The organism is Kitasatospora sp. NPDC056273 (assembly GCF_042268845.1).
Classification (GTDB): domain Bacteria; phylum Actinomycetota; class Actinomycetes; order Streptomycetales; family Streptomycetaceae; genus Kitasatospora.
On the sequence record NZ_JBHJSJ010000024.1, the window covers coordinates 90138 to 140446 of the forward strand.

Below are 50309 nucleotides of genomic sequence, written 5' to 3' on the forward strand. Positions count from 1 at the left end.
TGGGCCTCGCGCACCACGACCACCGGGCAGGGCGCGTGCTCGGTGAGGTGGCGGCTGACCGAACCGAGCAGCACGCCGGAGAAACCGCCCAGGCCGCGGCTGCCGACGACGAGCAGCGCGGCGCCCTTGGCGGCCTCCAGCAGCGCCTGGGCGGCGTTGCCGGGCATCACGCTCTCGGTGATCCGCACGCCGGCGTCGTCGCCGGCCACCTTGGCGACGGTCTCGCTGAGGGTCTTCCCGGCGAGCTCCTCGGGGTTGAAGGCCTCGACGGTCGGCACGCCCGCGCCGGCCCAGCCGTAGAAGGCCGGGTACTCCCAGGCGGCGATCGCGTGGACCGTCCCGCCGACGGCCCGCGCGTAGTCGATCGCCCAGCGCAGCGCCTGCTCCGAGGCGGGCGAGCCGTCCACGCCGACGACGATCCGGGGATTGGCACTCATGCCCTTGCTCCTTCGGTTGCTCCTGATCGGTCCCGACCCTCCGAACATAGATCAAATCGGACAAACGGTCGGTATCTGCCACGCCGGAAGCGGCCCGCCGCATTCAATTCCAGTGCGCGCGGCCCGCGACGCCTGCGAGGATCCCCGGATGCCGCACAAGCCCCGCCGCCGCACCGGCGGCTTCGCCGAGGTCCTGGCCGCCCTGCCGCCGAAGGAGGAGCACGAGCACTGGAACCTCGACGACCCGCTCGCGTCGGGCGGCTTCGTGGACGCCGGGGGGCGCTACTGGCGGCTGGCCCGCGGCCCGGTGGACCGGCGGCTGGCGAAGCGGCTGGCGGTCGACGCGGACGAGATGACGCTGGGCCTGTGGGGCCGGCTGCACGAGGCCTCCCCGGGCGTCTTCGTGCCCGCCCTGCTCACCCCCGAGGAGCGGCCGGCCGCCTGGCTGGACGCCTCCGCCCTGGAGTACCTGGCGTACGAGTTCCGGGCCTCCGGCGACCGGACGCTGCTCTACCTCGTGGTGCGCTGCTGATCCGCTGCCACCGTCAACTCCGGTAGGCCGCCCAGATGTTGGCCATCCGCTGGACCTGTCCCGGGGTGAACCCGGTCATGCAGGAGTCGTAGCTGTAGTCCATGAAGTTGTGGATCGGGTCGAGCCCCGGGCCGGGGCAGGTGTCCCGGCCCTCGGGGCAGCCGGAGGCCGCGGTGCGTTCGGCCGGGGTGTCCTCCACGTAGTCGCCCGGGGCCCGGCAGCCGTTCTGGAAGGTGTGGAAGAGGCCGAGCCAGTGGCCGATCTCGTGGGTCGCGGTGTCGCCCTCGTCGTAGTGGACGGCGGAGCCGCCCGGCAGCGAGGCGTCGAGCACCACCACGCCGTCGTCGGTCGGGTGCGTCCGGTAGGCGTTCGGGAAGGTCGACCAGCCGAGCAGGGAGTCGCCGAGCCGGGCGGTGTAGAGGTTGAGGGTGCCCTGGTCGCCCTTGCGCAGGGCGGTCTTCATCGCCTGCTCGGCCGAGGAGCCCGGGGTCATGCCGGTGTACCAGGAGGCGTTGTCGCTCCAGTCGGTGCCGACCAGTTCGAAGTGGAACGGGCTCGGGACGTTGCCCTCGCCCTGGCCGCCGTAGCTCTCGTTGAGGTGGTCGATCTGGCCCGCGACGGCGGCCGCGTCCAGCCGCCCCTCGTCGCCGTCGTGGATCACGTGGAAGTAGACCGGGATCGTGGTCGGGGCGGCGGACCGGACCCGGCCGACGCCCAGTTCGGCGAGCCGCTGGGCGAGGTCCGCCTGCATCGCCCGGGCCTGCCGGGGACTGACCGCGTTCGGGTCCCGGTCCGGCCGACTGCCGGCCGGCAGCCGCGCCGCGACCCCGCCCGCACCGACGACGTCGTCCGGACCGACGCCGTCGTCCGCGCACCGCTCCACCGCCGGAGCGACGGCGGCGCGGTGCGCGGCCGGTGCGGCGAACTGGCTCAGACCGGCCGCGGCGACCAGCGCGGCGGCGCAGGGGAACAGGCGTGGGGCACGCGAGCGCACCCGGGCAGTACGGCGCATCAGCGCTCCTGACAGGGGAGTTGACGGGGTGTCGGCCGCGCCCGTGGCCTGCTCCGGCCGGACCCGCCGGCGCCCGGCGCGGACCCGCCGAGACTACGACGCCGTGAAGTCGATCCCCCGCAGGGCGCGCGCGGCGGCCCGGTCGAGTACCACGGCCGACGCACAGCCGGCCGGCAGCCGTCCGGCCTCCAGGATCCGGCGGCGCAGCCGGGCGACGGCGGCCTGGTGCCGGGCGAAGGCGTAGCGCGAGACACCGCGCCGGCGCCGCCGCTGCCCGTCCAGCGCCTCGGCCGGGTCGGCGTCGAGCAGCAGCAGGTGCACCCGGCGGCCCTGCCGGGCGGCGGCCCGCACCAGCCAGGCCCGCACCCAGGGCTGGGTGCCGCAGTCGTGCACCGCGAGCGGCCCGCCGTCCAGCACGGCCCGGCGCAACCGCAGGTAGTGGGCGAGCCGGGCCAGCGGGCGGTAGAGCGCGTACGGCAGGCGGCCGGGCAGCCGGGCCGCGTACTCCTCGCGGACCAGCTGGGAGTCGATCAGCGGGGCGCGGACGCAGCGGCGCATCAGGGTGCTCTTGCCGCTGCCGGGCAGGCCGGTGACGACCAGCAGGTCCCCGGCCGGGTAGCGCAGGACCGCCGGCCCGGGCCCGCGCAGCTCGTGCCGGGCGCTCGGGTCGTGCGGCGCGGACGGGTCGGACGACTCGTAGGACGCGGGCAGGACGACCCGTTCCCCGGCGGTGCGCGGCGGCGGCACCCTCGGCGCCGCCGCCGTCCGCACCGTTCGCGTCCCACTCACCCGGTCTCCCCCCGCCGTTCCCCTTCGAGGAGCATCGCTCATTCCCAAGAACGAGTAAAGGGCGGAGGTCGGAGCGGGTACGGACGACCACGGCCGGGCCCGGAGCGTGGCGGCGCCGAGGCCCGGCGGCGGGTGTCAGCCCAGCTGCGGGGCGATCCGGGAGGCGATCAGCTCCAGGTGGTCGAGGTCGTCCAGGTCGAGGATCTGGAGGTAGAACCGCTCGCTGCCGACCGCCGCGTACCGGCCGATCTTCTCGACCACCTCGTCCGGGGTGCCGGCCAGGCCGTTCTCCTTCAGCTCGTCGACCTCGCGGCCGATCGCGGCGGCCCGGCGGGCGACCTCGGCGTCGTCGCGGCCGACGCAGGCCACCATGGCGTTGGAGTAGACCAGGTCGTCGGCGGAGCGCCCGGCCGCCTCGACGGCGGAGCGGACCCGGCCGAACTGGGCGGCGGTGTCGTCCACCGAGGCGAACGGCAGGTTGAACTCGTCGGCGAAGCGGGCGGCCAGGGCCGGGGTGCGCTTGGGGCCGAGGCCGCCGACCAGCACCGGGACGTGCTCCTGGGCGGGCTTGGGCAGGGCCGGCGAGTCGGTCAGCGTGTAGTACTCGCCGGCGAAGTCGAAGGTGTCGCCGAGCTTGGTGTTCCACAGCCCGGTGATGATCGCCAGCTGCTCCTCCAGCCGCCCGAACTTCTCCTTCGGGAAGGGGATGCCGTACGCGGTGTGCTCGGCCTCGTACCAGCCGGCGCCGAGGCCGAACTCGACCCGGCCGCCGCTCATCGCGTCGACCTGGGCGACCTGGATCGCGGTGACGCCCGGCAGCCGGAAGGTGGCGGCGGTCATCAGGGTGCCCAGGCGGATGGTGCTGGTGTCGCGGGCGAGGCCGGCCAGGGTGATCCAGGCGTCGGTGGGCCCGGGCAGGCCGTCGACGTCGCCCATCTTCAGGTAGTGGTCGGAGCGGAAGAAGGCGCTGAAGGCCCCGAGCTCCTCGGCGGTGCGGGCGACCTTGAGGAGGGTGTCGTAACTCGCACCCTGCTGGGGTTCGGTGAAGACGCGGAGATCCATGCCGGCCATTCTGGTACGGACCGACCGGTGATCGGCACAGCGCGTCCGCCGCGCCACGGACGGTTTCCGATCCGGCCGGGTGGGGCGGGCAGGGGTGGCCAAGGTCTCAGTACGGATCCGTCACGGGCGCCCGTTCCCGCTCGGAGGGTCGCCTACCGTGGACGGATGTTCGCGACCCCCGACGAGTCCTTCCGGCGCTCCCCCGACGAGCCGGCCGGCTGTCCGCTGCCCGGCATCGTGACGGCCTTCACGCCCCGGCTGGCCGAGTTCGCCTTCGAGCCCGGTTTCGTCGCGGCGGTCGACCAGCACGCGGCGATGCTGCGGGAGCTGCTGTACGCGCAGGGGCCGGAGCTCGCGCCCCGGCCCCTGGACCGTGAGGAGTTGTCGGACTACGCGCTGGGTTTCCTGGACGCGCTCGCCGAGATCGGCTGGCGGGAGCCGGTCGGCCACGACTACGCCGTGATCCGGCTCACCGCGATCTGCTGGCTGGTCCGCGAGCAGGGCCTGCTCGGGGTCTGAGCCCCGGCAGGCCCTCCCGGACCGCCCGGTGCGGCGGGCTACCGGTTCTGGTCGCCCTCGATGCCCGGCGCGGGCGGGGTGCCCGGACCGGTCTGGGTGGTCGGCCGGACCGGCTGGTTGGACAGCGCGTCGGAGCGGCCGGCCTGGTAGGCGGTGCCGCGCAGCCGGGCGGTCTCCCGCTCGGCGCCGTCCAGCCACCGCTCCCAGCGCTGGCGCATCGGGATGATCAGGCCGCCGCCGACACCGACCACCAGCACACCGGCGATGGTGGCGAGCGCGGCGATCAGGACCGGCCCGGTGATCGAGGTGGCGATCCCGGCCTGGCCCAGCGCGGCGATCACGCCGAGGCCGACGATGAACGCCCAGACCAGGGTGGAGACCGTCCGGCCGTACGAGGCGCCGGAGAGCGTGCTGCCCACGATGTCGCGCACCGCGTTGGCGATGGCCATCGCGACCACCACGATCACCACGGCGACGATGCCGCGCGGCAGCCAGGCGACGATGCTGTGGATCATCGTGCTGATCGGGTTCGAGCCGAAGACGCCGAACGCCAGCTGCAGGGCCATCAGCAGGACGATGTAGTACACGACCTTGCAGATGATGCCGGTCATGTCGTACTTGGAACCCTGCAGGTGGGCGGCCACTCCGGACCGCTCCGCGACCCGTTCCGAGCCGACCCTGCGCAGCACCCGGTCGAGGATCTTGGCGATCGCCTTGGCCACGAACCAGCCGACGACCAGGATCGCCAGGAAGGCGATGAACTGCGGAATGACCTTGGCGATCTTCGACCAGGCCTCGGTGAAGCCCGACCCGAAATCGACGGACAGTGCGAGCTGCTGAGCCACGGAGTCCTCCACTCGGTGACACGGCGCCACGAGCGGGCGCTTCGGCCCCCCACCCTTCGTGGATAGCAGGCGCCCGCCCCGGCCGCGCGCGCCCGGTGTCCGGGATGGTCCCCTCGGGTGAATGCTCCGGCCGTCCGCACGCGTACAGTGGCGGTCCGGGGGGACGGGCCACGGGGCGGGACGGACGGGACGGTGCGGCAAGTGGGCGGTACGGCGGCGGAGCACGCGGTGGACCACCGGGCGCTGCACTGGCGGGTCCGACCGGAAGCGGCCCGGGCCGCCGTCCTGGTCCTGCACGGCGGCGAGGAGCACAACGTCGCCCGGCCCGGGCGCCTCAACCTCCCGCTGCTGCGGATGCACGGCTTCCTGCGCGCGCTCACCAGGGCGACCGCGCGGGACGGGGTGGCCATCGGCACCGTCCGCTACCGCCACCGCGGCTGGAACGGCGAACGGGCCGACGCCGCACGGGACGCGACCGCCGCGCTCGACGAACTCACCGCGCTGCTCGGGCCGGTGCCGACCGTCCTGGTCGGCCACTCGATGGGCGGGCGCGCCGCCCTCCAGGCCGGCGGACACCCTTCCGTCACCGGCCTGGTCGCCCTCGCACCGTGGTGCCCGCCCGAGGACCCGTGCGACCAACTCGCCGGGCGGGACGTCCTCCTGCTGCACGGCGACCGCGACACCGTCACCCCGCCCGCCGAAACCCGCGCCTTCGCCGCCCGCAGCCGCGCCGCGGGCGCCCGGGTCTGCGGCTACACCGTCACCGGCAGCGGCCACGCCATGCTCCAGCGCCTCCCCGACTGGCACCGCGCCACCACCCGCCTCACCACCGCCCTCCTCGGCCTCCACCCCTTCCCCGCCGAAACCGCCTCCGCCCTCGCCCTCCCACCCGCCTCCCGCGAAGCCCTCACCCTCCCCCTCCCGCCCCAGCCCCGCCGCGCCCCGGCCCTCCCGGCCAACCCCTGAGGCACCGGCCCCGCGGGGCCGGTGCCTCAGGCCCGGCGCAGCACCCGCCAGGTCACCAGGCCGGCGGTCGTGCCCGACAGCAGCAGGCAGGCGAGGACCACGGAGGCCAGCGCCGCCGGGTCCAGGTGGAGCGTGACCGGGGCTCCGGTGCTCTGGGCGAGGCCGGAGGCGAGACCGGCCAGCGGCGGGAGGGTGGCCAGCAGTCCCAGCAGGGTGCCGATCGCGGTCACCACGGCCGCCTCGCCCGCGGCCAGCAGGACCAGGTGGCGGACGGTGCCGCCGGTCGAGCGCAGCACGGCGAGGTCGCGGCGCCGGCCGCGGGCGGACAGGGCGGTGCTGTTCGCGGTGGCGATCGCGCTGTAGCCGACGGCCACGGCGATCAGCATGGCGGCCAGGCTGTCGGTCAGCCGGGCGTCGGTGTCGTAGTCGTCCAGGGCGTAGCGGACGGCGTCGTGGACGGCCGTGCCCGGGACGACCGCCACCGGATCCGCCTCCGCCGGGACGAACAGGTCGTCGCCCAGCGCGGCCGGGTCGTGGCCGCGGACCAGGCTCCGGGCGAGGACGAAGTCGCCGCGGGCCGGGTCGTCCGGCAGGATCCCGGCGATGCGCAGCGGGACGGTCGCCCCGTCGGCGAAGCGGACCGGGTACCGCTGCCCGGCCGTCACGCCCAGCCAACGCGCCATGGACGTTCCCAGCACCGCCTCGCCGGGCCGGCTCCAGGCCGGGTCGCGGGAGCCGAGGGCGTCGATCACGACGGTCGTCCCGTCGGCGCGGTGGACGAAGGCGCGGGTCGGCAGGGCGGCCTTGCCGACCGGGTGGGCGTCGGCCGCCTCGTCGGTGAGGCCCGGGGTGCCGTCGTTGGTGACGATCGCCTGGCCGGAGAGCCGCAGCGCCTGGCCGGCCGGGTAGGCCGCCCGCATCGTCTCCACCGCGCCGCTGAGCAGCACGGCGAAGCCGACCGCCGCGATCACCGGTGCCGCCGCCGCGGCGGCGCGGGACGCGCCCGCCGTCAGCCCGGCCCGCAGCAGCAGCGGGCCGGCCGTACCGAGCCGTCGCAGTGGTGCGGTCACCACCCGGCCCACCGGGCCGACCAGGACCGGGGCGAGCAGGGCGGCGGCGGCGATCAGCAGCATGGTGGCGGTGATCGCCAGGCTGATCCGGTGGTCCGCGGCGGCGGTCGCGGTGAGCACCGCGCAGCCGGTGCCGAGGCCGAGCACCACCACGCCGCAGATCAGCCGGGTGCGGCCCAACTGCCCTTCCCCCGTGCGGCTTTCGCGCAGTGCCTGCAGTGGCGCCACCCGGGCGGCGGGGCGGCTCGCCGCCCAGGCTCCGAGCACGCTGACGCCGACGCCGGTCGCGGCGGCGGTGAGCAGCGGCCAGGCCGTCACCCGCACGGTGAGCCCCGGCGGGGCGACGTCCAGGCGCAGCAGGGCGTCCCGCAGCAGCGGGGCGGCCGCGAGCCCGGCGAGGCAGCCCGCCGCCGAGCCGAGCAGGCCGACCAGCGCGGCCTCGCCGAGCACCATCCGGCGCAGTTGGCCCGGGGTGGCGCCGAGGACGCGCAGCAGGCCGAGTTCGCGCCGCCGCAGGCCGGTGGCGAGGACGAGTATCGAGGCGACCACGAAGCCGGTGGTGAACAGGCCGAGGGTGGCCAGCGCGGCGATCACCTGGGTGCCGAGGAAGCGCCGGTGCTCGACGTGGCGGGGCTGGAGCGCGGCGCGGCCCTCGCCGGTGACCACGGCCGCCCGGTCGCCGACGGCCGTACGGGCGGCCGCGGCCAGGCGGGCGGGCGGGGTGTCGGGGGCGGGGAGCAGGGCGATCGTCCGGACGCCCGGGTCGCGCTGCGCGGCGGCGGCGTCGCTGAGGTAGTACCCGGGGCCGTCCACCGTGCCGACGACGGTGAACTCGGTACGGCCGGCGGTGAGGTTGACGGTCAGCCGGGCGCCGGCCGGGACGCCGAGGGACCGGTCGACCACCACCTCGTCGGCGGCCTCCGGCCCGCGGCCGGTGAGCAGCCGGTAGGGGGCCAGCCGCGCCGAGGACCAGCCGTGGCCCGCCTCGGCCGCGCCCTCGTCGGGGACCGGCCTGCCGTCCCGGACGGCCTGGGCGTAGAAGGCGCGGTCCACCACGACGGCCGCCACGCCGGGCGCCGCGCGCAGCCGGTCGGTCAGGGCCCCCGCCTCGGCGGCGTTCCACGGGACGCGGTCCTCGGCACTGCCGCCGCGGCCGGTGGCCTGCGGCGGGAGCACCAGAGCGGTGGCGGCGGAGAGGCGGGGCTGGACGGCGGGCCGGGCGGACTCGTGGACGGTCAGCGTGGCGGTGATCAGCCCGACGCCGACCAGCACGGCGAGCCAGCACGCGAGGTGGCTCGACCAGCGCTCACGGACGTTGGCGACGATCAGCATCACGCCTCCAGCCGGGCCATGCGGGCCGCGACGGCGGCGGCGGCGCGGGCGTGGTCGCCGTCGAGGTCCAGCCGGTCGGCGATCCGGCCGTCCTGGAGGAAGACCACGGTGTCGGCGACGGCGGCGGCTGCCGGGTCGTGGGTGACCATGACCGTGGTCTGTGCCTGCTCGTCCACCAACCGCCGCAGCAGGCGCAGGACTTCGCCGGAGGTCCGGGTGTCCAGGGCGCCGGTGGGCTCGTCGGCGAAGAGCACGTCGGGGCGGGTGACCAGGGCGCGGGCCAGGGCGACGCGCTGCTGCTGGCCTCCGGAGAGCCGGCTCGGCCGGTGCCCGGCGCGCTCGGCCAGCCCGACGGCGCGCAGCGCGGCGGCCACCTCCTCGCGGCCGACGGTCCCGCCCTTCCGGCGGCCCGCGAAGCGCGAGGGCAGTTCGACGTTCTGGGCGGCGGTCAGCGACTCGACCAGGTTGTACGCCTGGAACACGAAGCCGATCCGCCCGCGCCGCAGTTCGGTGCGGCGGCGCTCGTTCTGGGCGCCGAGGTCGAGGCCGGCCAGCAGCACCCGGCCGCCGGTGGGCCGGTCCAGTCCGGCGGCGCACTGGAGCAGCGTGGACTTCCCGGAGCCGGAGGGCCCCATGATCGCGGTCAGGGTGCCGCGCGGAAAGCCGAGCGTGACCCGGTCGAGCGCGGTCACCGCCCCTTCGCCGCTGCCGTGCACCTTGCGGACGTCGTGCAGCTCCACCACGCCGTGCGGTTCGGCGGCGCCCCGCTCCGCCCTGGGTTCCCGATGGTTCGTCATGCCGAGGATTCCAGCGGACCCGCGGACCGGGGGCACTGATCCGGGCACCACCGGGAAGGTAGTGCCTGCACTACCCCGCCCGACGGACCACCCCACTATCGTTCTTCGCATGCGTCCGAGAACGGCATGGCAGGCGATGGCCCAACGGCCGTTGAGCTTCCTCGGCTCCGCGTGGCCGTGGCGCTCGCTGGCGTACCTGGCGAGCGGGGTGCTGGTGGGGGCCGCGGCGCTGGTGGTGCTGGCCGCCGGACTGGTGGCGGGGGCGGTGCTGCTGGTGGTGCTGGTCGGGGTGGCGCCGCTGGTCGGGGTGGTGCTGTCGGCGGTGGCGGTCGCCGCCGTCGAGCGGTGGCGGCTGCGGCTGGTGGACCTGGACCCGGCCGAGGACCCGCACCGGGCGCCGGACGCCCCGGGGCCGCGCGCCTGGGCGGCCACCCGGCTGACCGAACCGGTGACCTGGCGCGAACTGGGCTTCACCCTGCTCTCGGCCGCCGCGCTGTGGTGGCTGGACCTGCTGGTGCTGTTCTTCTCCTTCGGGGTGCCGGCGCTCTGTTTCTCGTCGCTCGACGGCGCCACCTGGCCGTGGTCGGTCTTCGGGGCCCTCGTGCTGCTCGCCTCGCCGTACACGGTGACCTCCTGGGCGGGCGCCCGCGCGGCCCTCGCCCGCACCCTGCTCGCCCCGCGCGACGCGGAGTTGGGCGCGCGGCTGCGGGAGGTGAAGGCCTCCCGGGCGCGGCTGGTGGACGCCTTCGACGCCGAGCGGCAGCGGATCGAGCGGGACCTGCACGACGGCGCGCAGCAGCAGCTGGTCTCGCTGGGGATGACCCTCGGGCTGATGCACCTGGACGTCCCGCCGGGCTCGCCGCTCGGCCCGCAGCTGGCCCGTGCGCAGGAGCAACTCGGCACCGCACACGAGGAGTTGCGCCGGATCGTACGCGGCCTCAACCCTCCGGTACTGGCCGACCACGGGCTGGCCGCCGCCGTCCGGGAGCAGGCCGGACGGTTCCCGATCCCGGTCACCGTCGACCTGGACCTGCCCGTCCGGCTGCCCCGGCAACTGGAGACCGGCGTCTACTACCTGATCAGCGAGGCGATGACCAACATCGCCCGCCACAGCGGCGCCGGCCGCGCCCGGGTCTCCGGCCGCTACCACGCGGACCTGCTCGTCCTGGAGATCGCCGACGACGGCCGCGGCGGCGCGGACCCGGCGCTCGGCAGCGGGCTGACCGGGCTCGCCGACCGCCTCACCGCCGTCGACGGCCGGATGCGGGTGTCCAGCCCGGACGGCGGCCCGACCCTGCTCCACGTGGAGATACCGTGCCGCTTCGGGTGATCGTCGCCGAGGACGCCGTCCTGCTCCGCGAGGGACTGGTCGGCCTGCTGCACCGCTTCGGGCACCACGTCCTCGCCGCCGTCGGCGACGCGGACGCCCTGGCCGCCGCCGTGCGCACGCAGCGGCCCGACCTCGTGGTCACGGACGTCCGGATGCCCCCGGACCACCGCGACGACGGCCTGCGCGCCGCCGTCCGGCTGCGCCGGGAGCACCCCGGGCTGCCGGTGGTGGTGCTCAGCCAGTACGTCGAACAGTCCTACGCGACACGGCTGTTGGACTCGGACGGCGGACGGGCGGTCGGCTACCTCCTGAAGGAGCGGGTGGGCGCGGTGGCCGACTTCATGGCTAGCCTGGAGCGGGTGGCCGGCGGCGGGACGGTGGTGGACCGGGAGGTGGTCCAGCAGCTGGTCCGGCTGCGGCACGACCCGCTGGAGCGCCTCAGCGCCCGCGAGCGCGAGGTGCTGGCGCTGATGGCCCAGGGCCGCTCCAACGCCACGCTCGCGGCTGAACTCTTCATCAGCGACGCGGCGGTGAACAAGCACATCGGCAACATCTTCGCCAAGCTGGACCTGCCGGTGGACGTGGACGGCCACCGGCGGGTCCTGGCGGTGCTGCGCTACCTGGGGGCGTGAGGGCCGCAGGGGCGGTGCGGCCGGCTCAGCCGGTGGGCGGCTTGGTGCCGTTGGGCCAGACGCAGGGGGACTCGAAGCCGACGACCAGCGTGGTGGGCCAGTTGTCGCCGTCCGAGATGGAGGCCTTGAAGCCGTTGTCCGGGTTGGTGAGGACGATCACGCCGGGCCTGCTGTCGGTGACCTTGAACCCGGCCACGACGAGGTGGCCGCGGAAGGTGTCGAAGATCGTGTCGTGGTGGTCGGCCGGGATGTCCCGCAGGAAGCGGTACGTCACGGCCTTGACCCGGCCGTCCGGTTCCGAGGGGGCGTCCTTCTTGAAGCACTTCTCCTCGGCGTCCCGGTCGACGACCGGCGAGATCGGCTTCGGGAAGGCGAGGAAGATCTCGGTGAAGTACGTGTCGGTCTTCTGCTTGGCCTGGGCGCTGGTCAGCGGGGCGTCGGCCGAACCGGAGCAGGAGGTGGCCGCCAGCAGGACGACGCCGGCCGACAGGGCCGACCGCACGGCGCGAGCACGGGGGAAAGCAACGGTCACCGCATGATCCTTGAGGGGTTGTGTGGGCTGCCGGGGTCGGGACTGATCCTAGACCGTGTGCCAGAGGGCGGCCGCGAAGACCGCCGTCACCCAGGTCCACAGCGCGGAGAGGCCGAGGTGCGCGACCGTGCGCAGGCGGTCGCCGCGCCACAGGCGGGGCGAGAAGTAGGCGAACTCGAAGAGCCAGCGCAGGCCCCAGAAGAGGGTCTGGCCGGCCAGCAGGGCGGTGCCGAGCCGGCCGCCGGCGAGCAGGTCGGGGGCCAGGCAGAGCGGGAGCAGGCCGAGCAGGGCGCAGGCGAGGCCGATGAAGAAGAGGTGGGCGTAGGAGACCTGGCGGGTCAGCAGGGTGGTGTCGGCGAGGTCGGCGGGCCAGCCGATGGCGCGGGGCAGGACGGCGTGGACCAGGCCGGCGGTCACGAGGGCGGCGCCGACCAGGCGCAACTGGGCCTCGAGGGTGAGGAGTCCGGGCGTACCGGTCAGTTCGGCCAGGGCGGTCAGCTCGGCCAGTCCGGTCGGCCCGGTCATGAGGCGGGCTTCCGGAGGGCGAAGGCGGTGACCAGCCCGGCGATCCGGCGTTCGGCGGCCGGGTGCAGGCCCGCCTCGGCGGCGTGCCGGAGCCAGGTGGCCCGGGGCAGGAAGTGCCAGGCGCCGGGGCCGTAGACGGCGGTGTTGGCGGCGTCCCGCAGGTGCTCGACCAGCAGCAGGGTGCCGCCGGGGCGCAGGGTGCGGGCGGCTTCGGCGAACAGGGCGGTGCGGTCGGCGGGCCGGCGCAGTTCGTGGGCGGCGAAGACGGCGAACACGGTGTCCAGGGTGCCCGTCGCGGCGGGCAGGGCGTCCGGCCGGGCCGGGATGCCGCCGGGGGCGGGCGGGGCGTGGCGGCGGGCGCGGCGGATCGAGCCGCTGGAGGTCAGCGCCGGGTCGTACAGGTCGGCGAGCCGTCCGCGGGCCCCGGGGTGGCGGGCGGCGAGCGGGCGGCCGGCCTCGTCCAGGCCGGTGCTGATCACCAGGTGGTCGCCGGGGCCGTCGGGCAGCAGGGCGGGCAGCCAGTCGTAGCTGTGGAGCCCGGAGCGGTCGTAGACGCACCAGGTGGCGAGGGTGCCGAGGGCGAGGTACCCGGCGGCGGTGGCGGCGGCCGCCCGGGCGAGCCCGGCGGCGGGGCCGGGCAGCCGGCGGGCCAGCACCCCGCCGGCGACGACGGTGAACGCGCCGGCGGCGTACATCGGCCAGTTGTAGCGGACGACCTCGCGCACACCCGACGGGCGGGGGCCGTCCGGCACGGGACCGGGGGCGGGAGCGGGGACGGAGGCGGCGGGGGCGGCGGGGGCGGTCATCGGGCGGCTCCGGTGAGGGTGCGGCGCTCCCCGGCGTGCCAGCCGTAGTCGAGGCCGGCGACGTGGAAGGCGTTGGCGAGCACCGGCCGGCTGCCGGCCAGCGGGCCGTGGTCGAAGAAGGTGAGCCGGGGCACCTCGACGGCCACCGGGGCGGGTTCCCAGTGGGCGCGGGTGGCCTTGACCACGATCATCGACCGGGTCTGCGGCTCGAACTCGAAGGTGTAGGGCAGCGGGCCGGCGAAGCGGCGCGCGGCGCGGGCGTCCGCGAACGGGCTGCCCGGCGGGAGGGCGGCGGGGGCGCTGCCGAGGTCGGCGCGCACGTGCAGGTCGGCGCGGCCGTCGCCGCTGACCACCTTGAACTCCAGGGTCTCGTCGACCACCCGGGTGCCGATCCGGGCGTGCCGGTAGTGGTAGCGGGAGAAGGCGTTGCCGCCGAGCGCCATCATCCGGCTGTCGGTGTCGGAGCGCAGGATGCGCAGGCCGCGCATGGTGCGGCCGCCGGGGGTCGGGAAGCGGGTGAAGACCCGGTAGCCGGTCAGGATGAAGTCCCGGCCGAGGCGGGCGGGCAGGGCGGCCGGGCGCAGTGCCCGGGCGTCCACGACGGCGGCGGCGACGAAGCCGTGCTCGGTGCCGTTGGGGTCGGTGTAGGTGTCGAGGGCGAGGCCGGGCGGCACCAGCGGGGCGAGCAGGCGGGGCGGCAGGGCGTAGGTGAGGACGAGCGAGTGCGCGAAGCGGGTGCGCATCGCGAAGGGGTGGCGTTGCAGCAGGTGTCGCACGGTCGACTCCGTGGTCGGGTAGGGGGGTTCGGAGCGTGACGGGGCAGCACGGGACCGCCCTTCACCGCGGGCCGCGGCGGGGTGTTCTCGCGCGTCCTCATCATGGCGCACGACTTTGAACGTGTTCAACTCGGGGGTCGGAGGGGTGGACGGGGTGCGCGAACGCCCGGGGCCCGCGCTGCGCGAGCGCGGGCCCCGGGCGTGGCGGAGGCGGGGTCAGGGTGTGGCGGAGAAGGGCCCCGGGCGTGGCGGAGGCGGGGTCAGGCCGGGTCGTCCTCGGGGTCCGGGGCCGGGACGCGGCCGGCCAGCAGGGCGTGGCCGAGCGCGGTGGGGCGGTGGGTGACGGAGCGGCCGGTGCGGTCCTTGGTGGTCAGCCCGGAGTCGGCCAGGACGGTGGCGTGCTCGCTCGCGGAGGCGGTGGAGATGTCGAGATGACCCGCCAGGTCCTTGGTGGAGCAGGGCCCGTGGGCCGCGATGGCCTCCAGGGCGGCGGCCCTGGTCTGCCCGAGCAGCGCGGTCAGGGTGCGGCTGGGGGTCGGCTCGGGCTCGGCGCGCAAGGGACCACCGATCCGGGCGGGGTACAGGAGCACCGGCTGCTGGGCCGGGTCCTCGAAACGGGCGATGACGGGCCGGCGGGGGCCGAACACGCACGGCTGGAGCAGCAGCCCCCGGCCGTCCAGGCGCACGTCGTGCCGGCATCCGCCGGCCAGCGGGAAGCTCAGCACCGGGCGGCGCCAGGACACCGTCGGGTGCAGCGAGCCGAGCACCCGGTCCGGCTCGGCGATCCGGCGCCGGCGCCCGTGCTCGGTGGTGACGATGGTCTCGATCTGCCGCCGGTACGGGTCGATCGCCCGGGTCTGGTAGTCGGCGGTGACGTTGCCCAGCAGCCTGCGGGCCCGGCGGTCGCCGGCCGCGACGCCCCGGGCGAAGGCGCTCAACTGCCGCTCCCCGCCGACCGAGCGCAGGTGGTCGCGCAGCGGCGCCTCGGGCGCCTGGGCGGTGGCGCTCTCGGTGGCGCCCGGGTCGCGCCGCACCGCGAGGAACTCCGGGATCGCCGTGGGGGTGTAGAGGTCGAAGAGCAGCGCGGTGCGCGGGTTCCAGGAGGCCCGCAGCTGCTCGCGCCAGGCCCGGAAACGCGGGTCGCGCACCCCGCTGACCAGGGCGTGCACGCTCAGGGAGAGCTCCATCGACATGTCGGGGCGCTCCGCCACCCGGAGCCGCTCCAGGTCGTCCGTACCGAAGAAGATTCGCAGCACGGTCGCGATCGTCGCCCGGATGCGGCACCGCCGCAAGACCGTTCGGCGAGAACCGAATCCATGGCCGGGCGGGCCGCCGTCCGGCGGGCATCGGGCTGTCGGCCGGCCCGGATTCAGGGCTCTCGGGCGGGAGGCCCGAGAGCCGGACCGGACACCCGGCGGGCACCCGGCGGGCGGCCGTCCCGGGGGGCTTCCGCGCCTGGACGAACCACCCCGGCCCGCTCCCCGCTCCCCCCGCACGAGTGGTTTCGTCCCCCGCCTCGGCCCCGGAGACGGTCGGTGGACGGATGATCGCTTCCGGGGCCGTACCGGGCGGCCAGGGAAGGACGGTTCGGGACGATGGGCACGACGCGGCGTTCGCTGCTGGGCGCGGCGCTGGGCGCCCCGCTACTGGGGTGGCTCACCGGGACGGCGGCCGGTGCCGTTGACGGCGGCACCGACCGCACCGGGAGTCTGGGCACGCTCTCCGACGGCTGGGTGGAGGTGCGCTGGACCCCGGAGGCACAGGCCCAGCTGGACCGCTTCCACGCGATGGTGGACGTCGTCGCCCCGGCGCGCATGGTGCTGGACCAACGGGGCCCGGCGGTCCACCTGCCGATCCGCTCCGCCGTGGGCGACCCGTCCCTCGCCAACCCGCCGAAGGCGCACGGCGACGGGGCGCTGGACGGCGGGGTCTCCGTCCGCACCTCCAAGGGCGACTACCGGGTGGTCAACCTGTCCGGTGCGATCAAGGACGGCCTGGGCTCGGGCCGGTGCGAGGTGAGCGGGGCGGAGATGGGGCACCGCTCGGCCTTCCGCTGCGGCCTCACCGAGGGCAAGCTGACGGCCGATCCGGTGCCGGCCGGGAAGCCGATGAAGGTCCGGCTCAGCGGGGTGCCGCTGCGCCCCACCCAGGAGGCGGTGGACGCGTACACCGCCAACTTCGGCGCGCACCCGGTCACCGTGGACACGGTGCTGGCCTACGTCACGGCCCAGGGGACGTACACCCCTCCTCCGGCCGCCCAGGAGCAGAAGCCGTAGCGGGCCGGTCTCGGCGGGGCGTCCGGGACTGGGCGGGCACGCCGCCGCCGAAGCGCCGCTCGCGCACCGCGTACGCCCGGACCGCCCCGCGCAGCCGGGCCAGGTCGTAGTCCGGCCACGGCGTGGGGTCGAACAGCAGCTCGGCGTAGGCGAGCTGCCAGGGCAGGAAGTTGCTGATCCGCTGCTCCCCGGAGGTGCGGATCAGCAGGTCCACGTCCGGGAGGTCCGGTGCGTACAGGTGCCGGGCGAGGTCGGCCGGGCCGATCGCCTCCGGGCTGATCCGGCCCGCCACCGCCTCGGCGGCCAGGCTCCGTGCCGCGGCGGCCAGTTCCTCCCGTCCGCCGTAGTCCACGCAGACCGTCAGGGTCAGCGTGCCGTTGTTCGACGTCAGGCTCTCCACCAGCGCGATCGAGGAGGCGAGCGACTCGTCCACCCGGTCCCGCCGGCCGCACCAGCGGATCCGTACGCCGAGCGCGTGCAGGCCCTCCGCACTGCGGGTGAGGCCGTCGGCCAGCGAGTCGAACAGCGCGGTCAGTTCCTCGGGCGGGCGGTCCCAGTTCTCGGTGGAGAACGCGTACAGGCTCAGGTGGCGGATGCCCAGCCGCAGCGCCGCGTTGACCAGGCGCAGCGCGGCCCGCTGCCCGGCCCGGTGGCCGTACTGGGCGGGCAGCCGACGGGCCTCGGCCCAGCGGCGGTTACCGTCCATGATCACGGCGACGTGGGCGGGCGCGCCCTCGGGAGGCGCGGGCCGGGCGCGACGGTGGGGCGTGGTGCCGTCGGAGCTCAGCGGGGTGAGGCCCTCGGTCAGGACGCGTGAGCGCAGCAGGGTCACTTCGTCGTACTGGAGCTGGGCGCCGAGCAGCAGGGTGTGCAGGAACGGGCGGCAGCCGGGGGCGGCGAGCCAGGTGGCGGGCAGGGCCTGCTCCAGCAGGCGGTGCAGGTGCCTCTGCTGGCTCTCGACCAGCTCGTCCAGGGCGGTGCGGCGATCGGGTCGGCGGTCGGGTCGGCGGTCGTCCTGACTCTTGTCCCGGCCGAAGTCGGCGACGGTCAGGCCGAGTCGGCGCAGGTCGTCCTGCGGCAGGTAGCAGCGGCCGGCCGCGAGGTCGAGCGGGAGGTCCTCCAGGATGTCCGCCAGCTGGCAGGCCTCCCCCAGCGCGGACAGCGCGCCCGCCGCCCGCGGGCCCCGCGCGCCCAGCAGCGGGGCCCACAGCTCGGTGACCGTCCCCGCGACGCCCCGCAGGTGGCGGCGCTGGTCCGCGTGGGTCTCGAAGGCGGGCGGGCGGGCGCCGTCGGCCCGGGTGGCGTCCAGGAACTCCTCGACCAGCGCCCGGTCCAGCTCCCAGCGCCGCACGGTGTCGACGAAGGCCCGGCGCAGCGGGTGGTCGCTGCGGCCGGCCACGAGGTCGGCCAGGGTGTCGGCCCGCCAGCGGGCGAACCGGCGCTCGCGCTCGGCGGGGTCGGCGGCGCCCTGGGTGTCCTCGTCACCGTAGGAGTCGGAGTCGGCAGCGGCGTCGTCGGCGATCCGGTCGGACCGGGAGGCGAAGCCGTTGACGGCGTGGAAGTACGGCCGCACCTCGGGCGGCAGCGTGTCGCTGATCGCCCGCAGCGGGGCCTGGTGGGCGGCCACCTCCCGCTCGCAGAGCCGGTACGACTCCGCCAGCTCCGGCGGACCGCCCACCGCTGCCGCCCCGTTCGCCGCCATGCCCGTTCCCCACCCCTCTCCGCCACCGCGCGCCGTGCACCGCTGTTCGCCGTGCACCGTCTGGTCAACGAGGCGGCGGCGGATCGGTGGCGATCCGAGCGGACCCCGGCCGTCGGCCCCGGCTCCGCGCACGGTCCGGTCCGGTCCGGTCCGGCCTCAGCCGAGGTCGGCCGGGGTCTCCACCACCACGCCGTACAGGTCGCCGATCGTCGCCAGCGCCGCGCGGTGGACCTGGGCGGCCGTCAGCCCGGTGCCCGCCGACTCCAGCGGGCGGGTGGCGCAGGCGGCGGCCACGACGGTCGGGCGGTTGCCCCGCAGGAAGGCGCCGGCCGTCGTGAAGGCCACGCACATGTGGGTCATGAACCCGGCGACGACAATGTCCCGGCGGCCGGCGGCGTCGAGCAGTTCGCCCAGCTCGGTGCCGACGAAGGCGTCCGGGGCCTGCTTGACCACCACCCGCTCGCCCTCGGCCGGGGCCACGCTCGGGTGGATCCGCCCGATCTCGGCCCGGATGTCGTACGGGGTGCCCTCGCCGCCGTCGTTGATCACGTGGATCACGGGGGCGCCGGCGTCCCGGGCCCGGGCGAGCAGGTCGGCACCGGCGTCGAGCGCATCCTGCCAGCCCTCCAGTTCCATCACGCCGCGCACGTAGGTGTTCTGGTAGTCGATCATGATCAGGGTCGCGTCGCCGAGCGCGGCGGGCTGCTCGTCGAGGCCGTTGAGGGTGCGCAGGGTCGTCGTGGGCATGGGGTGCCGCCTTCACGGTCGGGAGTCGGGGATCTCGCAGGTCACACCTGGTGCGGCCGGCTTCGAGAACGCTACGGGCGGCGCTCGGGTGTCGGCAATGTCGCCTAACATGCAGATTCCGACATCGACGGGGAAGAGCGCCCCGGGGAACGAGGGGAGCAGGCAGTGCCCGCACCGGCTGCGCAACGGCTGATCGTCATCGTGCTGTTCGAGGGCGTCGACCTGCTCGACGTGACCGGCCCGCCCGAGGTGTTCTCCCTGGTCCGCCGGGAGACCGACGACGCGACCGGCTACCGGGTCGTCCTCGCCGCCGAGACGGCGGCGCCGGTCACCACCTCGGCGGGCGTGCGCATCCTGCCCGACCTCACCTTCGACGAGGCCGCCCGGAGCCGGATCGACACCCTGCTGGTGCCCGGCTCGGTCGAGGTGGACGAGCGCCGCCGGGTCCGCGCGCTCACCGACCCGGCGGTGGTCGACCGGGTCCGCACCCTGGCCGCCCGCTCGCGCCGGGTGGCGAGCGTCTGCGTCGGCGCGCACCTGCTCGCCGCCGCCGGGCTGCTGGACGGGCGGCGCGCCACCACCCACTGGTCCACGGCCGGCCAACTCGCCGAGGAGCACCCGGAGATCGAGGTCGACCCGGACCCGATCTTCATCCGCGAGGGCGAGGTCTGGACGGGCGCGGGCATCAGCGCCTGCCTGGACCTGTCGCTCGCCCTGGTCGCCGAGGACTTCGGCGAGGAGCTGGCCCTGCGGGTCGCCCGCCAGCTCGTCATGTACCTCAAACGCCCCAGCGGCCAGAGCCAGTTCAGCGTCCCACTGGAACCCGTGTCGACCACCCGGCGGATCGAGGAGCTGCGCCACCACATCCTGCGCAACCTCTCCGGACGGCTCACCGTCCCGGACCTCGCGGCCCACGCCCACGTCAGCGAACGGCAGTTGACCCGGATCTTCAAGACGGAGCTGGGCACCACCCCGAGCGCCTACGTCGAGTCGGCCCGGGTCGAACTGGCCCGCCACCGGCTGGAGTCCACCGACGCGACGCTCGAACGCATCGCGACCGCCTGCGGGTTCGGCACCGTCGACACCCTGGTGCGCGCCTTCCGCCGCCGCCTCGGGACGACGCCGACCGACTACCGGCAGCGCTTCCGGACGGCTGCCGCACCCACCGCGGTCCCCACCACTGCCAGGGCGACCGTCACGGCAGCCGGACGGTGAACTCCGTACGGCCGGGCCGGCTCGCCACCGTCACCGTGCCGCCGTGTGCCCCGACCACGGCCCGGACGATCGCCAGGCCGAGCCCGGTCGAGCCGGTGGCCCGGGAGCGGGCCCGGTCGCCCCGGACGAAGCGCTCGAAGACCCGCTCGGCCAGCTCCGGCGCGATCCCCGGGCCGTCGTCCGTGACGCTCAACTCGACCTGGCCGTCCGCCCGTTCGAGCCGCAGCTCGACCTCGGTGCCGGGCGGGGTGTGGCTCCGGGCGTTGGCCAGCAGGTTGGCCACCACCTGGCTCAGCCGGTGCCCGTCCCCGCGCACCAGCACCGGCTCCTCGGGCAGGACGAGCCGCCAGCGGTGCTCCGGTCCGGCGGCACGGGCGTCGGCCACCGCGTCGAGGGCGGTCCGGGTCAGGTCCACCTCCTCCTCGGCCAGCGGGCGGCCCGCGTCCAGCCGGGCGAGCAGCAGCAGGTCCTCGACGATCGCCCCCATCCGCAGCGCCTCGGCGTCGATCCGCTCCAGTGAGCGCCGCACCTCGGGCGGCACCGGCCCGGGGTGGCGCAGCGCCAGCTCGGCGTGGCCGCGGACCGCCGCGACCGGGGTGCGCAGCTCGTGGCTGGCGTCGGCGGCGAAGCCGCGCAGCCGCTCCTCCACCGCGTGGCGGCGCGCGAGTGCGCCGCCGACGTGCCCGAGCATCCGGTTGAGCGCGGCGCCGACCCGGCCGACCTCGGTGCGCGGGTCGTCGTCGGGCACGCGCTCGGCGAGCATCACCTCGCCGCTGGCGAGCGGCAGCGCGCTGACCCGCTCGGCCATGCCCACCACCCGCCGCAGCGGGCGCAGCGAGACGCCGACCCAGGCGGCCCCGGCGGCGCCGGCCGCGGCGACGGAGATCGCGAACACGGTGAGTTCCAGGGTCGCCAGCCGCTCGACGGTGTCCTCGGCCGGGCGCAGCGGCAGGCCGCTGACCAGCACGTCGCCGTCCCGCCCGGTGACCGCGCGGACCCGGTAGCGGCCCAGGGCCCGGCCGAGGTCGAGGGTGCGGGCGGGGCCGTCGACGGGCAGGGCGGCCAGCGCGTGCTGCTGGTCGGGGGTGAAGGCGACCCGGTCGTCCTCGTCGCCGGGGCTGTCCACGTCGTCGGCGTCCCCGTCGACCACGCCCGCGGCGGTGACCCGGCCGCCGAGCAGCCGTACGCCGAGGGTGCCGGGGGTCTGGGCCCGGGTGTCGGGGCCGGCGCCCTGGGCGGTGTGCTCCAGGCTCGCGGCGTAGCGTCCGCCGGACTCGGTGAGCTGCTGGTCCAGCCGGTCGACCAGGAAGTGGCGCAGCGCGGCGGTGGTGGCGAGGCCGACGGCGGCGCAGGTGACGACGAGCAGCACCAGCAGTCCGGCGATCAGCCGGGCCCGCAGGGTGCGGGGCACCAGCCGGGCGACGCGGGACCCCAGGCGCTTCGCGTCGCGGGCCTGCGCGCCGCTCACGTCGCGGCCTTGATCAGGTAGCCCGCGCCGCGCACCGTGTGGATCATCGGACTGCGCCCGGCGTCCACCTTCTTGCGCAGATAGCTGATGTACAGCTCCACGATGTGCGCCTGCCCGCCGAAGTCGTACGACCAGACGGCGTCCAGGATCTGCGCCTTGCTGAGCACCTGCCGGGGGTGGCGCATCAGGTGGGCGAGCAGCGCGTACTCGGTGGGGCTGAGCTCGACCGTCTCCCCGCCCCGGGTGACCTCGCGGGCCCGGTCGTCCAGCACCAGGTCGCCGAGCACCAGGGCGTGCGGGGGCGGCTGCCCGGGCACGGCGGGCGGGGCGGCCCGGCGCAGCAGGCCGCGCAGTCGGACCACCACCTCGGCCAGGCTGAACGGCTTGGTCACGTAGTCGTCGCCGCCGGCCGCGATGCCGGCGATCCGCTCCTCGACGGCGTCCCGGGCGGTGAGGAAGAGCACCCGCGCCTCGGGCTGCCCGGCGTGGATGCGGCGCAGCACCTCCAGGCCGTCGAGGTCGGGCAGCATCACGTCCAGCACCACGGCGTGCGGCCGCCAGGCCGCGGCGGCCTCGACGGCGGCCAGGCCGGTGGTCGCGCCGCGCGCCTGCCAGCCCTCGTAGCGGACGGCCCCGCACACCACCTCGACCAGGTCCGGTTCGTCGTCGACGACCAGGACCCGCCAGTCCGGGCGGCCGGCGGTCTCGTCCATGGGGGCTCCCTCGGTCTCGTGCTGCGCGGTGCTCATCCTGGCCCGCCCCGATGAGAAAGCGCTGAGACCCCGGAAAGTGGTTCGTAGGCCATCACACTGCCATTGACCTGCATGAATGCCTTCACAGCGGGTCCCGCAGGCCGGCCGACTCAGAGCCGGCTCAGAGCTTGCGCTGCGATCGTGGGCGGCCCGGCGGTCCTCGCCGCCGGGCGCTGAGGAGGTTCCCGATGAGCACTGCCGCCGCACCGACGTCGCGGCCCGGGCCCCGGCCGGCACCCGACCGCCCGAGGCACCGGGCGGCGCCGCGACCACCGTTCGCCCTCGACCCGCGCGCGGCGCTCGGCCTGGTCGCCGTGGGCGCGCTCGGCGTGCTCGCGCTGTGGTGGACGGGCACCCCGGCGGTGGTCGGCGCGGCCGGCTGGCTGACCGGCGCCGGCCGGATCACCGGACTGCTGGCCGGCTACGCCGCGCCGGTGCTGCTCCTGCTGATGGCCCGGCTGCCGCCGGTGGAGCGCGGGGTCGGGGCGGACCGGCTGGCGCGCTGGCACGCCTTCGGCGGGCGGTGGATGGTGGCCCTGGTCTCGGTGCACGTGCTGACGGTCGTCTGGGGCTACGCGCTGACCGACGGGCGCGGGGTGGTCGGCGAGGGCCTGGAGATCGTCTTCCACTACCCCGAGATGGTCAAGGCCGCCCTGGGCACCCTGCTGCTGCTCGGCACCGGCGCCGTCTCCGCCCGGATCGCGCGACGCCGCCTCCCGTACGAGACCTGGTACTACCTGCACCTGGCGACCTACCTCGCGGTGGCGCTGGCCTTCTCCCACCAACTCGCCACCGGCGCCGACCTGGGCGGCGGCCCCGGCCGGGCCGCCTGGTACGCGCTCTACTTCGGGACGGCGGCGCTGCTCGGCTGGTTCCGGCTGCTGCGGCCGTGGCTGCTCGACCGGCGGCACGGCCTGACCGTCGCCGAGGTACGGCCGGAGGGCCCCGGCGTGGTGTCGCTCTTCCTGACCGGGCGGCGGCTGGACGGACTCCGCGCCGAGCCGGGCCAGTTCTTCCGGCTCCAGTTCCAGGCCCCCGGGCTGCGCTGGGCCGCCAACCCGTACTCGCTGTCCGCGCCGCCCCACCCGAGCTTCCTGCGCTTCACGGTCAAGGACCTCGGCGGGCACAGCGCCGCCGTGGCCGCCCTGCGCCCGGGGACCAGGGTGCGCGCCGAGGGCCCGTACGGGGCGTTCACCGGGCGGCGGCTGCGGCAGCGCCGGGTGCTGCTGCTCGGCGCCGGGGTGGGGATCACCCCGCTGCGCGCCCTGTTCGAGACGCTGCCGGGCGAGCTGACCCTGGTCCAACGGGCCCGGCGGCCGCAGGACGTGCTGTTCCGGGCGGAACTGGCCGATGTCGCCCGGCGGCGCGGTGCGGCGGTGCACGAGCTGCTCGGCTCGCGCGAGCAGCTCGGCGACCTCGGGGCCGCGCTGGCCCGGCTGGTCCCGGACCTCGCCGAGCACGAGGTCTACCTGTGCGGCCCGGAGGCGATGGCCGAGGAGGCCGTGCGCGCGCTGCGGGCCGCGGGGGTACCGCGGGGGCGCATCCACCACGAGAGCTTTTCGTTCTGAGCCCGTCCGCTCGCGGAGCCCGTCCGCCGAGTCCGTTCGCCCGCTGAGCCCGTCCGGCTCGCCAAGCACCTGAGGAGCGTTGATTTCCATGCGCCGAGCCGTCGTCACCAGCGCCGCCACCGCGGCCGGGGTGGTGCTGCTGCTGTCCCTCAAGCCGCACGAGGCGGCCGGGCCCGCCCCGGTGATCGGCTCGGGGGCGGGTACCGGTTCCGGTTCCGATGTCTCGCAGCCGTCGGAGGCCCCAGCACCCTCCTCTTCCGCCTCCGCCGCGGCCACGGGCGCCACCCGGAAGGTCAGCGGCGACACCGTCAACACCCGGTACGGGCCGGTCCAGGTGCAGGTCACCCTGGCCGGCAGCCGGATCACCGCCGTCGACGTGGTCAAGTACCCGAACTCCGAGCGCCGCGACCGCGAGATCAACAGCTCCGCACTGCCCGTGCTCAACCAGGAGGCGCTATCCGCGCAGAGCGCCGCCATCGACGTGGTCAGCGGCGCGACGTACACCAGCGACGGCTACGTCCGCTCCCTGCAGAGCGCCCTCGACCGGGCCAAGGGCTGAGGCGCCCCGTGCTGCGCCACGCCGAGCCCGTGATGGGCACCGTCTTCTCGATCGCCGTCCGCGACCCCGGCCCCGGCACCGCCGCCGCGCTGGAGCGGATCGCCGAACGGCTGCACCGGATCGACGCGGTGTTCTCCACCTACCGGCCGGACAGCGACATCAGCCGCCTCGACCGGGGCGAACTCGCCCTGGACGACTGCGATCCGGAGGTCCGCGCCGTGCTGGCGGCCTGCCGCGACGTGGCCGCCGAGACGGACGGCCACTTCAGCGAGCGGCCGGGCGGGCGACTGGACCCGAGCGGCTGGGTCAAGGGGTGGGCGGTCGAGCAGGCGGCCGGCCTGCTGCGCTCCTCCGGGGCCCGGCAGTACTGCGTCAGCGGCGGCGGGGACGTGCAGACCGCCGGCGGCCCGTGGCGGATCGGCATCGCCGACCCCCGGCAGCCGGGGCTGCTGGCCGCCGTCCTCGCCGGTCACGACCTCGCCGTGGCCACCTCCGGCACCGCCGAGCGCGGCGCGCACATCCTCGACCCGCACACCGGCCGCCCGGCCCGCGGCCTGGCCTCGCTCACCCTGGTCGGCGCCCCGGGCACCGGCATCGCCCGCACCGACGCCTGGGCCACCGCCGCCTTCGCCATGGGCCCGGACCGCGCCCTCGCCTGGGCCGCCCGCCGACCCGGCATCGAGGCCCTGGCCGTCCTGCCGGACGGCTCGAAGCGCTGGACGCCGGGCCTGCCCGGGCACCTCCCGGCGAGCGGTCCGGCGGACTGGCGGGCCGCCGTCGGCTGACCGCGGCCGCCCCGAGAACGCTCGTTCCGCATGCGGAACGCCCGCTCCCGGGAATGCCCGTTCTCGGGAACGGGCGTTCTCGGGAACGGGCGTTCCGGCCTACGCCCGCTCCTGCCGCGCCGCCCGCCAGGCCTCCCAGGCGACCAGCGGCGCGAGGTACGACCAGCGCCGCGAGCCGTCCGGGCAGGTGCCGCCCTCGACCAGCTCGGAGACCGTACGGCGGGTGAAGGGCACCCAGACGGCCATGTCGTGCTCGAAGGTGCTGTGGCAGGCCTCGCGGCGGCGGTCGATCCCGGCCGCGTCGAGCCGGGACCGGACGGTGGCCACCAGTGTGTAGCAGGAGGCCGGCTCGCTCCAGCCCAGCCAGGTGATCACGGTCGACCCGACGTCGTCCGGTAGCAGCCCCAGCTCCTCCTCCAGCGCCCGCCGGACCAGCCCGTAGAAGTCCTCGGCGGCGCCGGGCTCGTCGCGGTACTTCATCGTCTCGTTGATCCCGACCGTCCACTGCGCCGGGAAGGTGTTGACCGCCAGCGAGCGGCGGAGCAGCAGCAGCCGGCCCAGCCGGTCCCGCACCGCGACGCAGGCGCTGACCATCGTGGGCGGGGCGACGGCCACGAAGCTCGTCAGTCCCTCGTCCAGGGCCGCGCGCAGCAGCCGGGCCGCCGCCGGGTCCTCCCGGCCCAGCCGGGTGGTGGCCATGCACTCCGCGTAGTCGCTCTCGGCGATGTCCACCTCGCAGACCCGCGCGCCGCCGTGCTCGCCGTGATCGACCGTCAGCCGCGAGATGTACGCCGTCCGGCCCGCCGCACCGGCCGCCCGCTGGCGCGCCACCTCCTCGGCCCACCCGGCCGCGTCCAGCGCGTGCGGGCGCTCCACCCGCCCGCGGTGCGCCGTCACCAGCGTGCCCGGCACCAGCGGCCGGGCCGCGGACCAGGTGATCAGCGGCGCCAGCCCGTCCGCCCGCACGTCGTGCGCCCGGGCCGCCGCCGTCAGGCTCGCCCGCCGGACCCGCGGCACCGGCACCCGGGAGCCGAGCCGGGACCCGCCGAACTTGGCGAAGTCGTACACCAGATTGGTCACCACGCCGAGCAGCAGGGCTCCACCGATCCCCAGCAGCCACTCCATCCCGGTCCCCCACTTCCGCGATCGATCCGCCCATTGTGGAGGCGCCCCGCGTGGCGGCGGAAGGGCCTTCGCCCTCGGGGCGGCCTGCGGAGCGATTCCAGGGCGGTCCCGGGGCCGGTGCTAGGGTGATCGAAAAGTCGGCTCGGGGCTCGGAGGCACTGAACAGTCGTGCGGACGCCGAGGATTGACGGGTCCACGGCCCGGCCGACCGTCCACCCGGGCCGCCCGGGCCCGCGCGCCTTCGCCCGGTCCGCGGCACGCCGCTTCCCCGCCGCCGCCCGCTACCTCCTGCTCTGCCTCGGCACCGGTCTGGCCGCGCTGGTCGGGCTCTGCCTGCTGCTCGTCGTCCTCGCCCTCTGCCTGGTCGGCGTGGGCCTGCCGCTCCTCCCGCCGGCCCTGCGACTGCTGCGCCGCTCCGCCGACTTCCACCGACGCCGGGTCGGCGCCCGGCTCGGCGGCGAGCGGCTGCGCACGCCGTACGGCGACCGGCTGTCCCTACGCGACCCGGCCGTCGGCAAGGACCTGCTCTGGCTGCTCGCCCACGGCACGGCCGGGACGGCCCTGTGCGCCGGCGCCCTCACCCTGTGCAGCCACGCCTTCAACTGGCTGACGGCGCCGGTGTGGTGGCAGCTGCTGCCGGATGAGCGCGGGAAGATCATCCTGCTGACCGTCGACTCCTGGCCGATGGCCGCCGCCGCGGCGCTGGGCGGCATCGGCTACGCCGCCGTCGCCCTGGTCGCGCTGCCGCCGCTCGCCGACCTGCACGCCCGGGCCTCCGGCCGGCTGCTGGTCGCCCGGCCCCGCGTCTCGCTCGCCCACCGCGTCCGGGAGCTGACCACCAGCCGGTCCGAGGCGCTGGACGCCCACGCCGCCGAACTGCGCCGGATCGAACGGGACTTGCACGACGGCGCCCAGGCCAACCTGGTGGCCGTCTCGCTCCGGCTCGGCATGATCCGCCGCGCGCTCGACCAACGCCCCGAGCAGGCCGCCGCGTTGGTGGACTCCACCCAACTCGTCGCCGAACAGGCCCTGGAGTCGCTGCGCACCCTGGTGCGCGGCATCCACCCGCCGCTGCTCGCCGACCGCGGCCTGGCCGAGGCCGTACGGTCGCTCGCCGCCCGCTGCGCCGTACCGACCCGGGTCGAGCTGCACAACTCCGATGCTCCCGTGGGCCATTCCGCCGACCCGCCGCCGCCGCGCGCACCGGCCGCCGCCGAGGCCGCGGCCTACTTCGTGGTCTCCGAGGCGCTCGCCAACGTCGCCCGGCACAGCGGCGCCCGCGGCGCCCTGGTCCGGCTGCGGATCACCACCGCCGCCATCGCCGTCCGGGTCGAGGACGACGGCCGGGGCGGCGCCGTCGAGGGCGCCGGAAGCGGGCTGCCCGGCCTGCGCCGCCGGGCCGCCGCGTTCGACGGCACCACCCGCCTGTCCAGCCCGCCCGGGGGCCCGACCATCCTGGAAGTGGAGATCCCGTGCGGATCCTGATCGCCGAGGACAACGCCCTGCTCCGCGAGGGCCTGGTCCTGCTGCTGCACAGCGAGGGACACGAGGTGTGCGCGACCGTCGAGCACGGCGACGACCTGCTGCCCGCCCTGCTCGACCACCGCCCCGACGTCGCCGTGGTCGACGTCCGGCTGCCCCCGGACTTCCGCGACGAGGGCCTGCGCGCCGCCGTCGAGGCCCGCCGCCGACTGCCCGCGCTACCCGTCCTGATCCTCTCCCAGTACGTCGAACGCGCCTACGCCGCCGAGCTGCTCGCCGACAGCGCCACCGGCGTCGGCTACCTCCTCAAGGACCGGGTCGGCCGCGCCGAGGAGTTCCTCCAGGCGCTGCGGCGGGTCGCCGAGGGCGGCACCGCGATGGACCCGGAGGTCATCTCCCAGCTGATGGCCCACCGCACCGGCCCCGACCCGCTGGCCGCCCTCACCCCGCGCGAGCGCGAGGTGCTCGCCCTGATGGCCGAGGGCCACAACAACCCGACCATCGCCCGGCTCCTCTTCCTCTCCGAGAGCTCGGTGAACAAGCACATCGGCAGCATCTTCGGCAAGCTCGGCATGCCCACCCCCGACACCGGCCACCGCCGGGTCCGTGCCGTCCTCACCTACCTGCGCACGCTCGCCGATTGACGTGTTCAGCCCTCGGCGGCCGCCAGCCGCAGCTGCTCCTCCTCGACGATCAGCGCCGCCAGCGACTGCTCCGACACGTCCACCGCCTCCGGCGTCGACTCCGCCACCTCGCTGCGCCGCGCGTACTCGTCGAACAGCCGGCCCTTCGCCCGCAGCAGGTCCAGCACCCGCTGGTCGACGCTGTCCGCGGCGAGCAGCCGGTGCACCCGTACCCGGCGGACCTGCCCCATCCGGCGCGAGCGGGCCACCGCCTGCTCCTCCAGGGTCGGTTTGACCTGCGGCTCGCACAGGATCACCACCGAGGCCGCCTGGATGTTCAGGCCCACGCCCCCGGCCTGGATCTGGCAGAGCAGCACCGCGTGCCCGGGCGCGGCGCTGAAGCCGTCCACCACGTCCTGCCGCCGCGCCGACTCCAGCGAGCCGTCGATCGGCCCGAACGCCCGCTGGTCCAGGGCGGTTTGGACGGCTGCCAGGACGTCCCGGAAGAACGAGAAGACCACCACCTTCAGCCCGCCGTCCGCCGCCTCCCGGACGATCTCCAGCAGCCGCTTCAGCTTGGCCGACTCCACCGGGTCCGCGTAACCGGCCCTGCGCATCGCCGGGAAGTTGCCCGCCGCGACGGCCGACCGGTAGGCGGCGAGGTCGGCGGGCGAGAACTCCTCCCACTCGTCCACGTGCACCACCTCGGGCAGCTCGGTGAGCACGTCCTGCTGGTTGCGGCGCAGGTAGGCCGGGGCGACGGCCTTGCGGAAGGCCGCCGGCCCGGCGGCCGCCGAACCCTGCCGGACCAGCGGCACCAGCGCGGGCTGGAGGTACTCCACCAGGGTGCGGAACTCCTCCACCCGGTTCTCCATGGGCGTCCCGGTGAGGAACAGCACCCGCTCCACCCGCTCCGCCCAGGCGGCCACCGCCCGGGAGCGCTGCGCGGCACGGTTCTTGACGAAGTGCGCCTCGTCCACCACGACCATCCCGACCGCGGCCGACTCCGCCACCTCCGACGCCTCCAGGCGGCGCAGCCCGTCGAAGGTCACCACCGCGACCCCGCCGTCCCGGAGCCACTCGGCGAGCGCCGCCTCCCGCTCCGGTCCGTGCACCCGGAACGCCCGCAGGGTGCTGCGCGACTCGACCTCCCGGATCCAGTTGATCAGGACGCTGGCCGGGCAGACCACCAGGAAGTGGGTGCTCCCCCGGGCCCGCAGGTGCGCCAGCACGGCGATCGCCTGCACCGTCTTGCCGAGGCCCATCTCGTCCCCGATGATCACCCGCCGCTGGGCGAGCGCGAACCGCGCCCCGAACGCCTGGTAGCCGCGCAGCGAGACCCGGCAGTGGGCGTCGTCCAGCGGCTCGGCCCGCACCCGGTCCGACAGGTCCTCCGGCAGGAACCCCTCGGCGGCGGCGAGTTCGACCCCGGCCTCCTCGACGATCCCGCCGAGCACGCCGTAGTAGTCGGCCGAGCGGAGCTCGAAGTCCGTCCACGCCTCGACCGGGTCGAGCGGCGGACGCAGCAGGTCGACCGAGGCCTGGGCGAACAGCACCGGGACCTCCCGCGCCCCGAACCCGACCAGCGCCTCCGCCAGGGACTCGACCGCCGCCTGCGCCTGCGCCCGCCGCTCCCGCCCGGCGAACAGCCCGCGCAGCACCCCCCGGGCCGGCCCCGCGGCCGCCACCAGCGGCTCGACCTCGGCCAGGACCCGCTCCGCGGTCTCCCGGGCCCGCCGCGCCTCCGGCCCCGCGGCCACCAGCCGCTGGAGCGCCACGACCAGCGCGGAGCTCATCGCGTCCTGCCGCTCGACGTCCAGCCGCACCGCCACCGTCTGCTCGACCGCCCGGGCGATCTGCCCGGCCGCGGCCAGCGCCTGCGCCGCCGTCTGCGCCCCGACCCCCGGGATCAGCCGCAGCGTGTAGCCGGAGGCCTCCACCACCTGCCGCACCGTCCCCAGCCCGGCCGCCTCCAGCGCCCCGACCCGCAGCCGCCCCTCCGTCACGTCCCGGAGCCGCGCCACCGGGATGGCCCCCAACTCCTCCCGCACCAGCCGGTCCCGCACCCCGACGTACGCCACCCGCACCTGCTCCACGGCCCCCCGGTGGTCCGCCACCACCGCCCCGGCCGCCGCCCGCAACTCCTCCGCCTCGGCAAGGACCTCCCCGGCCCGCCGCCCACCCCGCCGCCGCTCCCCCACCACCCGACCCCCGCCTCACTCCGCACACCCAGGACGCGCACCATGATCCCACCCACCACTCCCCGCCGTCCTGGCCCACGACCGACCGGCGGCCCCGGTGGACACCAACCCCCTCCACCGAAGCCGCCGGCCCCCGCACCTACGGCTCGGGCGTCACCGCGGAACCCGAATCGCCGCGACCGCCCCGTCCTGCTTCAGCGAGACCGGCCGCCGCCGCTTCCTGAAGTCCCACGACTCCTCGGACCACTCCGACCGCGACGCGTGTGCCCTGCGCCGGCACTGCTACCGGGCACGGCCGGGGTGCGTGTCGGCGAGGTCGTTCAGGGCCGCGTTGACCACCTGCCAGCAGATGGCCAGGGTGTCGCGGTCCGGCCGGTGGCTCTCGCGAGCCTCGGCCTTGGGGTGGACGAAGTTCCGGTACTCGCGCAGCTCGTGGCTGAACTTCTCGATGTCCGCGCCGATCCACCCGACCCCGTGACACGCCACGATCAGATCGTGGAGGTTGATGCGGTCCTCCGACTTGCGGCCCAGAAGGGAGGGGTCCCGTTCCACGACGGTCTGGACCAGCACGCCCTCCATCAACGAGCCGAGCATGATGATCGCCGCGACGTGGGCGCCGTTGGCGTAGCAGGTGCGGGCCTCGTCCAGACGCCACTGGAGCAGTTCCGCCATGGCCTCGTCGGCGATGAGGTCCGCCATGACGACCTTCAGCTCGGCGGAGCCGTAGTGCGTCGGGTGCGCCAGCGCCGGGTCGCACGACACCAGCCGGGGGCTGCCGCCGGGGTTCTCCAGCCGGCACCCCTCGTGGATGAGGAAGGTGTTGACCGCCGCCACGACCTCGGTGAGCAGGCCGGGCTCCTCGAGGTACTCACGCGGATCGGCCAGCCTGAGCAGCACCTTCTCGATCTCCCCGGGCTGGTCGCGCCGGGCCATCAGCAGTTCGGCGGCCCACTCCCTGCGGTACTGGCCGTCGTACTCGGGCACCTCCTGCCAGCCGGCCCGCTTGAGGAAGGCCGCGATCTCGAAGCCGCGGCGGTAGAGGAGGTCGTCGTCGCCCGCGACGACGCGGGCGAGTTCCTCCAGGGTGTTCTCGTCCAGCGTGCGGTCGTCCTGCCGGCTGTGCGTCTGGGTCATGCCGTTCCTCCGGTCGAATCGGTGTCAGGGGCGGGGGCAGATTCGGCACCGTCCCCGTCGTCGGGGCCCTGTTGCCCCGGCGGCTCGTGGTTCTCCGCGCCTTCGTCGGGCAGTTCGTCGCCCTCCGGCAGTTCCAGTGGCGTCCACGGCCGCGTGTCCCCCGGCGGCGGGGAGGGCCGGGAGTAGTTCGCCGGGCGGATGCCCTGCCGGTCGAGTTCCTCCCACAGGCCCGCCAGGGCCTCGTCCGGGTCGAACCTGAACTCGCTCTCCCGGATGCGCCAGAACCGCCAGCCGACCCGCTGGAGTTCACGGTCGCGCTGCTGGTCGTGCCGGATCTGGTCGAGGGTCGAGTGGTAGTAGTCGCCGTCGCACTCCACGCCCAGGCGGCCGCGCGCGCCGATCACCACCAGGTCGATGCGCTTGCTGCCCGCCGGGTACTGGGGCACCACGTGGTAGCCGCGCTCCTTGAGCCGCAGGTAGACCTGCTGTTCGAAGAGGGAGTCGAAGGGCGGGCGCCGGACGTCGGGCAGCACGGCGCCGAGGTCGGCCGCCTCCGCCAGTGCGGCCGGCGGATTCTGCATGTAGCCCAGGAGGTTGAGCCGCAGGTCCCCGGGTTTGAGCTGGTCCGGCGGCACCGAGTAGAAGAGCCGCATCTGGTCCTGGGCGCGGCTGGCCGCCACGTTGTAGGCCTGCTGCTCGCTGCGCATGCCGCCGGCGATCTTCCGCACCCGGTCGACCACCATCGACAGCAGGATGACGTGCCGCTCGTCGCCCTGGAACTGGGCCGGGGTTCCCACCCGGATGCGGTGGCGCTCCCGGACCGGGGCCGGCAGGCGCTGTTCGATCAGCTGCTCCAGCAGTTTGACCTGGCCGAAGCCCTGGAGCACGATCACGCCCATGGTCTTGTGCTCGTACGCCGGGTCCGCGGCCAGCTCGGCGAGGCAGTCCACGATCGCCTCCGCTTCCTTCGGGTTGCGGATCCGTCCGTCGCGTCCCTCGGTGACCCCGCCCTCGACGTAGTGCGTCAGCAGCGGGTCGAGCCGTTCACCGCCGTACTGCCGCAGCGGGATGAGGCCCGGCGGGGTGTAGAAGGTCTCCGAGGACCAGCCGATGATCTCGGGCATGCAGCGGAAGTGCTCCTGCAGGCGGATGGTGGACGGGAAGAACGTCGACAGCAGCTGGTACAGGTTGGAGTGCGGCATGTACAACTGGCGCAGGTGGGCGGGGACTTCCGGCAGGTGCGCGGACAGCCGGTCCTGGATCTGCTGGGTGCGGCCCAGCCCGGTGACCGGTGGCGTGCACTGCTTGTCGTCGCCGACCACGATGATCCTCGGCGCGAGCCAGAGCAGGAACAGCGCGTCCATGCCGGCCTGACTGGCCTCGTCGACGATCACCACGTCGAAGGCGTCCTGCCTGGGCTTGATCATCTCCGCCACCCGCGCGATGGGCATCACCCAGGCCGGCACCGCTCCCTGGGCGACCTGCATCGCGCTGTGGGCGGCCGCCTTGAAGTGGGAGGCGCTCTTGCCCTTGCCCTTGCCGTACGACGCCATGTGCGTGCGGTAGGCCTGGAGTGCCGAGCGCTGCTCCTGGGTCATCCGCACCAGGCAGTGCAGCCGGCCGTGTGCGGCGGCCAGGTCTCCCGTGAGCTCCTCCAACTTCGCCTCGTGTTCGGTGAGTTCGCCGTCGAGGCGCTGCTCCCGGCCGGGCGCGCGTTCGTCGTCGATGAACTCGGACGCCTTCGCCCAGGCCCAGGCCTCCCGGAGCCGGGCGAGCCGCTCGTCCCAGGCCGGGTCCTCGGCCTCCGCTTCGAGCCTGCCGGCGAGCGCGGGCGACGCGCCGCGCAGGCCGTCGAGCAACTCCACGCAGCGGCGCCGCCGTTGGTCCCGTTGCTGCGCTGCCGCGAGCGCTTCGAGCTCCTTGGTGTACCGGTCGACGTCGCGGTCGCGCAGGGCCTGCGCCATGGCGAGCGCCTCGACCGGCGCGGCCACGCCGTCCTCCCCGCCGCGCAGGAGCCGGTCCCATCGGCCGAGCCGCTCCGAGGCCTCCTCCGCGCGCTGCCGGCCGGCCAGGGCCGCGACGGCCTCGGCGAAGTCCTGCCACGCCTGCGGCCGGGTGAGGTCGAGGTAGACCCCGTGGTGGACCAGGAGCTCGTCGACCTGCTCACGGATCCGGCCGAATTCATCGACCTCCGCGAGGTGTCGGTAGCGCTCGGACAGCGAGGCCAGTCGCACCTCCAGCGGCGCTTCCGGCACTGCCGCACCCACCTGCTCCCAGCGGGCCGCCACGGCGGCGAGGGCCGCGTGCGCGTGCAGATGGGCCAGCACGGCGCCGAGATCGTCGGCGGAGGCCGGCACCTTGCCGTCCACCGTGCAACTGCCGAGGAGTTCCTCGGCCTCCCGCTGCGCCCTGAACGCGAACCGGGTCCGCAGCCTGCGGCCCGCCGACAGCTGCTCCATCAGGGCCGGGATCGTGGCCGCCATCCGGCGGGCGCGCTCGGGGACCAGGAGGTCCGGGAGGACCACCGTGCGCAGACCGACCCGGTCGAGGCCCTCGGCCACCTCGGGGAGCACGCGCGCGACGTCGGCGACACGCTGCCAGAGATCGGGGTGGCGCCGGGCCAGCCGGTCCGTCAGCGCGCGCTCCACCCAGCCCTCGTCGCCCCAGCGCGCGGCCTCCCGGTGAACACCCAGACGGTGCAGTCGGTTTCGGCCGGAGCCCAGCAGCTCGGTCAGCCGGTCCGTGGTGGAGGTCTCCAGGGCGGCCAGGACGTTGCGCACCTCGATCGCCGCCGGTGAGAGACCGTTGACGCTCAACTGGCTCACCGCGAGGGCCGCCGCGACCTGGCCGGACGTCGGCAGCGTCTCCGCCGCCGGGAACACCCCGGACTCCGTCCACTGCCCGGCGCCGTCCCGCAGCAGCGCGAGCAGTTCCTCCGCCTGGACGGGCGAGAGCGGCGGTGCCTCCGGCGCCCGGTTCGGCAGCCTGCCGATCCAGCCCAGCCGCACCGCCTCGTCCTGCACCTTCCGCACGATCGCGGCGAGCGTCCCCGAGTAGCCCGGTGCGACCTCCGGGTGCTGGTAGACCTCCGCTTCCCGCAGCGAGACCACCTGCTCGGTCAGCAGCTTGATCCGGCTGCGCACCTCGTACCGGCGCTGGGTCAGCCGCTGGATCTCGTCCCGCAGCTGGTCGGTGTCGCCCGCCGCCACCCGATCGCTCAGCGCGTTGATGGTGCGTTCCAGTTCGCTGGCACCGTCCTGGCTGGTGGTACTGAGCAGCAACACGCACAAGTCCCTGACAGCCGGCGGGAGTTTGTCCCGGAGCACGGTCAGCGGCTGGTCCTTGGCGCTGGTCACGAGCACCCGCTGGCCCTGGGCCAGGAGCGCGGACACCAGGTTGGCGATGGTGTGCGTCTTTCCGGTGCCGGGCGGGCCCTGCACCACCACGCCGGTGTCCCGCTGCAACCGCTGGAGTACGGAGCGCTGCTGGGCGTTGGTCTTGCCGGGGAACAGCGGCTCGTCGCCGAAGAGCGCCGGCGCCTGCCGCCCGCCCCAGTTCTGCCGGTCCTCGGGGTTCAGCGACATCACCAACTGCGCCAGCCCGAGCGGGGCCCGGCGTTCGGACACCACGCTCTCCGCGATGCGGTCGTAGAACCTCAACACCTCATTGCGGTCCCTGGGCCGCTTCAGCAGGGCGGGCGCGAAGGTCAGCCTGGCGCCCTCATCCGGTCCCGCCGGCGGACGCCAGTTGGTGCTGAACGCCACCGGCCTGGGCAGGACCAGGTCCAGCCACTGCGAGAGGCACTCCAGCGCCTCCTCGCTCAACAGGTGGAAGGGCAGCGCGGAGAGCTCCTCGTTGAACGCCGCCGCACGCTCCGGCACCCAGCCGTCGTCCGCGTCCAGGAAGTCCCGGTCCTCCAGCCGGACCGCTCCGCTCTCCGTGAGGCGTACGGTGATCTGCGCGGTCCGCCGATCGACGTGGGTCTCCACCCGCCGCGAGAGCACGTGCCGGTGGATCACCCCGCCGTTCGGTTCCCGCCAGCTCAACAGGCCTGCGGCGAGCACGAGTTCCTGCTGGTCGTCCTGCCGCGCCAACTGCTGGTGCCAGTGGTAGACCTTCTCGTAGAGCTGACGCCGCGACCGCTCGGACCGCTCCCGCTCGGCCCAGATCCGCCAGCGCGCGAGCCACGGCCCGTACGCCCGCAGGACCTCCGCGGCCTCCTTCCGCGCGACGACCGCCTCGTCGCCCTGCCACCCGCCGGCTCCGCCCGCCGCCGGCTCCCCGGTCCGGTACGGACCCTCCTCCGCGAGCGGCGGGTCCTCGGCATCGGCGTCCTGGCACAGCCGCTCGTCGACCCACCCCTCCAGCACCGGCGGCAGTTCCGGCGCAGCGGCCTGCGGAACGTGGTCCAGGACCAACAACGGACGGTCGTCGTCCCCGGACGGCCTGGGCACCTTCGCCGGCAGGTCGGCCAGCCAGAGCGGCCCCCAGGAACGCGTGTCCCGGAGCCGCTGATGGCTGCTCTGCACGACCTCGCGCAGGAATCCGACCAGCGCGGCGGTCTGACCGATGACATCGGGGTCACCCGCATGTCGTCGTGGAACGCTCACCATTCTCCCTTCAGTCGGTGACGAACGTTCCAGCATGGGGGCGGCCTCGGGGACCGGAAGCCGGTCGGGCCAGAGTGGCCGAATTCCCGCCGACCGATGGCCGACTTTCACTCGACGGAAATTCGGATGGCCATTTCAACGGCACCGGAAAGCGAACGCATTTCCTGCCATCGAACACCTGAAGAACCGCCCGACCAGGCGGTTTCGGGCATGGAAAATCCCCCGGCGGTGCCGGGGGATTGACGAGGAATAGGAACTGTCGGCGACGGTTTTCGACGCCGCGGACAACCGTCGCGTCAGGCGCGAATGCGGCGGAAGACGGCGATCAGGAGGGCCGCGGCAAGGGCCAGGAGGATGCCGGCTTCGACGAGTTGGATGGGAGTGAGGTGGGCGGCCGGGTGGAAGCGGAGCCAGGAGGCGCTGGCCGTGTTGCAGGTGGTGTTGAGGGCGCAGGAGTCGGTGGTGACGCGGGTGCCGTCGGGGAAGACGACGCCCTGGTCGATGAGCCAGGCGTTGGTGGGCTGGGCGGTGCCCACGGGGGCCACCTGTTCCACGACCGGGTAGAAGAGCGGGCGGGCCCAGACGACCAGGCCGTGGGCGGTGGCGACGAGGGCACCGGTGGCGAACATCGCGGGGAGGGTGCGGCGGACGAGTTGGCCGACCAGGACGCCGAGGGCCAGCGCGAACAGGGACCAGGCGACCGGGGCGAGGCCGATGGCCGGGTAGGTGAAGAACTGGAACGGCGGGTCGAAGGCGTCCGGACCGTGTGCGATGTCCGTCCACCACACCCAGGTCATCAGGACGGCGATCACACCGCTGACGGCCAGGACGGCGAGGCCGGGGACGGCGAGGCGGACGGCCAGCCAGCGGGCCGGGCTGACGGACTGGGCGCGGATCAGCCGGATGGTGCCGCGTTCGTACTCCTGGGCCAGCAGCGGGGCGCCGATGAACACGCCGATCAGCAGCGGGAGGACGGTGACGGCGGGCTGGAGGACCTCCAGGTACCAGAAGTTGAGGCGGTTGATCGGTGCGAGGAGGGCCCAGCACTCGGAGTCGGACCAGGAGTCGGGGTAGTAGCAGCCGGTCCGCCGCAGGACGCCGATGATGTGGCGGAGGGCGACGTGGATCCAGACGAGGTCCGCCACCGCGAGGACGAGCAGCACGCCCAGGGTCCAGAACAGGAAGCGGTTCTGACGGAGCGTCAGCCAGATGAGACCGCGCAGGGCGGGGGTGGCGGGCCGCCGGTCGGCGGGAGCGGAGGTGGGGGCCCGGTCGGGCAGGACGTCGGTGCTCATGCGGCCACCCCGTTCGGGTCGGGCTTCACGCGGTTCGGGTTGTCGGCGGGGGTGTCGGCGGAGGCCCGGAGGTAGCCGAGCAGCAGGTCCTCCAGGCTCGGACGTTCGCTCTCCCATTCGCCGTCCACCGGCTCGTCGGTGCGGACCAGGGCGACGGCCCGGCGGCCGCTGACGCGCTGCTCGACCACCGTCTCGGCGGCCAGGGAGGAACCCTGGGCGGCCGGCCCGGTGAGCAGTCGGTGCCCGTCGAGGATCTCCTCCAGGTCACCGGCCAGCCGGACGCGTCCGCGCTGGACGAGGAGCAGGTGGTCGATGACGCCGTCCAGCTCGGGGAGGATGTGCGAGGACAGCACGATGCCGGCGCCGCGCTCGGCGGCGACCGACATCAGCGTGCCCATCAGCTGGTGCCGGGCGAGCGGGTCGAGGTCGGCCATCGGTTCGTCGAGCAGCAGCAGGTCGGGGAGCTTGCCGAGGGCGAGGGCGAGGCAGACCCGGGTGCGCTGGCCGCCGGAGAGCGAGCCGATCCGCGCCTTGGGGTTCAACTCGCCCTGCTCTGCGATCTGTTGGGCCACAGACTCGTCCCACACCGGGTTGAGCTCGCGGCCCATCCGCAGCGTCTCGGCGACGGTGAGGCCCGGGTAGAGCGGCTTGTCCTGCGGCACGTAGGCGACCCGGGCGCGCAGCTCGGGCGCACCGGCGGTGGCGCCGAGCACCCGCACCCTGCCCTCGGTGGGCGCGAGTTGACCGGCGGCGAGGGAGAGCAGGGTGCTCTTGCCCGCGCCGTTGGGGCCCACCACGCCGCAGATCCGCCCGGCCGGGACGGTGACATCGCAGCCGCGCAGCGCCCAGCCGCCGCGGTACCTCCTGCCGAGGCCTTCGGCCTCCAGGGCCGGCGCCGTCACGGGCGCCGTGGTCGTCGGGTCGTCCACCCGGTCCCCCCACTGTTCTCGGTTCGGTGTTGCCGGGGCGCCGCAGGCCCCGGCGTCGGGGTTTCGGGCCCCCCGATGTCGGAGCCCCGGTTTCGGCCCCCGGTGTCGGAGCCTCAGACCCCGTCGTCGGAGTCGGAGGCCCCAGAAGCAGAGACCCCGGTGTCGAAACGCTGCTCCAGGACGGAGGCCATCAGCGCGGTGATGTCCTCGCGCTCCAGTCCGGCCTCCCGGGCCTGGTCCACCCACCCGACCAGGCCCGCCCGCAGCGGCCCGTCCGCCGCCGCCTCCGGCCGGGCGAGCGAGCGCCGGACGAAGGTGCCGAGCCCCGGGCGGGGTTCGACCAGGCCTTCGCGTTCGAGCTCGCGATAGGCCTTCAGCACGGTGTTGGGGTTGATCGCGGTCAGTTCGACCACCTCTCGGGCGGTCGGCAGCTTGTCTCCGGGCTGGAGCAGTCCGAGCCGCAGGGCCTGCTTGGTCTGCTGCACGATCTGCTGGTAGGTGGAGACGCCGCTGCGCCGCTCGATGCGGTACTCGATCACCGGCGATTCAGCCTTTCACTAGTTCAATAGTGGAATGGTGGCGCACGGCGCCGCGCGGGTCAAGCCGGACCCGGGGGTGTCCGGTCTGGAGCTGTCCGGTCTGGGGCCGTCCGCTGCTCGGGGGTTGTCCGGCCCGGGAGGCGGCTCAGGGGCGTTGCAGCAGGAGCAGGCCGTCCTGCTCGACCAGCGGCCGGTAGCCACGCTCCCGGTAGACGGCCAGCATCCGGGCGGTGTCGGCGGTGGCGCACGGGGCCTGCACGCTCGGGTCGCGCAGGTCGACGGCCACCCACTGCGGGCCAGGACCCTCCGGCGTCCGGCACACCAGGGTGACCTCCGTCCGGCGGGTGAGCTGGGCCGCCAGCCGGTTGGAGGCGGCCACGGTGGCGTCGTCGGGTATCCGGTGGAGCAGCGCCCGGATCTCGGTGAGCCGGGGCGAGGTGCGCCAGGCCTCGGGCATCACCACCTCGTGCAGCGGGTAGAGCGGCAGCGTCACGGCGGCCACCAGGGCGCTGACGGCGAGCCCGCGCCTGGCCCGGCGCACCTCGACGCGGCGGCGCGCGTCACCCCGGCGACCTGCGTCAACCCGGCGCAGGACGTCCACCAGGGCCGCGAACGCGATCGGCATCAGCACCGCGCTGTAGTGGTAACTGACGCCCCAGTAGTGCGAGTTCGAGGAGAAAAGCCGCCAGGCGAGGGTGGGCACGCAGAGCAGCAGGAGCGGTGAGCGCAGGCCGATGAAGCCGGCGGTGGCGGCGAGCAGGAACAGCAGCAGCCACTTGACCGGCGGCCAGCCGAGCCGCAGTGGCAGTTCCCAGAGCGAGGCCTGCCCGCCCTGCCCGCCGCCGTCCAGCTGCTGCCAGTAGTCGAAGCCCCCGCTCGGGTTGAACGCCGGGAGCACGACGAGCACGGTGAGCGCGGTCGCGGCGAGCCCGAAGGCGGCGAGGGCGAGCCCGGGCAGTGGACTACTGTGCCGCTCCCGCCGGGCCTGCCAGGCGATCAGGACCCCGACGGCGGCCACCGTCAGCCCGAGGTCCTCCTTGACCAGCAGCAGCGGCAGCGACCAGAGCGCGGCGGCGAGCGGCCGGCGCCGACCGAGTGCGGTGGCGGCGAAGGCGATCAGCGGGACGGCGAAGGCGATCTCGTGGAAGTCGTCGGCCGCCGCCCGAACGATCCCCCAGGAGGCCCCGGTGGCGCAGCCGACGAGCAGCGCCACCCGCGGCCCGGCCACCTCGTGGGCCCAGCGGGTCAGCGGGACGACGGCCAGCGCCATCAGCAGCGCCTGGGCGACGACGAGGGTGAGCGGGCTCGGGAAGGCCCGGTAGGCGGGGGCGAGGACCGCGATCAGCGGGTGGAAGTGGTCCCCGAGCAGGTGGTAGCCGGGGCCCTTGAGCGGCACGATCGGCGCCTGCCCGTGGGCGTACGCCCGGACGGCCTGCTCGAAGATGCCCAGGTCGTAGGCCTTGGTGAGGCCGCGCCGGTGCCGGTTGACGGCGACGCAGGCGTACAGCGCGGCGAACCCGGCCGCCAGGCCCCACGCGAGCGGGGCGGGGCGGCGGGCGCGGGGCGGTACGGACGGAAGAGCGGCCGTACTCGGAACGGCCCGGGACACGGAGGAGGGAGCGGGCATCGGCAAAGTACCCTTTCACTATTCGATTAGTGGAAGGGTGGTGGAACCCCGATCCCCCGTCAAACCCGGCCGGGCGACGCCGACCGGGCCCCCGGGCTGCCCTCAGAAGCCCGCGTCCAACGCCCCCGACCGATGCCCGCAACCAATGCCCACGGCCAGCGCCCGCATCCAACGCCCGCGACCAGAACCCCTTCGCCGAAAGCCCCCGCCCCGGCTCACTCCCCCCACTCGGAGCCCTTGATCACCTCCACGAAGTCGCCGCGCTCGAAGCCGGGCACGAAGTGCGCGAGCACGTCCGCCTTGACGTTGCCGAAGGTCGTGTCCGGGCGGCCCTTGATGCCGTCAGTGAACGCGGCCAGGATGCGGTTCTTGAAGTCGGGCCGCGGATGGGCCGCGACCACGGCGGCCCGCTGCTCCGCGGAGATCGCGTGGTAGCCGATCCCCAGCACGTCCAGTTCCACGCCGCGGGTGACCAGGGCGATCTCCGGCGCCATGTGCAGCGGGATCTCCGGGGTGGTGTGCAGGGCGATGGCGGTCCAGACCCGCTGCGCCGGCTCGCCGGTGATGCCGTGGGCCGCCAGGAAGCGGCGGGCCTCGTCGGCACCGTCGATCTCGAACCGCTGGTCGGTCCGGGCGAAGCGGCCGGTGAGGCCGAGGTCGTGGAACATCGCGCCCACGTACAGCAGCTCCGGGTCGAACTCCAGCCCCTGTTCGGCGCCGCGCAGCGCCCCGAACAGGAACACCCGGCGCGAGTGGTCGAACAGCAGGGGCGCGGCCGCCTCCCGCACCAGTTCGGTCGCTTCCCGGGCCAGGGCGCTGTCCGGGACGCGCACGCCCGCGATCGTCTCGTTCGTCATGGTTCCTCCGCGTTCATTCGTTTCGGGGGCTGTTCGGTCGACTCCTCCACCCTCGCCCGGTGGCGTACGCTGCCGCCATGTCGGTACGGACAGCCGGACCTCGGATTCGGACATGACGCGCCTGGTCGCCTTCCTCGTGTTCGACGGGGTGACGCTGCTCGACGTCAGCGGTCCGCTGGAGGTGTTCCACCAGGCCGGCCGGCTCGGCCACCCGTACCGGACCGTCCTGGTCTCCCCGGGCGGCGGCACCGTCACCGCCTCCAACGGCGTGGCCCTGGCGGACACCGCCGCACCGGACGACGTCCAGGGAGTACTCGGCCCCCGGGAACCCCTCGACACCCTGGTCGTCGCCGGCGCCGACCACCTGGCCGCCCGGGGCCCGGACGCACCCCTGCTCGCCGCCGCGGAGGGCCTCGCCGGGCGGGCCCGGCGGGTCGCCTCGGTGTGCAGCGGCGCCTTCGTGCTCGCCGCGCTGGGGCTGCTCGACGGCCGCCGGGCCACCACCCACTGGCGCCACGCCACCGCCCTCGCGCTCCGCCACCCCGGGGTGCGGGTCGAACCCGACGCCCTGCACGTCCGGGACGGCCGCTACCACACCAGCGCCGGCATCAGCGCGGGCATCGACCTCGCCCTCGCCCTGGTCGAGCACGACCACGGCGCCGAGGCCGCCCGCGCCATCGCCCGCGAGCTGGTCGTCTTCGTGCAGCGCCCGGGCGGCCAGTCGCAGTTCTCCACCGCCCTGGCCACCCCGCCCGCCCGCAGCGGCCTGCTGCGCACGCTCACCGACGCCGTCCTCGCCGACCCGGGCGCCGACCACAGCCTGCCCGCGATGGCCGCCGCGGCCGCCGTCAGCACCCGCCACCTGACCCGGCTCTTCCAGGCCGAGCTGAACACCACCCCGGCCCGCTGGGTCGAGCGCGTCCGCCTCGACCGCGCCCAACAGCTGCTCCTCGACGGCCACGGCATCACCGCCGCCGCCCGGCTCAGCGGCCTGGGCAGCGACGAGACCCTGCGCCGCGCCTTCGCCCGCCGGCTGGGCACCACGCCCACCGAGTTCCGCAACCGCTTCACCACCACGGCCGCCCCGAACGCCCCGAGCCCCTGACGCCCCCCCGCACCGGCGGCCCGGCCCCTCCCGGGGAAGTCCCGCGACCGGACGCTTGACCTTGACGCTACGTCAGGGTTGCAGGCTTGCCGCATGACGAACGAGAGCACCTCCAGCACTCCGCTCCACCCCCCGGTCGGCGGCTTCCAGGAGATCGACGGCCGCCGCCTCTACCTGCACCGCCAGGGCACGGGCGGGCCCGCGGTCGTCCTCCTGCCCGGCGCGAGCGCCATCGGCCTGGACTACTTCGGCGTCCAGCAAGGGGCCTCGCGGTTCACCACCGCCGTGGTGTACGACCGCGGCGGCACCGGCTTCAGCGACGACGCCGCGCTGCCGCGCACCGCCGCCGAGGTGGCGACCGAACTGCACGAACTGCTGCACGCCCAGGGCGTCCCCGGCCCGTACGTCCTGGTCGCGCACTCGCTCGGCGGCGCCTACGCCCACGGCTTCGCCCAGCGCTATCCGCAGGACGTGGCCGGGCTGGTCTGGCTGGACGCCTTCCACCGGGACTGGGACGACTACCTGCCCGCCGAGGCGAGCCTGGCCGCCAGCGTGCGGCTGTCGCCCACCGAGGAGCAGCTGCGGCAGGCGCTCCCGGGCATCCGGCAGATGGCCGCGGAACTGCTCGTGGACTTCCCCGCGGACGTCCGGGACGCGGTGGTCGAGTACCACGTGAGCGAGCGCTGGATCCACGCCGGCATCGCCGAGCGCGCCTCGATGGCCGACCTGGCCGTCGAGCTGCGGGCCGGGGCGGACCTGCCCGACGTCCCGCTGATCGCGCTCACCCCGCTGGGCGTCGACCCCGGCCAGCGGGCGCTGATGTCCGAGGAGGCCCTGCGGGAGATGCACGACGGCAAGACGCGGCTGTACGCGGCCATGGTGGACGCCGTCTCGGACGGGGAGCAGCGTATCCTCCCCGACACCGGCCACAGCCAGTTCGTCTTCGAGCGGGCCGACGCCGTGGTCCAGGCGATCCGCGACGTCGTGGACCGGGCGGGCCGCGCCTAGACTTCGACCCCGGCCCCTGGCGCCACCCCGGCCGCAGGACGTCAACACGACAGGAGCGCACCGGTGCTGACGATCGGTCAACTCGCGTCGACCGCCGGCGTGACCGTACGCACCGTGCGCCACTACCACCAGGTGGGACTGCTGCCCGAGCCCGAACGCGACGGCTCCGGCTACCGCCGCTACAGCGCTCAGGCGGCGGTCGACCTCATCCGGATCAGGACGCTCGCCGACGCCGGCGTGCCGCTGGCCCGGATCGACGAAATGCTGCGGGCACGGCCCGAGGAGTTCGCCGCCGCCGTCGCCGAGCTCGACGCCGAACTGGAGCGCCGGATCGAGCAGCTCGCCGAGCACCGCCGCCGGATCGCCGACCTGGCGAGCGGCGAACGGCTCGCCCTGCCACCCGAGGTGGTCGCCATCCTGGACCGGATGCGCGCGCTCGGGGTCGGCGAACAGTCGGTACGGCTCGAACGCGATACCTGGATCCTGCACCAGGCCCTGGACCCGGAGGCCATGCGCCGGGGCATCCAGGAGAAGAACGCAAGCTTCGACGACCCCGAGACGACGCGGCTGTTCCTGCTCTGCGACCAGTCGCTCGACTGGGCACCGGACGATCCGCGCGTGGACCGGCTGATCGACGACCTGGACGCGTGGGAGGTCGCCCACGGGCGGGACAGCAGCCGGCCCGGGAACCAGGCGGTGATCTTCTCCCGGCTCGCCGAGGCCTCGCCGACCTGGCAGCGCATCCTCGGCGAGATCGCGCACCGCGCCAGACAGCGCCACGCCGCCGGGTAACGCCGGACGCCGGGCCGCGCCGAACCGCAGGGCGACGCCGGAGCGCCGGCCCCGCGCGGAAGCGTTGACGTCGGATTCACGCCAGCCCAACCCCCGGTCGGATTGGTGGACTTCGGGTGACACACCCACCACCCACCGACGGGACCTCCGGCATGCCGACCGGCACCACCCTCAGCTCGACCCAGCCCACCCCGAAGCCGCCCACCCCGAAGTCCCGCCCCCGCAACGGCGGCGGCACCCTCGCCGTCCTCGCCGTGACGACCGGCGTCTTCTCCATCGTCACCACCGAGATCCTCCCGATCGGCCTGCTGACCCCGATCGGCGCCACCTTCCGGATCTCCGACGGCACGGCCGGGCTGATGATGACCCTGCCGGGCATCGTCGCCGCGGTGGCCGCCCCCGTGGTGACCGTCGCGACCAGGCGTGCGGACCGGCGGACGATGCTTTGCGCGCTGCTGCTGGTCCTGACCCTGGCGGACCTGCTCAGCGCCCTGGCCCCCGCCTACTGGGCGGTGCTGGCCGCCCGGGTCGCCCTCGGTCTGGTCATCGGGGCGTTCTGGTCGATCGGTTCCGGGCTCGCCCCGCGCCTCGTCCCGGAGCACCGGCAGGCCCGGGCCAACACGCTGATCTTCTCCGCCGTCCCGCTCGGCTCGGTGCTCGGCGTGCCGGCAGGGGTGTTCCTCGGCTCCGTGGCCGGCTGGCGGGCGGCCTTCCTGGCGATGGCGGCGCTGACCGTGCTCGCGCTGGCCGCCCTCCTGCGGTCGCTGCCGCCGCTGCCCCCGCTGACCGCCACCGGGCTGGGCGTGCTGCGCGCACTGCTGGCCGGCCGGGGCACCCTGACCGGGATCGCGGTGACCTTCCTGATCGTGCCGGCCCACTTCGGCAGCTACACCTACGTCACCCCGTTCCTCACCGGCACCACCCACGCCGGCCCCGGCCTGGTCACCGCCCTGCTGCTCGGCTACGGCGCCGCCGGACTGCTCGGCAACGTCCTGGCCGGCGGCCGGGCGGCCGGGGCACTGCGTCCGGTGTTCGGCACGGCGGCCGTGCTGCTCGCCGCCGCGGCCCTGCTGCTGCCGCTGCTGGGCACCGGCGGTCCGGGCGCCGCCGTCCTGCTGGCCCTCTGGGGCGTGGCGTACGGCGCCGTCCCGGTCTGTTCGCTCAGCTGGTTCCTCGCCGCGGCCCCGCACGCCCCGGAGGGTGCCGGGGTGGTCTTCACCTCGGCGTTCCAGGCCGGCTTCTCGATCGGCGCGCTGACCGGCGGGCTGGTGGTGGACCACTCCTCCCCCGCCACGGTCATGCTGCTCGGCGGGGCGGTCGCCCTGCTCGCCGCGGCCACCGTGTGGCGGTACGGCCACCGGGTCCGTCCCGAGCCGACACCCTGAACACCCGCGCCCCGACCCTGGCCGTCGGCACGGTTCGTGGCGAGAATGCCGGGGTGCCGTCGACCCGCCCGCCCGTCCTGCGGGGTGGGCGGGCGGCGCCGGCCGGGACGGTCCCGGGCGGGTGCGGACGGAAGGACGGCCGGCGGATGGTCTACCAGCAGAGTGACCCGGCGTTCCAGGGGCGGTTCGGCGACTACCAGACCGAGATCTACCTGCGCGGGCTCGGCGGCGTCCTGCCGACGATGCCGATGGCCTTCGCCGAGCTGGAGGCGCGGGCGGGCGCGGCGCTGCCGCCCTCCGTGCTCTCCTATGTCGCGGGCGGCGCGGGCGACGAGTCCACCCAGCGCGCGAACGTCGCCGCCTTCGGGCGGTGGGGCCTGGTGCCGCGGATGATGGTCGGCGCGAGCACGCGGGACCTGTCGGTGGAGCTGTTCGGCCTGCGGCTGCCGACTCCGCTGTTCATGGCGCCGATCGGGGTGATCGGCCTGTGCGCGCAGGACGGGCACGGGGACCTGGCCACCGCCCGGGCCGCCGCCCGGACCGGCGTCCCGATGGTCGCCTCCACCCTGACGGTCGATCCGCTGGAGCAGGTGGCCGCCGAGTTCGGCGACACCCCCGGCTTCTTCCAGCTCTACACCCCCACCGACCGGGCACTGGCGGAGAGCCTGGTCCACCGGGCGGAGGCCGCGGGCTACCGGGGCATCGTCGTCACCCTGGACACCTGGGTCACCGGCTGGCGCCCGCGCGACCTGGCCACCGCCAACTTCCCGCAGCTGCGCGGCCACTGCCTGGCCAACTACACCTCCGACCCGGTGTTCCGCGCCCGCCTCGCCAGGGCGCCGGAGGAGGACGTGCGGGCGGCCGTCCTGGAGTGGGCCGGCGTCTTCGGCAACCCGCTGACCTGGGACGACCTGCCCTGGCTGCGCTCGCTCACCGACCTGCCGATCCTCCTCAAGGGCATCTGCCACCCCGAGGACGTGCGCCGCGCCAGGGACGGCGGCGTCGACGGCGTCTACTGCTCCAACCACGGCGGCCGCCAGGCCAACGGCGGCCTGGCCGCCCTCGACGCGCTCCCCGACGTGGTCGCGGCCGCCGACGGACTGCCCGTCCTCTTCGACTCGGGCGTCCGCTCGGGCACCGACGTCGTCAAGGCGCTCGCCCTCGGCGCCACCGCCGTCGGCGTGGGCCGCCCGTACGCCTACGGCCTGGCGCTGGAGGGCACCGACGGCATCGTCCACGTGCTGCGCTCGCTGCTCGCCGAGGCCGACCTCCTGATGGCCGTCGACGGCTACCCCACCCTCGACTCGCTCCGTGCGGACGGCGCGCTGCGCCGGACCTGACGCCGGGTGAAGTCCCGGTGTCCAACGGTGTCCGACCGCGACCTGCGGGGCTTGCCGGGACATTCGGGACGGCCCTACGCTCGAAGGCATAAATCGGGTCCGTACGTTCCCGTACGCTGGGAGGTCCGCCATCATCCGCGTCCTGCTGACCGCCTTCGAACCGTTCGGCCGCGATCCCCTGAGTTCGTCCCTGGAGGCGGGCCGGCTGGTCGCCGCCGGTCCGCCGGCCGGAGTGGCCCTGGAGTTCGCCGGGCTGCCCTGGGTGTACGGCGACTCGATCGCCGAACTGCGCCGGGCGGTGGCCCGGTTCGAGCCGGACCTGGTCATCGCCACCGGCCAGGGCGGCAACCGCCCGGACCTCACGGTCGAGCGGGTGGCGGTCAACCTCGACGACGCCGTCCGCGCTCCCGACCGGAAGGGCAACCAGCCGGTCGACCAGCCGGTCGTGCCGGAGGGCCCGGCCGCCTACTTCTCCTCCCTGCCGGTCAAGGCCTGCGTGGCGGCGGTCCAGCTGGCCGGGATCCCGGCCACCGTCTCGCACACCGCCGGCACCCACCTCTGCAACCACGTCTTCTACGGGCTGGCGCACCTGATCGCCACCGAACGCCCGGAGCTGCGTGGAGGGTTCGCGCGTCTGCCGTACCTGCCGAGCCAGGTGTCCGGCCGGGACACGAGCGCGTCGATGTCGGCGGAGACGGCGGCCGAGGGGGTGCGCATCCTGATCCGCAGCGCCGTGGCCGCCCTCCACTCGCCGCCCGTCGGCACGGTGGCCGGCCCGCGCCGACGGACCTGGCTGCCCCGCCGGGGCGGCTGACCGCCCGGGCCCCCGTCGACCAGAGCGGTCGACGAGGGCCCGTCAGCGCGGGCCGGTTCCGTCCACGGAGGCCCGTCCGGTCAGCGCGGGCCGGGGTCGCTGGTGCCGGGGCGGCCGTTCTCCAGGTGTCCGGCCCAGCGGCGGCGGAAAGCCGGACCGTCCGCGGTCGCGACCGTGACGTCGTACCAGCGGCGGTCGGCGGGCAGCTCGAAGGTGAACCGGGCCGAGGCGCCGGGGCGGAGGGAGCGGCTCTGCTTCGAGCCCTTCGCGTAGGCGTTCTCGGCGGTGACCGTCCTGGCCACCGGCCCGTGGTTGGCGACCGTGACGCGCACCTGGTTCTTCGACGGGTCGAAGCGCGCCACCAGCCCGGCCCGGGCCGTGCCCTCGAACTCCTGCACCGAGCCGTTCGGGCCGTGGGCGGCCAGGTGGTAGTCGCCGGCGCCGGTCAGCGGCCAGAAGTCGGCGAAGGTGTCGCCGGCCGAGACGGTGTAGCGGCGCGGGGCGGCCGTCGGCGCCGTCCGGTCGTAGACGTAGAGCCACGCGCCGACCGAGCCCCGGTTCTCCAGTTCGAGCCGGAACTGCCCGGCGGTGTCCGTCTCCTCCTCGTTGACCCGCAGGTCGTACGGGAGGGCGCGGGCGGGCCGGGTGCCCGGCTCCTGGGTGGGCATCCGCTGTGGCAGCGGCACCTGGTAGGGCTTGCCCTGCGAGGCGATCGGCGCGGGCACCGGGATCCGGACGCGCCGCGCGTCGGTGCCCCGGAAGTCGAGCGCCGAGGTGAGGTCGCCGCAGACCGACCGGCGCCAGGCGCTGATGTTGGGCTCCTCGATGCCGAAACGGGCCTCCAGGAACCGCAGCACCGAGGTGTGGTCGAAGGTCTCCGAGCAGACCCAACCACCGCGCGACCACGGGGAGATGACCATCAGCGGCACCCGCGGTCCGAGGCCGATCGGCTGGAGTCCGCCCGGGTCGGCGCCGGGGACCAGCGGGCTCATCTCGCCCGGGTACTTCGAGAGGTCCAGCAGCTCGTCGCCGAGGCTCGCCTCCAGGTCGGCGGAGACCATGCCCGGGCCGCCCGGACGGCTGGCGACCGGCGGCATCGGCGGGACGACGTGGTCGAACAGGCCGTCGTTCTCGTCGTAGTTGATGAGGAAGACGGTCCGCCCCCAGACCTCGGGGTTCGCGGTGAGCGCGTCCAGCACGAGGTTGATGTAGTACGCGCCGTCGGTGGGCGTCGCGGAGGGGTGCTCGCTGTACTTGTACGGCGGGACGATCCAGGAGACCTGCGGCAGCCGGCCCTGCTCGACGTCGGCCCGGAACTCCTTGAGCGTGTGGTCGGTGGCCCCCTTCTCCACCAGCGGGCCCGACGCGCCCTCGGCCACCTGGTACCGCTCGAAGAACATCAGCGAGTTGTCGGTGTAGTTGTCCGTCGGCGTGCCCGGCTCGCCCGAACCGCCCTGGTAGAGCTTCCAGCTGACCCCGGCCGACTCCAGGCGCTCGGGGTACGTCGTCCAGGTGTAGCCGTTGGTGTCGTTGCGCTCCCACAGGCCGGGCCCGTTGGGCCGGCGGCCGTACGCGTTGCGCGGGTCGCTGGTGCCGGTCCAGAGGTAGATCCGGTTGGGGGCGGTGTCGGCGTGGACGGAGCAGAAGTACGCGTCGCAGACGGTGAAGGCCTCGGCCAGCGCGAAGTGGTACGGCAGGTCCTGGCGCTTGAGGTGGCCCATCGTCATGACGTCCTGCTTCTGGTTCACCCACTGGTCGTGGCGCCCCTCGTTCCAGGCGAGGTGGCCGCTGCTCCAGCCGTGGTCGGTACCGGCCTGGTACTCGGTGGTGTTCCGGGGGTCGATGTACCAGGGCAGCACCTCCTGCTCGGAGGCCGGCAGGCCGCGGTCGTGGTAGCGGCCGGTCTTCACGGCGGCGGCGGGCTGGTGCCAGTTCGGCCGGCCGTTCGGCAGCAGCGTGGGCCGGGGGTCGTCGAACCCGCGGACGCCGCGCAGGGTGCCGAAGTAGTGGTCGAAGGAACGGTTCTCCTGCATCAGGATGACGACGTGCTCGACGTCCTCGATCGAACGGGTCCTGCCGATCGCGGGCAGCGCCATGGCCTTGGCAACCGCGGGCGGAAAGGCGGCGAGGCCGGCGGCGGCCGCGGAGGCGCCGCCCAGTTGGAGGAAACGGCGCCGGTCGATGGAGGCCACGTGGTGTCCTTCGCGTCGTGAGTGCATGGTCGGACGAGAAAGCTCGACCATAGGGGCCCACGAACCGTCATGTACACGGTCCTCCAGCGAACGCCGCATGATCATTCGACCAACACCCCGACAACGCGAAGAACCCCCATCCGGGACCCGGATGGGGGTTCTTCTGAAGAATTGTTCGGCGGCGTCCTACTCTCCCACAGGGTCCCCCCTGCAGTAC

Annotated in this window: 44 protein-coding genes (1 of these 44 only partly in view); 18 read left to right on the plus strand and 26 right to left on the minus strand. The window is 75.0% G+C overall.

The genetic code is table 11. The features are described from left to right. Positions 1-437, minus strand: the 5' portion of a protein-coding gene (locus ACFCY1_RS22355) for a universal stress protein (protein WP_049659205.1). Its footprint begins 25 nt before the window's first position; the window shows 437 of its 462 coding nt (coding positions 1-437); it begins with the start codon at positions 435-437; the stop codon falls past the left edge of the window. A 148-nt stretch (positions 438-585) separates the two neighbouring features. Here ACFCY1_RS22355 and ACFCY1_RS22360 point away from each other — a divergent pair, with 148 nt between their 5' ends. Next, positions 586-969 carry a hypothetical protein gene (locus tag ACFCY1_RS22360; RefSeq protein ID WP_375875731.1) on the plus strand — a complete coding sequence of 128 codons (384 nt, stop codon included), beginning with the start codon at positions 586-588 and terminating at the stop codon, positions 967-969. Between the two features lie 13 nt (positions 970-982). Here ACFCY1_RS22360 and ACFCY1_RS22365 read toward each other — a convergent pair whose 3' ends face one another. From ACFCY1_RS22365 to ACFCY1_RS22375, 3 genes are all read right to left on the minus strand, one after another. Then, on the minus strand, positions 983-1981 hold the full coding sequence (locus ACFCY1_RS22365; RefSeq protein ID WP_074005768.1) for a zinc metalloprotease: 999 nt from the start codon (positions 1979-1981) through the stop codon (positions 983-985). A 93-nt stretch (positions 1982-2074) separates the two neighbouring features. Then, the gene (locus tag ACFCY1_RS22370) at positions 2075-2770 is read right to left on the minus strand and encodes an AAA family ATPase (protein WP_375875732.1); all 696 of its coding nucleotides are present in this window, start codon (positions 2768-2770) and stop codon (positions 2075-2077) included. A 135-nt stretch (positions 2771-2905) separates the two neighbouring features. Then, positions 2906-3832: an LLM class F420-dependent oxidoreductase gene (locus tag ACFCY1_RS22375; protein WP_375875734.1), complete on the minus strand. Its 927-nt coding sequence runs from the start codon at positions 3830-3832 to the stop codon at positions 2906-2908. Between the two features lie 165 nt (positions 3833-3997). On the opposite strand from ACFCY1_RS22375, the gene ACFCY1_RS22380 reads away from it, so the two are divergent. Continuing rightward, positions 3998-4351, plus strand: a complete 354-nt coding sequence (locus tag ACFCY1_RS22380) for a DUF6401 family natural product biosynthesis protein (protein WP_049659067.1) — start codon at positions 3998-4000, stop codon at positions 4349-4351. A 38-nt stretch (positions 4352-4389) separates the two neighbouring features. Here the strand turns inward: ACFCY1_RS22380 and ACFCY1_RS22385 are convergent, their stop codons facing one another. Then, complete coding sequence (locus ACFCY1_RS22385; protein WP_049659068.1) at positions 4390-5196, minus strand: TM helix repeat-containing protein; 807 nt, start codon at positions 5194-5196, stop codon at positions 4390-4392. A gap of 201 nt (positions 5197-5397) precedes the next feature. Between ACFCY1_RS22385 and ACFCY1_RS22390 the strand changes: the two genes are divergently transcribed. Further along, positions 5398-6162: an alpha/beta hydrolase gene (locus tag ACFCY1_RS22390; protein WP_369808358.1), complete on the plus strand. Its 765-nt coding sequence runs from the start codon at positions 5398-5400 to the stop codon at positions 6160-6162. A gap of 26 nt (positions 6163-6188) precedes the next feature. Here ACFCY1_RS22390 and ACFCY1_RS22395 read toward each other — a convergent pair whose 3' ends face one another. Together ACFCY1_RS22395 and ACFCY1_RS22400 are read right to left on the minus strand one after the other, a co-directional pair. Then, entirely contained in the window at positions 6189-8564 is a 2376-nt protein-coding gene (locus tag ACFCY1_RS22395) for an FtsX-like permease family protein (protein ID WP_375875735.1), read from the minus strand. Further along, positions 8564-9361, minus strand: a complete 798-nt coding sequence (locus tag ACFCY1_RS22400) for an ABC transporter ATP-binding protein (protein ID WP_375875736.1) — start codon at positions 9359-9361, stop codon at positions 8564-8566. Before ACFCY1_RS22400 ends, ACFCY1_RS22395 begins: the two co-directional genes overlap by 1 nt. A gap of 109 nt (positions 9362-9470) precedes the next feature. Here ACFCY1_RS22400 and ACFCY1_RS22405 point away from each other — a divergent pair, with 109 nt between their 5' ends. Together ACFCY1_RS22405 and ACFCY1_RS22410 are read left to right on the plus strand one after the other, a co-directional pair. Further along, positions 9471-10691 (plus strand): sensor histidine kinase, encoded by a 1221-nt coding sequence (locus ACFCY1_RS22405; RefSeq protein WP_375875737.1) that lies wholly within the window; start codon positions 9471-9473, stop codon positions 10689-10691. After that, entirely contained in the window at positions 10676-11323 is a 648-nt protein-coding gene (locus tag ACFCY1_RS22410; protein ID WP_375875738.1) for a response regulator, read from the plus strand. Before ACFCY1_RS22405 ends, ACFCY1_RS22410 begins: the two co-directional genes overlap by 16 nt. Before the next feature lie 25 nt (positions 11324-11348). Here ACFCY1_RS22410 and ACFCY1_RS22415 read toward each other — a convergent pair whose 3' ends face one another. From ACFCY1_RS22415 to ACFCY1_RS22435, 5 genes are all read right to left on the minus strand, one after another. Beyond that, positions 11349-11855, minus strand: coding sequence for a hypothetical protein (locus ACFCY1_RS22415; RefSeq protein ID WP_147409341.1), 507 nt, complete (start codon positions 11853-11855; stop codon positions 11349-11351). Between the two features lie 48 nt (positions 11856-11903). Next, positions 11904-12380: a hypothetical protein gene (locus ACFCY1_RS22420; protein ID WP_375875739.1), complete on the minus strand. Its 477-nt coding sequence runs from the start codon at positions 12378-12380 to the stop codon at positions 11904-11906. Next, positions 12377-13186 carry a class I SAM-dependent methyltransferase gene (locus ACFCY1_RS22425; protein ID WP_375875740.1) on the minus strand — a complete coding sequence of 270 codons (810 nt, stop codon included), beginning with the start codon at positions 13184-13186 and terminating at the stop codon, positions 12377-12379. The genes ACFCY1_RS22420 and ACFCY1_RS22425 overlap by 4 nt, the downstream gene beginning before the upstream one ends. Beyond that, positions 13183-13962 carry a DUF2071 domain-containing protein gene (locus tag ACFCY1_RS22430; RefSeq protein WP_375875741.1) on the minus strand — a complete coding sequence of 260 codons (780 nt, stop codon included), beginning with the start codon at positions 13960-13962 and terminating at the stop codon, positions 13183-13185. Before ACFCY1_RS22430 ends, ACFCY1_RS22425 begins: the two co-directional genes overlap by 4 nt. 260 nt (positions 13963-14222) lie before the next feature. Further along, a complete protein-coding gene (locus ACFCY1_RS22435) occupies positions 14223-15218 on the minus strand; it encodes a hypothetical protein (protein WP_375875743.1) in 996 nt (331 codons plus the stop codon). Between the two features lie 339 nt (positions 15219-15557). Between ACFCY1_RS22435 and ACFCY1_RS22440 the strand changes: the two genes are divergently transcribed. Continuing rightward, positions 15558-16238: a hypothetical protein gene (locus tag ACFCY1_RS22440; RefSeq protein ID WP_181970893.1), complete on the plus strand. Its 681-nt coding sequence runs from the start codon at positions 15558-15560 to the stop codon at positions 16236-16238. Here the strand turns inward: ACFCY1_RS22440 and uppS are convergent. Then, the gene (gene uppS, locus ACFCY1_RS22445; protein ID WP_375875744.1) at positions 16183-17940 is read right to left on the minus strand and encodes a polyprenyl diphosphate synthase; all 1758 of its coding nucleotides are present in this window, start codon (positions 17938-17940) and stop codon (positions 16183-16185) included. The genes ACFCY1_RS22440 and uppS overlap by 56 nt on opposite strands. A 156-nt stretch (positions 17941-18096) precedes the next feature. Beyond that, on the minus strand, positions 18097-18687 hold the full coding sequence (locus ACFCY1_RS22450) for a cysteine hydrolase family protein (RefSeq protein ID WP_375875745.1): 591 nt from the start codon (positions 18685-18687) through the stop codon (positions 18097-18099). 165 nt (positions 18688-18852) lie between these two features. Here ACFCY1_RS22450 and ACFCY1_RS22455 point away from each other — a divergent pair, with 165 nt between their 5' ends. Then, complete coding sequence (locus ACFCY1_RS22455) at positions 18853-19902, plus strand: GlxA family transcriptional regulator (RefSeq protein ID WP_375875746.1); 1050 nt, start codon at positions 18853-18855, stop codon at positions 19900-19902. Here the strand turns inward: ACFCY1_RS22455 and ACFCY1_RS22460 are convergent. Together ACFCY1_RS22460 and ACFCY1_RS22465 are read right to left on the minus strand one after the other, a co-directional pair. Beyond that, on the minus strand, positions 19883-21370 hold the full coding sequence (locus ACFCY1_RS22460) for a sensor histidine kinase (protein WP_375875747.1): 1488 nt from the start codon (positions 21368-21370) through the stop codon (positions 19883-19885). The two genes, ACFCY1_RS22455 and ACFCY1_RS22460, sit on opposite strands and share 20 nt — an antisense overlap. After that, positions 21367-22083, minus strand: a complete 717-nt coding sequence (locus ACFCY1_RS22465; protein WP_375875748.1) for a response regulator transcription factor — start codon at positions 22081-22083, stop codon at positions 21367-21369. Before ACFCY1_RS22465 ends, ACFCY1_RS22460 begins: the two co-directional genes overlap by 4 nt. A 227-nt stretch (positions 22084-22310) precedes the next feature. On the opposite strand from ACFCY1_RS22465, the gene ACFCY1_RS22470 reads away from it, so the two are divergent. From ACFCY1_RS22470 to ACFCY1_RS22480, 3 genes are all read left to right on the plus strand, one after another. After that, positions 22311-23690: a ferric reductase-like transmembrane domain-containing protein gene (locus ACFCY1_RS22470; protein ID WP_375875749.1), complete on the plus strand. Its 1380-nt coding sequence runs from the start codon at positions 22311-22313 to the stop codon at positions 23688-23690. A gap of 88 nt (positions 23691-23778) precedes the next feature. Next, positions 23779-24249: an FMN-binding protein gene (locus tag ACFCY1_RS22475; RefSeq protein ID WP_375875750.1), complete on the plus strand. Its 471-nt coding sequence runs from the start codon at positions 23779-23781 to the stop codon at positions 24247-24249. 32 nt (positions 24250-24281) lie between these two features. Then, on the plus strand, positions 24282-25034 hold the full coding sequence (locus ACFCY1_RS22480) for an FAD:protein FMN transferase (protein ID WP_375875767.1): 753 nt from the start codon (positions 24282-24284) through the stop codon (positions 25032-25034). A 99-nt stretch (positions 25035-25133) separates the two neighbouring features. Here the strand turns inward: ACFCY1_RS22480 and ACFCY1_RS22485 are convergent, their stop codons facing one another. Then, complete coding sequence (locus ACFCY1_RS22485) at positions 25134-26159, minus strand: hypothetical protein (RefSeq protein ID WP_375875751.1); 1026 nt, start codon at positions 26157-26159, stop codon at positions 25134-25136. A 168-nt stretch (positions 26160-26327) separates the two neighbouring features. Between ACFCY1_RS22485 and ACFCY1_RS22490 the strand changes: the two genes are divergently transcribed. Together ACFCY1_RS22490 and ACFCY1_RS22495 are read left to right on the plus strand one after the other, a co-directional pair. Further along, the gene (locus tag ACFCY1_RS22490) at positions 26328-27644 is read left to right on the plus strand and encodes a sensor domain-containing protein (protein ID WP_375875752.1); all 1317 of its coding nucleotides are present in this window, start codon (positions 26328-26330) and stop codon (positions 27642-27644) included. Continuing rightward, positions 27632-28285 (plus strand): response regulator, encoded by a 654-nt coding sequence (locus ACFCY1_RS22495; RefSeq protein ID WP_375875753.1) that lies wholly within the window; start codon positions 27632-27634, stop codon positions 28283-28285. The genes ACFCY1_RS22490 and ACFCY1_RS22495 overlap by 13 nt, the downstream gene beginning before the upstream one ends. A 5-nt stretch (positions 28286-28290) precedes the next feature. Here the strand turns inward: ACFCY1_RS22495 and ACFCY1_RS22500 are convergent, their stop codons facing one another. The 8 genes from ACFCY1_RS22500 to ACFCY1_RS22535 all read right to left on the minus strand — a co-directional run bounded on the left by ACFCY1_RS22500 (position 28291) and on the right by ACFCY1_RS22535 (position 41456). Next, entirely contained in the window at positions 28291-30468 is a 2178-nt protein-coding gene (locus ACFCY1_RS22500) for a DEAD/DEAH box helicase (RefSeq protein ID WP_375875754.1), read from the minus strand. Positions 30469-30747: 279 nt separating this feature from the next. Then, entirely contained in the window at positions 30748-31599 is an 852-nt protein-coding gene (locus tag ACFCY1_RS22505) for a hypothetical protein (RefSeq protein ID WP_375875755.1), read from the minus strand. After that, the gene (locus ACFCY1_RS22510; protein WP_375875756.1) at positions 31596-36212 is read right to left on the minus strand and encodes an AAA domain-containing protein; all 4617 of its coding nucleotides are present in this window, start codon (positions 36210-36212) and stop codon (positions 31596-31598) included. The genes ACFCY1_RS22505 and ACFCY1_RS22510 overlap by 4 nt, the downstream gene beginning before the upstream one ends. A 293-nt stretch (positions 36213-36505) precedes the next feature. After that, positions 36506-37504 (minus strand): hypothetical protein, encoded by a 999-nt coding sequence (locus tag ACFCY1_RS22515; protein WP_375875757.1) that lies wholly within the window; start codon positions 37502-37504, stop codon positions 36506-36508. Further along, the gene (locus ACFCY1_RS22520) at positions 37501-38433 is read right to left on the minus strand and encodes an ABC transporter ATP-binding protein (RefSeq protein WP_375875758.1); all 933 of its coding nucleotides are present in this window, start codon (positions 38431-38433) and stop codon (positions 37501-37503) included. Before ACFCY1_RS22520 ends, ACFCY1_RS22515 begins: the two co-directional genes overlap by 4 nt. A 113-nt stretch (positions 38434-38546) precedes the next feature. Continuing rightward, the gene (locus ACFCY1_RS22525) at positions 38547-38972 is read right to left on the minus strand and encodes a GntR family transcriptional regulator (RefSeq protein ID WP_049651617.1); all 426 of its coding nucleotides are present in this window, start codon (positions 38970-38972) and stop codon (positions 38547-38549) included. A gap of 145 nt (positions 38973-39117) precedes the next feature. Further along, a complete protein-coding gene (locus ACFCY1_RS22530; protein ID WP_375875759.1) occupies positions 39118-40599 on the minus strand; it encodes a DUF2079 domain-containing protein in 1482 nt (493 codons plus the stop codon). A 215-nt stretch (positions 40600-40814) separates the two neighbouring features. Then, complete coding sequence (locus ACFCY1_RS22535; RefSeq protein WP_375875760.1) at positions 40815-41456, minus strand: HD domain-containing protein; 642 nt, start codon at positions 41454-41456, stop codon at positions 40815-40817. Between the two features lie 112 nt (positions 41457-41568). On the opposite strand from ACFCY1_RS22535, the gene ACFCY1_RS22540 reads away from it, so the two are divergent. The 6 genes from ACFCY1_RS22540 to pcp all read left to right on the plus strand — a co-directional run bounded on the left by ACFCY1_RS22540 (position 41569) and on the right by pcp (position 47900). Continuing rightward, positions 41569-42561 carry a GlxA family transcriptional regulator gene (locus ACFCY1_RS22540; protein WP_375875761.1) on the plus strand — a complete coding sequence of 331 codons (993 nt, stop codon included), beginning with the start codon at positions 41569-41571 and terminating at the stop codon, positions 42559-42561. A 93-nt stretch (positions 42562-42654) separates the two neighbouring features. Continuing rightward, positions 42655-43569 carry an alpha/beta fold hydrolase gene (locus tag ACFCY1_RS22545; protein ID WP_375875762.1) on the plus strand — a complete coding sequence of 305 codons (915 nt, stop codon included), beginning with the start codon at positions 42655-42657 and terminating at the stop codon, positions 43567-43569. A 63-nt stretch (positions 43570-43632) separates the two neighbouring features. Further along, positions 43633-44361 carry a MerR family transcriptional regulator gene (locus tag ACFCY1_RS22550; RefSeq protein ID WP_375875763.1) on the plus strand — a complete coding sequence of 243 codons (729 nt, stop codon included), beginning with the start codon at positions 43633-43635 and terminating at the stop codon, positions 44359-44361. A gap of 152 nt (positions 44362-44513) precedes the next feature. Then, positions 44514-45746, plus strand: a complete 1233-nt coding sequence (locus tag ACFCY1_RS22555) for an MFS transporter (protein ID WP_375875764.1) — start codon at positions 44514-44516, stop codon at positions 45744-45746. A 146-nt stretch (positions 45747-45892) separates the two neighbouring features. Beyond that, positions 45893-47086, plus strand: coding sequence for an alpha-hydroxy-acid oxidizing protein (locus ACFCY1_RS22560; protein WP_375875765.1), 1194 nt, complete (start codon positions 45893-45895; stop codon positions 47084-47086). A 130-nt stretch (positions 47087-47216) separates the two neighbouring features. Then, positions 47217-47900: a pyroglutamyl-peptidase I gene (gene pcp / locus ACFCY1_RS22565; RefSeq protein ID WP_079272827.1), complete on the plus strand. Its 684-nt coding sequence runs from the start codon at positions 47217-47219 to the stop codon at positions 47898-47900. A gap of 80 nt (positions 47901-47980) precedes the next feature. Here the strand turns inward: pcp and ACFCY1_RS22570 are convergent, their stop codons facing one another. Beyond that, on the minus strand, positions 47981-50092 hold the full coding sequence (locus tag ACFCY1_RS22570) for a phosphocholine-specific phospholipase C (protein WP_117492851.1): 2112 nt from the start codon (positions 50090-50092) through the stop codon (positions 47981-47983). Between the last annotated feature and the right edge of the window lie 217 nt (positions 50093-50309).

Excerpts from the sequence above, each read along its gene's own strand:
- ACFCY1_RS22360 (WP_375875731.1), top strand. The coding sequence starts at position 586 with ATGCCGCACAAGCCCCGCCGCCGCACCGGCGGCTTCGCCGAGGTCCTG.
- ACFCY1_RS22365 (WP_074005768.1), bottom strand. The coding sequence starts at position 1,981 with ATGCGCCGTACTGCCCGGGTGCGCTCGCGTGCCCCACGCCTGTTCCCC.
- ACFCY1_RS22375 (WP_375875734.1), bottom strand. The coding sequence starts at position 3,832 with ATGGATCTCCGCGTCTTCACCGAACCCCAGCAGGGTGCGAGTTACGAC.
- ACFCY1_RS22380 (WP_049659067.1), top strand. The coding sequence starts at position 3,998 with ATGTTCGCGACCCCCGACGAGTCCTTCCGGCGCTCCCCCGACGAGCCG.
- ACFCY1_RS22395 (WP_375875735.1), bottom strand. The coding sequence starts at position 8,564 with ATGCTGATCGTCGCCAACGTCCGTGAGCGCTGGTCGAGCCACCTCGCG.
- ACFCY1_RS22400 (WP_375875736.1), bottom strand. The coding sequence starts at position 9,361 with ATGACGAACCATCGGGAACCCAGGGCGGAGCGGGGCGCCGCCGAACCG.
- ACFCY1_RS22405 (WP_375875737.1), top strand. The coding sequence starts at position 9,471 with ATGCGTCCGAGAACGGCATGGCAGGCGATGGCCCAACGGCCGTTGAGC.
- ACFCY1_RS22420 (WP_375875739.1), bottom strand. The coding sequence starts at position 12,380 with ATGACCGGGCCGACCGGACTGGCCGAGCTGACCGCCCTGGCCGAACTG.
- ACFCY1_RS22425 (WP_375875740.1), bottom strand. The coding sequence starts at position 13,186 with ATGACCGCCCCCGCCGCCCCCGCCGCCTCCGTCCCCGCTCCCGCCCCC.
- ACFCY1_RS22440 (WP_181970893.1), top strand. The coding sequence starts at position 15,558 with ATGGGCACGACGCGGCGTTCGCTGCTGGGCGCGGCGCTGGGCGCCCCG.
- uppS (WP_375875744.1), bottom strand. The coding sequence starts at position 17,940 with ATGGCGGCGAACGGGGCGGCAGCGGTGGGCGGTCCGCCGGAGCTGGCG.
- ACFCY1_RS22450 (WP_375875745.1), bottom strand. The coding sequence starts at position 18,687 with ATGCCCACGACGACCCTGCGCACCCTCAACGGCCTCGACGAGCAGCCC.
- ACFCY1_RS22465 (WP_375875748.1), bottom strand. The coding sequence starts at position 22,083 with ATGGACGAGACCGCCGGCCGCCCGGACTGGCGGGTCCTGGTCGTCGAC.
- ACFCY1_RS22470 (WP_375875749.1), top strand. The coding sequence starts at position 22,311 with ATGAGCACTGCCGCCGCACCGACGTCGCGGCCCGGGCCCCGGCCGGCA.
- ACFCY1_RS22475 (WP_375875750.1), top strand. The coding sequence starts at position 23,779 with ATGCGCCGAGCCGTCGTCACCAGCGCCGCCACCGCGGCCGGGGTGGTG.
- ACFCY1_RS22480 (WP_375875767.1), top strand. The coding sequence starts at position 24,282 with ATGGGCACCGTCTTCTCGATCGCCGTCCGCGACCCCGGCCCCGGCACC.
- ACFCY1_RS22485 (WP_375875751.1), bottom strand. The coding sequence starts at position 26,159 with ATGGAGTGGCTGCTGGGGATCGGTGGAGCCCTGCTGCTCGGCGTGGTG.
- ACFCY1_RS22505 (WP_375875755.1), bottom strand. The coding sequence starts at position 31,599 with ATGACCCAGACGCACAGCCGGCAGGACGACCGCACGCTGGACGAGAAC.
- ACFCY1_RS22510 (WP_375875756.1), bottom strand. The coding sequence starts at position 36,212 with ATGGTGAGCGTTCCACGACGACATGCGGGTGACCCCGATGTCATCGGT.
- ACFCY1_RS22515 (WP_375875757.1), bottom strand. The coding sequence starts at position 37,504 with ATGAGCACCGACGTCCTGCCCGACCGGGCCCCCACCTCCGCTCCCGCC.
- ACFCY1_RS22530 (WP_375875759.1), bottom strand. The coding sequence starts at position 40,599 with ATGCCCGCTCCCTCCTCCGTGTCCCGGGCCGTTCCGAGTACGGCCGCT.
- ACFCY1_RS22535 (WP_375875760.1), bottom strand. The coding sequence starts at position 41,456 with ATGACGAACGAGACGATCGCGGGCGTGCGCGTCCCGGACAGCGCCCTG.
- ACFCY1_RS22540 (WP_375875761.1), top strand. The coding sequence starts at position 41,569 with ATGACGCGCCTGGTCGCCTTCCTCGTGTTCGACGGGGTGACGCTGCTC.
- ACFCY1_RS22545 (WP_375875762.1), top strand. The coding sequence starts at position 42,655 with ATGACGAACGAGAGCACCTCCAGCACTCCGCTCCACCCCCCGGTCGGC.
- ACFCY1_RS22555 (WP_375875764.1), top strand. The coding sequence starts at position 44,514 with ATGCCGACCGGCACCACCCTCAGCTCGACCCAGCCCACCCCGAAGCCG.
- ACFCY1_RS22560 (WP_375875765.1), top strand. The coding sequence starts at position 45,893 with ATGGTCTACCAGCAGAGTGACCCGGCGTTCCAGGGGCGGTTCGGCGAC.